56 protein-coding genes (1 of these 56 running past the window's edge) are annotated in these 55,563 nt (G+C 59.4%); 17 read left to right on the top strand and 39 right to left on the bottom strand.

The window, feature by feature from the left end; genetic code table 11:
- The 3 genes from pfkB to pgi all read left to right on the top strand — a co-directional run.
- Positions 1-399 carry the 3' portion of a 1-phosphofructokinase gene (gene pfkB / locus ACWHXT_RS06450; RefSeq protein ID WP_447957656.1) on the top strand. Its footprint begins 570 nt before the window's first position, so only the last 399 of its 969 coding nucleotides appear in the window; its start codon lies beyond the left edge, outside the window; its stop codon occupies positions 397-399.
- Positions 396-2,132, top strand: coding sequence for a PTS fructose-like transporter subunit IIB (locus ACWHXT_RS06445; RefSeq protein ID WP_447957655.1), 1,737 nt, complete (start codon positions 396-398; stop codon positions 2,130-2,132). Before pfkB ends, ACWHXT_RS06445 begins: the two co-directional genes overlap by 4 nt.
- A gap of 171 nt (positions 2,133-2,303) precedes the next feature.
- Complete coding sequence (gene pgi / locus ACWHXT_RS06440; RefSeq protein ID WP_447957654.1) at positions 2,304-3,962, top strand: glucose-6-phosphate isomerase; 1,659 nt, start codon at positions 2,304-2,306, stop codon at positions 3,960-3,962.
- 84 nt (positions 3,963-4,046) lie between these two features.
- On the opposite strand, the gene ACWHXT_RS06435 is transcribed toward pgi, so the two are convergent.
- Positions 4,047-4,520: a hypothetical protein gene (locus ACWHXT_RS06435; protein WP_447895670.1), complete on the bottom strand. Its 474-nt coding sequence runs from the start codon at positions 4,518-4,520 to the stop codon at positions 4,047-4,049.
- Between the two features lie 5 nt (positions 4,521-4,525).
- Complete coding sequence (locus ACWHXT_RS06430) at positions 4,526-4,801, bottom strand: hypothetical protein (RefSeq protein ID WP_447957653.1); 276 nt, start codon at positions 4,799-4,801, stop codon at positions 4,526-4,528.
- Positions 4,802-4,943: 142 nt separating this feature from the next.
- Between ACWHXT_RS06430 and ACWHXT_RS06425 the strand changes: the two genes are divergently transcribed.
- Positions 4,944-5,882, top strand: coding sequence for a hypothetical protein (locus ACWHXT_RS06425; protein WP_447957652.1), 939 nt, complete (start codon positions 4,944-4,946; stop codon positions 5,880-5,882).
- 74 nt (positions 5,883-5,956) lie between these two features.
- On the opposite strand, the gene ACWHXT_RS06420 is transcribed toward ACWHXT_RS06425, so the two are convergent.
- The 7 genes from ACWHXT_RS06420 to ACWHXT_RS06390 all read right to left on the bottom strand — a co-directional run bounded on the left by ACWHXT_RS06420 (position 5,957) and on the right by ACWHXT_RS06390 (position 11,711).
- Positions 5,957-6,412 carry a DUF6998 domain-containing protein gene (locus tag ACWHXT_RS06420; protein ID WP_447957651.1) on the bottom strand — a complete coding sequence of 152 codons (456 nt, stop codon included), beginning with the start codon at positions 6,410-6,412 and terminating at the stop codon, positions 5,957-5,959.
- A gap of 194 nt (positions 6,413-6,606) precedes the next feature.
- The gene (locus tag ACWHXT_RS06415) at positions 6,607-7,110 is read right to left on the bottom strand and encodes a shikimate kinase (RefSeq protein WP_447957650.1); all 504 of its coding nucleotides are present in this window, start codon (positions 7,108-7,110) and stop codon (positions 6,607-6,609) included.
- A gap of 106 nt (positions 7,111-7,216) precedes the next feature.
- Positions 7,217-8,095 (bottom strand): HNH endonuclease, encoded by an 879-nt coding sequence (locus ACWHXT_RS06410; RefSeq protein ID WP_447957649.1) that lies wholly within the window; start codon positions 8,093-8,095, stop codon positions 7,217-7,219.
- Positions 8,092-9,669, bottom strand: coding sequence for an AAA family ATPase (locus ACWHXT_RS06405; RefSeq protein ID WP_447957648.1), 1,578 nt, complete (start codon positions 9,667-9,669; stop codon positions 8,092-8,094). Before ACWHXT_RS06405 ends, ACWHXT_RS06410 begins: the two co-directional genes overlap by 4 nt.
- A 338-nt stretch (positions 9,670-10,007) precedes the next feature.
- Positions 10,008-10,601, bottom strand: a complete 594-nt coding sequence (locus tag ACWHXT_RS06400; RefSeq protein WP_447957647.1) for a cysteine hydrolase family protein — start codon at positions 10,599-10,601, stop codon at positions 10,008-10,010.
- Between the two features lie 112 nt (positions 10,602-10,713).
- A complete protein-coding gene (locus ACWHXT_RS06395) occupies positions 10,714-11,097 on the bottom strand; it encodes a nuclear transport factor 2 family protein (protein WP_447528386.1) in 384 nt (127 codons plus the stop codon).
- A 173-nt stretch (positions 11,098-11,270) separates the two neighbouring features.
- A complete protein-coding gene (locus ACWHXT_RS06390; RefSeq protein WP_447957646.1) occupies positions 11,271-11,711 on the bottom strand; it encodes a hypothetical protein in 441 nt (146 codons plus the stop codon).
- A 288-nt stretch (positions 11,712-11,999) separates the two neighbouring features.
- Here ACWHXT_RS06390 and ACWHXT_RS06385 point away from each other — a divergent pair, with 288 nt between their 5' ends.
- The gene (locus ACWHXT_RS06385) at positions 12,000-13,097 is read left to right on the top strand and encodes a PA0069 family radical SAM protein (protein WP_447957645.1); all 1,098 of its coding nucleotides are present in this window, start codon (positions 12,000-12,002) and stop codon (positions 13,095-13,097) included.
- 38 nt (positions 13,098-13,135) lie between these two features.
- On the opposite strand, the gene ACWHXT_RS06380 is transcribed toward ACWHXT_RS06385, so the two are convergent.
- The 4 genes from ACWHXT_RS06380 to ACWHXT_RS06365 form a co-directional block, all read right to left on the bottom strand.
- Positions 13,136-14,314 (bottom strand): Na/Pi symporter, encoded by a 1,179-nt coding sequence (locus tag ACWHXT_RS06380; RefSeq protein ID WP_447957644.1) that lies wholly within the window; start codon positions 14,312-14,314, stop codon positions 13,136-13,138.
- A gap of 383 nt (positions 14,315-14,697) precedes the next feature.
- The gene (locus ACWHXT_RS06375) at positions 14,698-14,934 is read right to left on the bottom strand and encodes a hypothetical protein (protein WP_447957643.1); all 237 of its coding nucleotides are present in this window, start codon (positions 14,932-14,934) and stop codon (positions 14,698-14,700) included.
- Between the two features lie 4 nt (positions 14,935-14,938).
- Positions 14,939-16,120, bottom strand: coding sequence for a Na/Pi symporter (locus ACWHXT_RS06370; RefSeq protein ID WP_447957642.1), 1,182 nt, complete (start codon positions 16,118-16,120; stop codon positions 14,939-14,941).
- Between the two features lie 135 nt (positions 16,121-16,255).
- Complete coding sequence (locus tag ACWHXT_RS06365) at positions 16,256-17,176, bottom strand: bile acid:sodium symporter family protein (RefSeq protein WP_447957641.1); 921 nt, start codon at positions 17,174-17,176, stop codon at positions 16,256-16,258.
- 120 nt (positions 17,177-17,296) lie between these two features.
- Here ACWHXT_RS06365 and ACWHXT_RS06360 point away from each other — a divergent pair, with 120 nt between their 5' ends.
- Positions 17,297-17,596: a helix-turn-helix domain-containing protein gene (locus ACWHXT_RS06360; RefSeq protein WP_447895654.1), complete on the top strand. Its 300-nt coding sequence runs from the start codon at positions 17,297-17,299 to the stop codon at positions 17,594-17,596.
- On the opposite strand, the gene ACWHXT_RS06355 is transcribed toward ACWHXT_RS06360, so the two are convergent.
- Genes ACWHXT_RS06355 through coxB form a run of 4 tightly spaced genes read right to left on the bottom strand, consistent with a single transcriptional unit; the run spans position 17,550 to position 23,814 of the window.
- The gene (locus ACWHXT_RS06355; protein WP_447957640.1) at positions 17,550-19,832 is read right to left on the bottom strand and encodes a heavy metal translocating P-type ATPase; all 2,283 of its coding nucleotides are present in this window, start codon (positions 19,830-19,832) and stop codon (positions 17,550-17,552) included. The two genes, ACWHXT_RS06360 and ACWHXT_RS06355, sit on opposite strands and share 47 nt — an antisense overlap.
- Positions 19,833-19,854: 22 nt before the next feature.
- A complete protein-coding gene (locus ACWHXT_RS06350; RefSeq protein ID WP_447895652.1) occupies positions 19,855-20,211 on the bottom strand; it encodes a hypothetical protein in 357 nt (118 codons plus the stop codon).
- A 4-nt stretch (positions 20,212-20,215) separates the two neighbouring features.
- Positions 20,216-22,750, bottom strand: a complete 2,535-nt coding sequence (gene ctaD / locus ACWHXT_RS06345) for a cytochrome c oxidase subunit I (RefSeq protein ID WP_447928632.1) — start codon at positions 22,748-22,750, stop codon at positions 20,216-20,218.
- A complete protein-coding gene (gene coxB / locus ACWHXT_RS06340) occupies positions 22,747-23,814 on the bottom strand; it encodes a cytochrome c oxidase subunit II (RefSeq protein WP_447528374.1) in 1,068 nt (355 codons plus the stop codon). The genes ctaD and coxB overlap by 4 nt, the downstream gene beginning before the upstream one ends.
- A 36-nt stretch (positions 23,815-23,850) precedes the next feature.
- Here coxB and ACWHXT_RS06335 point away from each other — a divergent pair, with 36 nt between their 5' ends.
- Positions 23,851-24,312, top strand: a complete 462-nt coding sequence (locus ACWHXT_RS06335) for a DUF2231 domain-containing protein (RefSeq protein WP_447528373.1) — start codon at positions 23,851-23,853, stop codon at positions 24,310-24,312.
- 41 nt (positions 24,313-24,353) lie between these two features.
- On the opposite strand, the gene ACWHXT_RS06330 is transcribed toward ACWHXT_RS06335, so the two are convergent.
- From ACWHXT_RS06330 to ACWHXT_RS06295, 8 genes are all read right to left on the bottom strand, one after another.
- Complete coding sequence (locus tag ACWHXT_RS06330; protein WP_447895649.1) at positions 24,354-24,779, bottom strand: CopD family protein; 426 nt, start codon at positions 24,777-24,779, stop codon at positions 24,354-24,356.
- A gap of 207 nt (positions 24,780-24,986) precedes the next feature.
- On the bottom strand, positions 24,987-25,790 hold the full coding sequence (locus tag ACWHXT_RS06325; RefSeq protein WP_447958013.1) for a DUF2797 domain-containing protein: 804 nt from the start codon (positions 25,788-25,790) through the stop codon (positions 24,987-24,989).
- A gap of 46 nt (positions 25,791-25,836) precedes the next feature.
- Positions 25,837-26,121 carry a YeaC family protein gene (locus tag ACWHXT_RS06320; protein ID WP_447957639.1) on the bottom strand — a complete coding sequence of 95 codons (285 nt, stop codon included), beginning with the start codon at positions 26,119-26,121 and terminating at the stop codon, positions 25,837-25,839.
- A 24-nt stretch (positions 26,122-26,145) separates the two neighbouring features.
- Positions 26,146-26,997, bottom strand: a complete 852-nt coding sequence (locus tag ACWHXT_RS06315; protein ID WP_447928630.1) for a rhomboid family intramembrane serine protease — start codon at positions 26,995-26,997, stop codon at positions 26,146-26,148.
- Positions 26,998-27,220: 223 nt separating this feature from the next.
- Positions 27,221-28,195, bottom strand: coding sequence for a metallophosphoesterase (locus tag ACWHXT_RS06310; protein WP_447957638.1), 975 nt, complete (start codon positions 28,193-28,195; stop codon positions 27,221-27,223).
- Positions 28,195-29,124 (bottom strand): NAD(+) kinase, encoded by a 930-nt coding sequence (locus ACWHXT_RS06305; RefSeq protein ID WP_447928628.1) that lies wholly within the window; start codon positions 29,122-29,124, stop codon positions 28,195-28,197. Before ACWHXT_RS06305 ends, ACWHXT_RS06310 begins: the two co-directional genes overlap by 1 nt.
- A gap of 70 nt (positions 29,125-29,194) precedes the next feature.
- Positions 29,195-30,082 carry a carboxylate/amino acid/amine transporter gene (locus tag ACWHXT_RS06300; RefSeq protein ID WP_447957637.1) on the bottom strand — a complete coding sequence of 296 codons (888 nt, stop codon included), beginning with the start codon at positions 30,080-30,082 and terminating at the stop codon, positions 29,195-29,197.
- 78 nt (positions 30,083-30,160) lie between these two features.
- Entirely contained in the window at positions 30,161-30,745 is a 585-nt protein-coding gene (locus ACWHXT_RS06295) for a YqaE/Pmp3 family membrane protein (RefSeq protein ID WP_447957636.1), read from the bottom strand.
- A 362-nt stretch (positions 30,746-31,107) separates the two neighbouring features.
- Between ACWHXT_RS06295 and ACWHXT_RS06290 the strand changes: the two genes are divergently transcribed.
- The 5 genes from ACWHXT_RS06290 to ACWHXT_RS06270 all read left to right on the top strand — a co-directional run bounded on the left by ACWHXT_RS06290 (position 31,108) and on the right by ACWHXT_RS06270 (position 38,126).
- Positions 31,108-31,467, top strand: a complete 360-nt coding sequence (locus tag ACWHXT_RS06290) for a hypothetical protein (protein ID WP_447528365.1) — start codon at positions 31,108-31,110, stop codon at positions 31,465-31,467.
- A gap of 33 nt (positions 31,468-31,500) precedes the next feature.
- A complete protein-coding gene (locus tag ACWHXT_RS06285) occupies positions 31,501-32,328 on the top strand; it encodes a helix-turn-helix domain-containing protein (protein ID WP_447957635.1) in 828 nt (275 codons plus the stop codon).
- Positions 32,329-32,484: 156 nt separating this feature from the next.
- A complete protein-coding gene (gene putA, locus ACWHXT_RS06280; RefSeq protein WP_447957634.1) occupies positions 32,485-35,676 on the top strand; it encodes a bifunctional proline dehydrogenase/L-glutamate gamma-semialdehyde dehydrogenase PutA in 3,192 nt (1,063 codons plus the stop codon).
- 150 nt (positions 35,677-35,826) lie between these two features.
- Positions 35,827-37,317, top strand: a complete 1,491-nt coding sequence (gene putP / locus ACWHXT_RS06275) for a sodium/proline symporter PutP (RefSeq protein WP_447928624.1) — start codon at positions 35,827-35,829, stop codon at positions 37,315-37,317.
- A 170-nt stretch (positions 37,318-37,487) separates the two neighbouring features.
- Entirely contained in the window at positions 37,488-38,126 is a 639-nt protein-coding gene (locus tag ACWHXT_RS06270) for an OmpW/AlkL family protein (protein WP_447957633.1), read from the top strand.
- Positions 38,127-38,213: 87 nt separating this feature from the next.
- Here the strand turns inward: ACWHXT_RS06270 and ACWHXT_RS06265 are convergent, their stop codons facing one another.
- Positions 38,214-38,546, bottom strand: a complete 333-nt coding sequence (locus ACWHXT_RS06265; protein WP_447928622.1) for a YqcC family protein — start codon at positions 38,544-38,546, stop codon at positions 38,214-38,216.
- A gap of 268 nt (positions 38,547-38,814) precedes the next feature.
- Here ACWHXT_RS06265 and ACWHXT_RS06260 point away from each other — a divergent pair, with 268 nt between their 5' ends.
- The 4 genes from ACWHXT_RS06260 to ACWHXT_RS06245 all read left to right on the top strand — a co-directional run bounded on the left by ACWHXT_RS06260 (position 38,815) and on the right by ACWHXT_RS06245 (position 41,884).
- Entirely contained in the window at positions 38,815-39,849 is a 1,035-nt protein-coding gene (locus ACWHXT_RS06260) for a DUF3549 family protein (RefSeq protein ID WP_447957632.1), read from the top strand.
- 100 nt (positions 39,850-39,949) lie between these two features.
- The gene (locus ACWHXT_RS06255) at positions 39,950-40,390 is read left to right on the top strand and encodes an ATP-dependent zinc protease family protein (protein WP_447928620.1); all 441 of its coding nucleotides are present in this window, start codon (positions 39,950-39,952) and stop codon (positions 40,388-40,390) included.
- A 36-nt stretch (positions 40,391-40,426) separates the two neighbouring features.
- Entirely contained in the window at positions 40,427-41,335 is a 909-nt protein-coding gene (gene rimK, locus ACWHXT_RS06250) for a 30S ribosomal protein S6--L-glutamate ligase (protein ID WP_447928619.1), read from the top strand.
- Positions 41,336-41,437: 102 nt separating this feature from the next.
- Positions 41,438-41,884 (top strand): hypothetical protein, encoded by a 447-nt coding sequence (locus ACWHXT_RS06245; protein WP_447528356.1) that lies wholly within the window; start codon positions 41,438-41,440, stop codon positions 41,882-41,884.
- A gap of 8 nt (positions 41,885-41,892) precedes the next feature.
- Here the strand turns inward: ACWHXT_RS06245 and ACWHXT_RS06240 are convergent, their stop codons facing one another.
- From ACWHXT_RS06240 to ACWHXT_RS06190, 11 genes are all read right to left on the bottom strand, one after another.
- Positions 41,893-42,657: a SanA/YdcF family protein gene (locus ACWHXT_RS06240; protein ID WP_447957631.1), complete on the bottom strand. Its 765-nt coding sequence runs from the start codon at positions 42,655-42,657 to the stop codon at positions 41,893-41,895.
- Between the two features lie 17 nt (positions 42,658-42,674).
- Positions 42,675-43,244, bottom strand: a complete 570-nt coding sequence (sufT, locus tag ACWHXT_RS06235) for a putative Fe-S cluster assembly protein SufT (protein ID WP_447928617.1) — start codon at positions 43,242-43,244, stop codon at positions 42,675-42,677.
- Between the two features lie 5 nt (positions 43,245-43,249).
- Positions 43,250-44,512: a SufS family cysteine desulfurase gene (locus ACWHXT_RS06230; RefSeq protein WP_447957630.1), complete on the bottom strand. Its 1,263-nt coding sequence runs from the start codon at positions 44,510-44,512 to the stop codon at positions 43,250-43,252.
- A gap of 27 nt (positions 44,513-44,539) precedes the next feature.
- Positions 44,540-45,880, bottom strand: coding sequence for a Fe-S cluster assembly protein SufD (gene sufD, locus ACWHXT_RS06225; protein WP_447957629.1), 1,341 nt, complete (start codon positions 45,878-45,880; stop codon positions 44,540-44,542).
- Positions 45,877-46,626 (bottom strand): Fe-S cluster assembly ATPase SufC, encoded by a 750-nt coding sequence (gene sufC, locus ACWHXT_RS06220; protein ID WP_447928614.1) that lies wholly within the window; start codon positions 46,624-46,626, stop codon positions 45,877-45,879. Before sufC ends, sufD begins: the two co-directional genes overlap by 4 nt.
- A gap of 68 nt (positions 46,627-46,694) precedes the next feature.
- Positions 46,695-48,137, bottom strand: coding sequence for a Fe-S cluster assembly protein SufB (gene sufB, locus ACWHXT_RS06215; RefSeq protein ID WP_447957628.1), 1,443 nt, complete (start codon positions 48,135-48,137; stop codon positions 46,695-46,697).
- A gap of 71 nt (positions 48,138-48,208) precedes the next feature.
- Positions 48,209-48,673, bottom strand: coding sequence for an SUF system Fe-S cluster assembly regulator (locus ACWHXT_RS06210; RefSeq protein WP_447928612.1), 465 nt, complete (start codon positions 48,671-48,673; stop codon positions 48,209-48,211).
- 214 nt (positions 48,674-48,887) lie between these two features.
- A complete protein-coding gene (locus tag ACWHXT_RS06205; RefSeq protein ID WP_447957627.1) occupies positions 48,888-49,226 on the bottom strand; it encodes a zinc ribbon domain-containing protein YjdM in 339 nt (112 codons plus the stop codon).
- 75 nt (positions 49,227-49,301) lie between these two features.
- Positions 49,302-49,775, bottom strand: coding sequence for a YbhB/YbcL family Raf kinase inhibitor-like protein (locus tag ACWHXT_RS06200; RefSeq protein ID WP_447957626.1), 474 nt, complete (start codon positions 49,773-49,775; stop codon positions 49,302-49,304).
- A gap of 71 nt (positions 49,776-49,846) precedes the next feature.
- Positions 49,847-50,386, bottom strand: coding sequence for a hypothetical protein (locus ACWHXT_RS06195; RefSeq protein WP_447957625.1), 540 nt, complete (start codon positions 50,384-50,386; stop codon positions 49,847-49,849).
- 73 nt (positions 50,387-50,459) lie between these two features.
- Positions 50,460-50,831 (bottom strand): thiol-disulfide oxidoreductase DCC family protein, encoded by a 372-nt coding sequence (locus tag ACWHXT_RS06190; RefSeq protein ID WP_447895634.1) that lies wholly within the window; start codon positions 50,829-50,831, stop codon positions 50,460-50,462.
- Positions 50,832-50,904: 73 nt separating this feature from the next.
- Here ACWHXT_RS06190 and ACWHXT_RS06185 point away from each other — a divergent pair, with 73 nt between their 5' ends.
- Complete coding sequence (locus ACWHXT_RS06185) at positions 50,905-51,366, top strand: flavodoxin family protein (RefSeq protein ID WP_447957624.1); 462 nt, start codon at positions 50,905-50,907, stop codon at positions 51,364-51,366.
- A gap of 596 nt (positions 51,367-51,962) precedes the next feature.
- Here ACWHXT_RS06185 and fadA read toward each other — a convergent pair.
- Positions 51,963-53,141 (bottom strand): acetyl-CoA C-acyltransferase FadA, encoded by a 1,179-nt coding sequence (fadA, locus tag ACWHXT_RS06180; protein WP_447928607.1) that lies wholly within the window; start codon positions 53,139-53,141, stop codon positions 51,963-51,965.
- A gap of 24 nt (positions 53,142-53,165) precedes the next feature.
- Positions 53,166-55,337 carry a fatty acid oxidation complex subunit alpha FadB gene (gene fadB, locus ACWHXT_RS06175; RefSeq protein WP_447928606.1) on the bottom strand — a complete coding sequence of 724 codons (2,172 nt, stop codon included), beginning with the start codon at positions 55,335-55,337 and terminating at the stop codon, positions 53,166-53,168.
- Positions 55,338-55,563: the final 226 nt, after the last annotated feature.

Below are 55,563 nucleotides of genomic sequence, written 5' to 3'. Positions count from 1 at the left end.
GAGCTTGCCGAGTGGGCACAAGGCCCGCTGGATAGCCTGGCGAGCCGCCAGCAGGCAACCCAGCGCCTGCACCGGGCCGGGATCGACCAGGCCCTGCTTTCCGCCGGCGCCGACGGCGTACTCTGGGTCAACGCCGAAGGCGCCTGGCAGGCCACGCCGCCGCGGGTTCGAGCGGTCAACACCGTAGGGGCTGGCGACACCTTCCTGGCGGGCATGCTGCACGGCCTGCTGAGCGGACAAGACGCCCAGGCCACGTTGCGCTTTGCAACCGCCCTCTCCTGTGAATCGGTGCGCCACCCAGGCGTTGGCGATGCCAGGGCCAGCGACTTTTCAAACCTGGAACTAGAGACTCACGTACAGCGCCTGGAAACCGGCCACGTCGAGGGAGCTTTTCAATGAACATCATTCTAATTACCGCCTGCCCCAGCGGCATGGCGACGACCTTTTTGGCCGCCCGGCGGCTCGAGCAGGCCGCCAAACGTTTGGGCTGGCAAGTGCACGTCGAGATGCACAGCGAGCTGGCCCCGCTCATACCCGCCAGCGCCGAGCAGATACAGCACGCCGATCTGATCGTGGTCACCGCGCCCCACGTGCCCGACCCCGGCCGCTTCGCCGGCAAGCGCCTCTATCACGGCAGCATTGCGCAGGCGCTGCCGGCGCCGGAAGACTTTTTGACCACCGCCAAGCGTGAAGCGCCGCTCTATACCCCGGCCGAAGAGAGCCTTGAGGCGCCAGCGGCGGCTAGTGCCGAAGGCGTGCACCGAATCGTCGCCGTCACCGCCTGCCCCACCGGCGTGGCGCATACCTTCATGGCCGCCGAGGCATTGAGCGAGGCCGGCCGCGCGCTGGGCCACGCCATTCGCGTGGAAACCCAGGGGTCCGTGGGCGCCCAGGACAAGCTGACCGAGGCGGAAATTCATGACGCCGACGTGGTGATTCTCGCCTGCGATATCGAGGTCGACCCGACCCGCTTCGCGGGCAAGCGGGTCTATCGCACCTCGACCGGTACGGCGCTGAAAAAACCGCAGCTCACCGTCGAAAACGCGCTCTCCCAGGCCGTGGTAGAAGACAGCGCCAGTGCAAAGCCCACCGGTGACAGCAAAAGCCTCAAGGAAAAAGGCGTTTACAAGCACCTGCTGACCGGGGTGTCGTTCATGCTGCCCATGGTGGTGGCGGGCGGGCTGATCATCGCGCTGTCGTTCGTTTTCGGCATCGAGGCGTTCGAGGAGCCGGGCACGCTTGCCGCCGCGCTGATGCAAATCGGCGGCAGCGCCATGGGGCTGATCGTACCGGTACTGGCGGGCTACATCGCCTACTCCATCGCCGACCGGCCGGGCATCGCGCCAGGGTTGATCGGCGGCATGCTCGCCGCGGATATCGGCTCCGGGTTCATCGGCGGCATTCTCGCGGGCTTTCTGGCGGGTTACGTGGCGCTGGCCGTCACCCGCGGCGTGAAGCTGCCCTCGAGCGTCGAGTCGCTCAAGCCCATTTTGATCATTCCTTTCGTGGCGAGTTTGGTGACCGGGCTAGTGATGGTGTACGTCATCGGCGAGCCGGTCGCCACTCTTCTGGGCGCGCTCGAGAACTACCTCGAGTCGCTGGATTCCACCAACGCGGTCATTCTGGGGCTTCTGCTCGGCACGATGATGTGCGTCGACCTGGGCGGGCCGATCAACAAGGCCGCCTACACGTTTGGGGTGGGTCTAATCGCCTCGAACACCTATGGGCCGATGGCGGCGGTGATGGCCGCGGGCATGGTGCCGCCTATCGGTATGGGTATCGCAAGCTTTCTGGCGCGCTACAAGTACGCCGCCGCCGAGCGCGAGGCGGGTAAGGCGTCTTTCGTGCTGGGGCTTTGCTTTATCAGCGAAGGCGCGATTCCGTTTGCGGCCAAGGATCCGCTGCGCGTCATTCCCTGCTGTATCGCCGGCGGCGCGGTTACCGGCGCGCTCTCCATGCTGGTCGGCGCCAAGCTCATGGCGCCCCACGGCGGTATCTTCGTGCTGCTGATCCCGGGTGCGATCACCCCGGCGCTTTTGTATCTGGGCGCCATCGTGGCGGGCTCGCTGATTACCGGGGTGAGCTACGCTTTCCTCAAGCGCGGCGCCGCACAAGTGGCCGTGGCAAGCTAACGCCCCCGCCCACCTGAAACGAAAAGCGCCCAAAACGTGTTTTATTACGTTAAAGGCGCTTTTTTTTGGCGCCAAACTGCCAATAACCGCCATTGATGTAGTATTTTTTACACAACAATAAAGGCCAGCATTTGCCTGCTACCCGCCTCACCCCAAAGGAATCCCCGCTTTATGTTTCAGCTCACCCGCAGCGTCACCTGGCAGGCCCTGGAGCGCCTGCGCGATAAAACCCATAACGACCGCATTCGCGACTACTTCGCTAAAGATACGCAGCGCTTCGAGAAAATGAGCTTGAGAGTCGGCGGGCTGTTTCTGGACTACTCCAAGCACCACGTCTCCGACGAAGTGCTGGCCAAGCTGATCGAGCTGGCCGATCACTCCGCCCTGGTGCAGCGCCGCGCGCAGATGTTCTCCGGCGATATCATCAACGTGACCGAAAACCGCCCGGTGCTGCACACCGCCCTGCGAAACCCAGGCGACGAGCCGGTGTATGTCGACGGCGAAGACGTGATGCCGGAAATCACCCGCACCCGGGAGCAGATCAAACGCTTTTCCGAGGCGGTACGCAGCGGCGAGTGGAAAGGCTACAACGGCAAGGCCATCAAGGACGTGGTGAACATCGGCATCGGCGGCTCGGACCTGGGCCCGAATATGGCGGTACGCGCGCTTCTGAAATACCGCCACCCGGAGATGCACTTCCACTTCGTCTCCAACGTCGATGGCACCCACATCCAAAAAGTGCTCTCGCGGCTCGACCCGGCCACCACGCTGTTCATCGTCTCGACCAAGACCTTCTCGACCCAGGAAACACTCCTGAACGCCAAGACCGCGCGGCGCTGGTTTCTGGAAAACGCCGGCGAAGATGCGGACGTGGGCGCGCACTTCATCGCTGCCTCCACAAACCGCAAAGCAGCCATGGAGTTCGGCATTCGCGAAGAGAACGTGTTCGAGTTTTGGGCCTGGGTGGGCGGGCGCTACTCCATGTGGTCGTCGATCGGCCTGCCGATTGCGCTCTCCATCGGCTTCGAGGGCTTCATCGAGCTTTTGGAAGGCGCCCACGAGATGGACCGCCACTTCATCGAGGCGCCGCTTGCGCAAAATATGCCGGTACTCATGGCGCTGATCGGCATCTGGTACATCAACTTCATCGGCGCCGAAACCCAGGCCATCGTGCCCTACGATCAGGCGCTCAATCAGTTACCTTCGTTTCTGCAGCAGCTGGATATGGAGTCCAACGGCAAGTCGGTGGATATCTTCGGCCATCCGGTGAATTACAAAACCGGGCCGATCGTCTGGGGCCAAACGGGCTCCAACGGCCAACATGCTTTTTTCCAACTACTCCATCAGGGTACGCGCTACGTGCCCATCGACTTCATCGCTTCACTCAAGCCCGAATCCGGCATGGAGGAGCACCACTTCGCCCTGATCACCAACATGCTGGCCCAGGCCAACGCCTTCATGGAAGGCAGCCAGGGGGACGCCCGAGAGCTCAGCCAGGACCCCTACAGCTGCCCGGGCAACCGCCCCTCCAGCACCCTGCTGCTCGACGAGCTCACGCCGAAAAACCTCGGCGCGCTCATCGCGCTTTACGAGCACAAGGTGTTCGTTCAGGGCGTGATCTGGAACATCAACTCGTTCGACCAGTGGGGCGTACAGCTTGGCAAGCGTATTGCCGGTGAAATCAGTGAGCGCATTGATACCAACGCGGCAGATTTTGATGCCTCGACCCAGGGGCTTTTGGAGCTGGTGCGGGAGCATTTTCCGGGGGGCAGTGCAGAGGAAAGTGGCCGAACTGAAAGCAACAAAGTGGCGGGCAGCAAGAAACGCTAGCTCTCGTTAACGCCATTTGCAGAACCTATATAAAAACGCCCAGCCAATAGTCTGGGCGTTTTTATCAATCATTTAACCAAATGTTTACTGTTCAGGTGCATTGGCCTGCCGGGTTTTTCCGGGCATTTTAATGAAGAACCAAACGCTCATCGCGATCGCCACCAGGTTAACGCCAAGCGTGAGGGGTTGATGCGACTCAAACAGAGAGTATCTAAAAACGCTGCCTACGAAGAATTCGGTGCCCATATCGAGCGTTCCCGGCGTGAACCACACGGTGAAATAAAGGCCGGAGGCAAAGAAATACCCGGCGACGGGAGAGAACACCAGCGGAACCTGGCACAGCCAAAACAGGAAGTTTGCTTTTTCGGCATTGGCATGGCCCTCGATTAGCTTAATGCCACACACTATGCCCCCGCTATATAGCGCTAAAAAGAGAAAGAAAAACAGCCAGTTGAATATATTAAGGCCGTTAAACAATAGTGTAAAAACCGAGACGGCACCAATGCCCCCACCCGCTACCGCCAGAGTGCCCCCTACTCTTCGCTGCCACTTATTCATGCGAGTCACCAGCTAAACAATGCGCATATCGCATTAAAAATGCCCTCTAACGCAGCCATTATCCCCTCAAATAACGCTTCGAGAAGGCCCAGTAAAATTTCGAGGAGGCTATCACCAGTGGCGGCAACGGGAATCGCAACACTCATGAGGGCTACCCCTACAATCGCCAGGCCCACTACATTAAAACCAACGAACAACATATAAGTCGTCGCGCCTGCGATAGCGAGGCTTCCAGCAATGTTCAACGCCGCTATTTTTCGAGATTTAACGCGCTTAGCCATACGCTTTACTCATTTTTGGAAAAAGCTACTTTAGCGTTTCTCGATAGTGGCCTGCAAAGGCTGGTTCGACAAAGCACCCGCCCAAATTTAAGCTTTTTATGAAACGGCCGATAGTTAGGCTAATAACAATCAGGAACCGCTCATGAAAATCGGATTCTCCAACCTTTTCACCACGGCTAACCGCCGTGAACCGGCGACCGGCCCAAAGCCGCAAGTGGCCCATAAAGCGCCTTTAATGGCCCCCGCCGCCACGAGCGACGACGCGCAGAGCAAACGCCTTAAAAAGCAGAAAGAGGCGTTTGAAGCGCTGGCATCGCTGCCCAGCCCTAAAGAGTCGGCGATGCAGAACGCCTCGCAAAAGGTGGGCTTTTTAAAGCAGCGGCTGGAAACGCTCAAGGCGATGATGCGCTTCGCCTCGCCCGAGCAGCTTAAATCCATGGCCAGCGAGCTTAAAAGCATCGCGCGGGAACTTGGCGCTGCAGCGCGCCAGCTAGGCAGTGGCGGCGGTGGCGGAAGCGCCGCGGGCCCGTCAATTGCACCCACGGTCAACGCAGCCCAGGGGGCTAACGGCGCTGCCCCGGTACCATCCGCCGAAAACGTGGAAAGTGAGGCGGCCAGCGCCGAAAGCGATATGAAATCCGCCAACGCCACGCTTGAAAGCGCCGAGGCAGATCTCGCTCAGGAGACCCCAAACGACGAGGAAAACACTGAAGAGCAAGAGCGCAGTGAGCAATCTCAGGCGCCTGGCGATGTTTTAGCGCAAAATACCCTGGCACCTTCGACCACCCAGCCCACTGAACGCACCCCGAGCATTAGCGCCAGCGAACACGCGCTGCGCTCTATCCTGACCGATGCAAAAAAAGAGTTTCAGGAAGCGATGAGCGAGCTGAAGATCTACCTGCGCCTGGAAGATAAAGAAGCGCGCCGCGAGTTAAAGCAAGCCGAAAAAGATATGGACAAGGTGGATGGCTCGCTCGCCAAGGCAGAGACCAACGCACTCTACTCAACCTTGGGCCAGCTACTGCCAACACCAACGGTCGACGCTAGCGCTGCTACTGGCAGTATCGATATTAAGGTTTAGTACTTCAAGACGAAGCCTCTCCCCCAGCGGTAAGCTATCTGCCTGCCGCTTTCGCTCGCGTACTACCCGAGGTATTAAATGGCTTGAAGCACGCGATCGGCTGGAGCCACAAACTGATCGAGTTGGCGGAGTTTGTTGAGAGAAACTTGAAACTGGCCGTTACTCGGTAACCGTTTACCTTGAAACTGCACCCAAACAAGCGCGCCTGGCCCGTTGTAGATTTCCTCGAATGTACCATCCCGCAAAATCTTGATGATAATCGCATGCTTCGGCTGGCTCCGAAATCCAACCGAGTTGGATTGCGTGGCCTTGATCTCCACTTCCAAACCGGTTTCGGTGACCGCGTCATGGCCTTTGTTGGAGGCCGCCCGCAACTGAAGATTGTAGGCATCGGCCACAAGGCACTCACCTAAACTGCCCACCATATGACCGTCCGGCGTAAAATGCCTACCCGGAAACATGGCCTGCAATTCTTCGACCGTGGCATAAAGCTGTTTAACCAACGCTTGGAATTTATCGTGATCGATCATGGATATTTAACACTCGGCTAGGGTCTGTCTGAAAAGTCGACGAGCGAAGACAAGACAAGGCAAAAATTGGTGAAAAAACGGAGTTTACATGTGTAAATGAGTATTTTGATCGGACTCGCGCGCGAGCCAATTTTTAACGCCGTATTGTCGAGCGCAGGCACTTTTCAGACAGAGCCTAAACATGGGCTTTCAGCTTAGCTCACGGACGGTGGGTTATATCTTTTCGCGTTGCAGGTGAGCTCACTCTTTTTGCCTTGAAAGCTTTCGAAAAGCGCCTTGTGGGCACGGTATGAAAGAGCGCCATCCCTTTCCCTGTATCCGGCAATCCAATCGAGCAGCATCGGTAAATTATCATCCTGTGCTTGTTTGGATGTGTACTTGTGCGGCTCCCAGGGTCTGTTTCTGGCATTTGCCTGACACAGGTGAACCGGCAGATTCATAAAAACCGCCTCGCTTGCGAACGGCGCTACCCGTTCGAGCAAATCCGCGTAACAGCCTTCTACCACCCACTCATCATGTTCGCGAATGAAAGACTGAATGTGCTCATCCGCCTGATTTACTGCTCGCCTTTCGGGCGGGTTCGAGGGAAGCCACGCTAAAACATCTAAATCGAGATGGGCGAGCCCTTGATCCCGCAGATGTTGAGCTAACGTAGACTTCCCGGAACCTGAGTTGCCAAAAATGATTATTTTTCTCACGGGCTATTTCTGAATTTTAAGAATAACGTTTTAAACACGGGTGAAATCATACTGCATACGCATCATTTGAGTTGTTAAGTACAATAAATAAATTATTTGCTATTTCCTAGGGTACCAAAAACTCTTGTGACGTTGACAACGCTCCATACATCACTTTCTTCCAATGATTAGCAAATGTCCCCCCTTCAATTAGAGGAGCAAATAGAACATCAACTAGATCTTCTGTTAACTCCTCCAATGGAACTTTTCTGCCCATTACATTGTAGAATGAATTTCTTTGATCAATCAGTTCGCTTAGGTGTTTACCCGCTTCGATACCATATCTGCGGCCTAAGTCAAAATCATGAAAGTGTTTACTAACTCTGGATTTATCAACTTCCTGCCACTCAGCAGGCGGTTGAACATAATATTCTACTACTCCACCACCATCATTGATATATCGTGCGAACACCCATTGCTGATTATAAAATATTTCTTTGTCTAAAAAAGGATGTATTATCTGATCTTCGGCTTGATCGGCAAAGTCGTCCCCTTTCTCTCCCATATTGCAATCACGACAAGCCGGTATCAAATTCACTGGCAGTACAGAGAACTGAGGATAATGGGCCAAAGGCAAAAAGTGATCTAGATTTTTAGGGTGCCCAATATCTCCACAGAAAGGACATTTTTCGTTTGCAGATGCTAATAGCGATTCATATATTCTTCTTGCTGGCTTTTCTTTATTCCGAAGATTATTTTCGTACAAATTAACCAACTTTCCTTTGGTTAATGGAGGTATAACGACCGTTTTTCTTTTAAGATTTTCAATTTTAGGAAAATTATGTAACTCTCCATTTTCCAGCAACTGCTCGTATTGCAAGCCTAGATCAATAAAAAGCGGAATAGTAGATCGAAAATCATTCCTCACATTTACCTGCCCCATACCTGAAGCACAAGCGTTCAGCACATCTTCAAAATCATATAAAGGGTAGTCTAATTTTCTCAATGCTCTAACCCTTTATCGCGATGAATTATCATTGCTTTTAGAATGGATCGAGCTTCTAGACCTATTTTATTTTCGTAATCATTGATAATATTTTCGTATGACCTCCCTGAATCTACAGCTTTTGACATCAAATTATGGTAGCCCGACATTACCACTTCTAAACCGAAAACCTCCCTTGTTAACACTCCTACATTTTCACCAAAAGTTTCTACTTCTGGTCTATAAGGCTTTAAAGTATCACCTACTCGATTAATCTTCCAAACACATGATTTTGGTACTTCCTGTAAAAGAACAGGGGAATGTGTAGCAATTATAGCGACACCATTTAGATCAAAAAGCAGCTCACTAAGCGTCCTTACAAACGCTGATAATAATGGTGGGTGAAGATGACTTTCTGGCTCATCGATCAAAACAAGCGTTTTTTCTTCTATAACTGAAACTATCTTAGTAATTGTAAACAAAACAACAGAATGACCTGAGCTTAAACTTTTCAAATAACCATTAATTTCAAAAAGTAATAAACTCCGAAACTCTTCACTATCCACCTGTTCCGGCTTTTTTTTCAACCTCAATTGCTTGTAAACATCCTCCAACTCACTCAATCCTACAGATTCAAAGTTTTCATCCGATCCTAATTTCTTAATAGCTTCACGCCACAGAAACAACTTATCTTTTTTTCTGAAGCAATCAACTAAATTATGAACAAAGTCGGCCCTAAGCTCAGGTATTGTTCTTAGGTTACCTTGTTTGTCTCCATTTTTTAAACCCACATAAAAATAACATGTACCTTTACTTGGATCAGGTTGCTCTTCAGGAGGATCAAAAGGATCAAAAGCGCTAAAAGACACAGATATCAAGCTACTAAAATAGTCGCTTTCTATCGGTCTTTCTATTCTATATTTAGTATCGATAAACTGGCCAATCGTATCATCAGGATTCGTGATTGCTTGGATCATTCCGTTTAAAATTGTCGTTTTGCCAGATCCATTCCTTCCAATTAAAGCATGAATATTTGTACTTGGTGTCGAGCTCTCTATTACATCGAAATCTAATCTAATAGATGCCATAGCTCCACATCTTGATCGTTCAAATGCGAAATTAAAGTTTGTCAACTCAGCCTTTCCGTAAAGAACCCTGTAAAACTGACCTTTAATAGATGTTAAGCTGGCATCTCTCAAAAGAGAGACTTTAAAAACCTCCTCCTCTTGAACACCATCAATTATTTTTGGATCGAAAACAATATCATTTAAAGAAGAAAGTAGTTTTTCTTTCAAATTTTTAGGTAAATTAGATAATTCTTTGTAGAAATCTAAACTTTCGCCAACTGAAAAAAAATCACCATCGAGCTCGATAAACTCATCCTCTAATTTCTGGCGTGTTGAAACTGAGATATCTTGCCCCTTGAATCCTATCTTGATGTTCCCGATGTTATGGAAACTTCCTTCTTGGTCATGCACTGATAGATAAAACATTGTGACGAATGAAAAGTCATTCCAGCGATCTACCTGTAAATATGCCTGATTAACGCCTTTAGTCGGCACGCGTTTACCATGTGGAATAACTTTAAACTTCATTAATATTTTCATCCATTAGATTAAATTTTAAAATAAAAAAAACCGAACGGTTTTTAGGTTCACGTAACAGTGATTATATAACCAGCTTCATAACCTCAATGAACCTGCCAGCGCGTTCATTGAAGTTATGTAACCACCTTGATCAAAACTACCCTATAGATTCTATCGAAAGCAAATTTTGCCTGAATACCCAAAATTCACGTATGTGCCACCAAGTATAATTTGCCATATCCAAACATGCTGGCACAGGGCCATCAGCGCTTTCATCCATCTAGAACGTGCCAAGCGAAGCGAGCAGCGCCATAACCCTCAGTATCGATATAAAAGTGTAGCGCGGGCTACTCGTAAACTGGCGGTGCGCTCTTATCAGCGCCTGCGTCTTCAGCCTCTTTCAAAATATCCTCGACGCTTTTAATAACCGCATACTCGCCTTCCAGATTCGCAAGCGACATGGCGTGAACTTCTTCTGCGGTGCGCGGGGTGCCGGCGTAGTCGCGTTTGGAGAAGCTAAACGTGGCATCCGCGACTACCTGTACGGCGAAACCCAGATTACCCGCCGTGCGGGCGGTGGCTTCGACCGAGTTACTGGTACTCACGCCCACCACGACCAGCCGGCCAATATCGCGAACGCGTAGCCAGCGCTCGAGCCCCGAGTGGATGAAGGCGTCCGGCACATTCTTTTCGACCACGTGCTCGCTGGCTAGTGGCTCGAGCGCTGGCTGAAACTCGACGCCGGGCTGGCCGGGCCAGAACGGTGAATCCGGTGAGCGGGAAATATGACGGACATGCACGATGGGCGCTCCGGCTTTGCGCCAACCCCCCAGCAGGCGCTGGATATTGGCTTCCGCTTGGGGGTTGTTGCGCTCCCCCACTGCGGGGTCTTGCATGCCGCGCTGCATGTCGATGATGAGTAAAGCGGGTAAGGCGTGCATGGCGTGGCGCTCCTTGTTAAGCCTGGCGGCCGGGCCAAAAGCGGCTAAACGGAGGGCCCGGCCTGGCTTGATCCTACGAAGCGCCGGGCGCCCCGTAGGATGTGAACCCGTCTTACAGCATGCGGGGGATTTGCGAGGAGTGGTGATGAAGAATGGGCGCTTCCTTGGAAAGGTCGACCACGTAGCTAAAGCGTGCCTCGAAGTTCAAGAGCTCGCCTTCGACCTCGAAGCGCCAGTTGTAAAGGCCGGTCAGCGAGCAGAGCGTCTCGGACATTTCCTGAATGATCAGGGTTTTTTCGTGCAGGGTGATGCTCAAACCCGGGCGGGCGCCGAGGCGCTCGAAATAGTCGCGGTGTTTTTCGCTGTTATTGGCGATTCGGTTCGAGAAGGTCGGGATCAGTACGGCGTTGTCATCGTAGAGGGCGAGCAGCGCTTCTACATCGGCGTCGTTGATCGCTTGCATCCACTCATTCAGCACGTCGTGGGGTGTTCTCATCTTAAACCTCTTCAACAGATAGCGGTGACTTGACGCCGCGGGCTCAAACGGCGGTGACCTGACTTGATACGGCAGTTACATCCAATACAGCGAGCCCCTCGCCTTCACGGAAAAGACGTTACACGGTATGTTACCGAAATAGCGTCGCCCTCGCATGTCAAGTTCGCTTAGCGCTAGAAGTGTTTGAAGCGGTAAAAGAGCTTTTGCAAGAAGCTCGAGCCCAACATCAGGGCCAGGCTAAGTATTAAAACGGCCAAAGAGGCGTAGGTGACGCCTCCGCCCCACTCCCAGCGCGATATTACATTGCCGACTTGCTGAACGAACAGATAGACGCCGATCAAGAAGCTGCCCGCGCGAACAAGCCCTGCTTCGTCAACGGATGCATCTGCCTGGGTATCGCTTTGGTGTATTTTTTGCGCAATGGTCGGCGCCTTCAGCCAGAGTACCGCACCGATCAAAAGAGGTACCACCAGGCTTGTCACCATCACGGGGAGCCACGGGGACTCCAACTCTGCCGTAAAGATGTTTTGAAGCGAGAAAGCTAAAGTGTAGAGCGGAGAAACCACCAGATAGATGGCAAGAACACGTATCAGGAGAACGGAGAAAGCGTGCATCGAATGCTCCTTAAAAAATTCCCATGATACGGTTCTTCGATGTGTTCTAAAACATACTAAAACGCCCCGGCGATATACCACTAATGACGACGGTCAACGCACTGCGTTTGAACGTTTGCCTATAACTTTCCCGACTGGCTGTGATCCCGCTAATTAACCTAAAAGCCACTAATGACAGTTTGGTAAATATTGGCCACTACTTTTATAAAATTACGCAGTTAAGGATGGCACTTGCGCTGTAGAGGCATCGTTATATACTGTATTTATATACACTATAAGGATGTGGCAATGGCGCAACCTCTTACGCCCCAAGGCAAGGCGCCTTTTAAAGGCCGAGGCGCCACCTTCGACCCCCATAACCGCTTCGCGCTCTCGCAAAGCGAATACGAGTCCGATGGCTGGTGGCAGGAAGAGGCGCCCACCTCGCTTGCCACCGAAATACGCGAAGAGCCGAGTAAAAGCGCGCTTGCCTGGAACAGCTCGCCGGATCTCTCCTTTGATCGCTCCTTGAACCCGTACCGCGGCTGCGAGCATGGCTGCATCTACTGCTTTGCCCGCCCTTCTCACGCCTATTGGGATATGTCACCAGGGCTCGATTTCGAGACGAAACTGATTGCCCGCACGGGCATGGTCGAGCGTTTGAAAGAGGAGCTCAGCCACCCGGGCTATACCTGCCGCCCTATCAACCTGTCGGGCAATACCGATTGCTACCAGCCCATCGAGGCGAAACACCAAACCACCCGGCGCCTTTTAGAGCTTTTATACCAATGCCGCCATCCGGTCATGCTGGTGACCAAAGGCACACTCGTTCTGCGCGATATCGAGCTTTTAGCGCAAATGGCCGAGCACCGCCTGGTGCGCGTGCTGGTCAGCCTGACCAGCCTGGATGCGAATTTAAAGCGCACGCTGGAGCCTCGCGCGGCCTCGCCCCAGGCGCGGCTGAAGGTGATCCGCGAGCTCAACACGGCGGGTATCCCGGTGGGTGTGCTGGTCTCGCCGGTGATTCCCGGGCTTACCGATCACGAGATCGAGCGGCTAATCGAGGCCGCGAGCCGCTCTGGCGCGCGCACGGCAAACTGGATGCTGTTGCGCTTGCCCCGTGAGGTCGCGCCGCTGTTCGAACAGTGGCTGACCACCCACTACCCCGAGCGCGCCGACAAGGTAATGAGCCTGATTCGCCAGTGCCGTGGCGGCAAAACCAACGAGGCGGCGTTTGGCAAGCGTTTTCGCGGCGAAGGGGTGTTCGTCGATATGATCGACCAGCGTTTCAAGCGCGCCAGCCGCCAGTGGGGTATGCAGCCCCGGGCCGAGCAGGGTCTCAATACCCGGGATTTCAGAGCGCCCCGCGCTCAGGGCGATCTATTCGACCCGGCCGGTCCGGAGTAACGTTTGCGCGTTCGCCGCTCGTCGCGCTCTTCAGGGCGTTATCCGGCTATGACGGTAATGGCAATCAACAAGGCGGGCAGCGCGATAAAAACGCCCAGTACCCACACACCGGCGACCTCTTTGCGTTCGACGCTGGCCCGGCCCAGCCACTGGGCACCTTTGACCGGCAGCAGGCGTAAAAACGGTATTCCACCGATAATCAGCACGGCAAACACGTTGAACAGCAGGTGCACCAGCGCGATTTCCAACGCTAGCAGCGCCGTGGGGCCACTGATGGCCGTCGCTGTGAGCAGCGCGGTCATGGTGGTCCCCAGGTTACTGCCAATCGTGAAGGGATAAATTTGGCGTAGGGTAAACGCACCGGAGCCGGCCATGGGCACCGTCAGGCTGGTGGTCGTCGACGAAGACTGCACCAGTATCGTCACCAGCGCGCCGGACATAACGCCGGTGATCGAGCCGCGCCCAATGGCGCTGAGCATGATCTGCCGGGCGCGCCCGACCATCAGCCTTGATAACAGCTTGCCGATGTAGCGAATGGTAAGAAAGATCATCGCGACCCCCACAAGGATCAGGGCGGCGCCCAACGCCACCTCCGGAAGACGCGAAAGCGCACTCGCCACAAAATCCGCGACCGGATCGGTCGCCTGACCGACGAAATTGACGCGCTCGAGGGAAAGGTCTGCATCGCCGTAAAAGAGCACCGCCACGCGTTCGGCCAGGCGCTCCAGCGGGCTGAATAGAATCTCGATGGGCAGCAGGATGGCAACCGCTAACAGGTTGAAAAAGTCGTGCATCGTCGCGGCGGCAAAGGCGCGGCGAAACGCGTTATCGTCTTTCACATGGCCAAGGCTTACCAGGGTGCTGGTCAAGGTGGTGCCCACATTGGCGCCCATGATCATGGGCACCGCCAGGGCCACGGGCAGCCCGCCGGCGACCATACCGACAATCACAGAGGTGACCGTGGAGGAGGATTGAATCAGCGCCGTCGTGATAATGCCGATCATCAACCCCACGAAGGGGTTGGTGGCAAAGGCGAAGAGCTGTTCGGCTTGATCGCCCAGGGTCAGTTGGAAACCCTCGCCGACGATGGATACCGCACAAATCAGAAAATAAACGAGTAGCGCAAGCGCCAGCCATTGCCCCAGCTGGCCGCGTCGTATTTTTTGTTGATGGTACATGACGTTACTCTCTGCCCGGCGCTTGGCCGTCTCTACCATGGCGAGACGCTCCAGCGGCTTATACGCATCAAAGCGCTAGGCTCTGTCTGAAAAGTGCCTGCGCTCGACAATACGGCGTTAAAAATTGGCTCGCGCGCGAGTCCGATCAAAATACTCATTTACACATGTAAACTCCGTTTTTCGCCAATTTTTGCCTTGTCTTGTCTTCGCTCGTCGACTTTTCAGACAGACCCTAAACGCTTTAGTCTGCACCATCAACGTGACATCCTGGTGACAAGGACGCCGTGTCGTCTTTGCCAGTTTGTCTGCCGCTACATCATCGAAAACCGGGGGCGATCACCCGCGCCCTGAGTCGCCACCACCGACAAGAAGATCATCTCGGTGATGGCGAAACTTCAGAAGGGCCTTACATGCGCTGAATATCAGCGCTCGCCGCGGCGTTCGCGTAGCTCGCTGAGCACCAGTGCAAAAAAGCCGCGAATTTCCTGGAGCCTGGGCCGGGCCTCGTGAATGAGCGTATCCATCGACTCGATCTCGCGGTGCTGGTCCTCGCGGGCGGCGAGTTCGTTTCTGATCTCTTCTATCAGTTCGGCGGAGTCGTTCAACATGGCCTTGAGCTCGGCGGTTGACGTGCCTTCCAAGTGTTGTTCGAAACTCATGGCGTTATCCTAACATCGTCGTGATGGCAATGAGCGCTGCGGGCAGCGCAACGAAAGCACCCAGCACCCAGGCGGCCGCCAATGTTTTACGCTCGGCGGCCAGGTCGCCGAGCCGCCGGGCCCCCTTGACGGGCAGCAGGCGTAAAAACGGCAGGCCGCCAATGATGAGGATGGCAAAGAGGTTGAAGAAGAGGTGAACCAGGGCGATTTCCAACGCCAGCATAGCGTGCTCGCCACTCACGGCGGTTGCAGCCAGCAAAGCGGTAAAGGTGGTACCGACGTTCCCGCCCAGGGTGAAGGGGTAGATCTGCCTTAACGTAAAGGTGCCGGAGCCCGCCAGCGGGACCATCAAGCTGGTCGTAGTCGACGAGGACTGTACCAGAATGGTCACCAGCGTGCCGGAGATGACCCCGGTTACCGGGCCACGCCCGATGGCATTATTCATGATGCGCTTGGCACGACCCACCATCAGTTTCTTGAGCAGTTTGCCAATGTAGCGAATGGATAAAAAGATGGCCGTAATGCCGATCGCGATCATGACGATGCCACCCAGTATGGTAGGCAACCCCGAGACCAGGCTCTCTACCGAGCCGGTGACGGGGTCGGTGGCAAAACCCAACAGGTCCGCGTTGTCCATGGAGAGATTGGCATCGCCGTAGAAAAGCTCGGCTACTTGCAGCGCTATACGCTCCAGCGGGCTAAAGAGTATTTCCAGCGGCAGTAGAATCGCCACCGCCAGAAAGTTGAAAAAGTCGTGCACCGTGGCGGCGGCGAAAGCGCGGCGAAACTCGTCTTTATTGCGCACGTGCCCCAAGCTCACCAACGTATTGGTCATGGTAGTGCCGATATTGGCGCCCATGACCATGGGCACGGCGATCGCCACCGGCAAGCCGCCGGCCACCATGGCCACGATAATGGAGGTTACCGTCGAGGAGGACTGAATCAACGAGGTGGCCACGATACCGACCATGAGCCCGACCAAGGGATTGGTGGCGAACTCGAAAAGCTGCTCGGCCTGGCCACCCGTGGCGGTGCTGAAACCGTCGCCGATCACCGAAACCGCGCAAATAAGGCAATAAATCAGCAACAGCAGCGTTAGCCAATGCGTGGCTCGCCCGCCCCGCGCAGTGCTTTCTTCATCGTCGCGCGTAGTATGATCGGCTACGCTTGTCGTCGCTTCGGTCATCGTCTTACCCTCAGTAGGAAGTAAAGCGCCATCGCTCTCTGACTAAGCTTTACCCAGCATGACCGACAACCAATGACAATAAAGTGACCAGCGTCCTTCTGAGTTGATTATTTCCCCGTCTTTTTGAAGAGGTTTTCAGTCCCGCGCCAGTATTTTGGCCGCGATGGGTGAGGTGATCATCTGAATCACCGCAAAGAAGGCAGCGGGAATCGCGACTTCCGAGGGCAAACCGGAGGCCGCCACGAACGCCGCGGCAATGCTGAATTCCTTTTTGCTGACGGTGAACAGGTAGGTGATGATCTCCTTGCGGTCACGCGTGACCAGCCGCGAGGCCATGCCGACCAGGTAGCCCGAAAGGTTCAGACAAAGCGCCGCGCCCGCGATCACGAAAGCGTACGCGCCGTAACCGATGATGGTCTCGGCGTTGGGCCCGACCACGGCCAGCAGTATCAACAGGTAGACGCTGGAGCCAAGGCCTGCATAGGTGGCATCGAAACGCGCTAAAAAGCCCGTGAACATCGTGCGCAAGGTGACCCCTAATACCGTGGGTAGTAAAACGATCAACACCAGCTCGACGATGATCGCCCCTAGAGGAACCTCTAACTGAATGCCCGTTAGCCACAAAAACAAAACGGGCACGATGAACGGCGAAAGCGCGGTATTAATGGCGTTGAACACGGCCGCCAGCGCCACGTTACCCCGCGCCATGAGCACCAATAACGGCGATGACACATCCGTTGGCAAGGTGCCCAGCAGCATCTGCCCCGCCGCCAGGGGGCCGCTTCCGAAAAAGAGCCGCCCGGTCAGCCATCCGACAAGCGACATCGGCCCATAGACGAGCCCTAGCGCCAATAACGGCCGCGAGGGTTTGCGCATCACCTTTCGCACGTCGTGGGCATCGAAGGTCAGGCTGATGATAAACATCAAAAGCGCCAGCAAGACCCCGATAGCAGGTTCGAGTAAAAGCCCGGTTTCGGGCACCAACAGGCCCAGGGCGGCGGCGACCACGACCAACCAAAGAAGCTGATCCTCAACGAAAGATATAATACGGGTCATGCTGTTACGTTCGCTCCCTCGGTAGGCTAGCCATGCTCATGGGCTGTATATTCCTGCGCTTTATAGGCATGCTCTGTATATTCACCTTATCTTTTCAGCGACTTCCACTGGCAGACCTTCATGACCGACACGCCCAGCAAGACCCAGCTCAGTTTTTACCGCCGCCTGTATACCGCCCACCTGATCAGCGAAGGCGCGGGCAGCGTGCCCGAACTGATCAGCGCCACCGGCATGCCGCGGCGTACCGCCCAGGACACCATCGCATCCCTGGGCGAGCTGGATATTCGCTGCGTGTTTCACAACCTCGAGGGCGAGCGCCACAATATCGGCCGTTACGTGATCGAGACCTGGGGCCCTATCGATGCGCGCTGGGTCAAGGCGAATGCCGAGCGGCTGGGCCAGGTGCTGGGTTACCTGTAGCGTCTGGCGACGGTGGCGGCGCCTCTTCGGGCTCGGCCCAGGCCAGGCGGGCGGCATTGAGCGTGACGCTTAAAGAGCTTGCCGCCATGGCAAGCACCGCCGCCAACGGTGGTATCGCCATGATAACCACCAGCCCTAGCGCCAGGGTGTTATAAAGCGCCGAGAACGCCAGGTTTTGAAGCATCACCCGGCGAGTGCGTTTGGCAATGGCGAGCAGGCGCACCACCCCGCCGATGCCCGGCGTCAAAAGTTGGGCCGCGGCGCCCTCGCGGGCGGCCTCGCTTGCCTGCATGGGCGCGACCCCTACCCCGGCGGCGGCCAGGCTGAGCGTATCGTTGACGCCGTCGCCTACGTAAACAACCGGTGAGGCGAGCCCGGCCAATAGCTGGGCTTTCGCCTCCGGCGAGCGCTGGGCGTAGCAAGCGTTCGGGGCGAAGCCCACCTCCTTGCCCAGCCAGCCCACCGCCCCCTGGCGGTCGCCGCTGATCAGCGCGGTCAGATACCCCAGACGATGCAACTCCTCCAGGCTTTCTTTTGCGTCTTCGACCGCCGGGTCGGCCAGGTAAAAAGTAGCCAACCAGCCCGCCCGGTCGGCCAGTACGACCTGGGAGGCGAAGGCGTAATCGGGATGGGTGGCGCTGTCCGCCAGCGCCACGCCTTGTTCGCCAAGCCAGGCGGCGCTGCCCAGCCGCCAGTGCTCGCCGCTTTCGAACTCGACGGTGCGCCCGGCGCCGGCGGACTCTTCTACACGGGCAATCGCGCTGGTGCCATGGTCGGTATCCTGACGTTCGAACCCACTTGCCCAGCGTAAAAGCCCAAGGCTTAACGGGTGCTCGCTTTGGCGCGCGCTCGCGGTCAGCTTTGAGTAAAAATCCTGGGGAAAAGAGGCTTCACGAAGGGCGACGTGTACCACGCGATGCTTATTGGCCGTGAGCGTGCCGGTTTTATCGAAAGCGACAGCGCGCACTTGAGCCAGCACCTCGAAGGCGGCGGGGTCTCTTATCGCAACCCCGCTTTGCATGGCCTGGCCACTGCCGGCAAGCGTTGCCAGGGGTACGGCAAGCCCCACCGCACAGGGGCAAGCGACGACCAGTACCGAAAGCGCGCGGACCACCGCGTCTTCCCAACCGGCGCCCAGAATAGCCGCCGCTGGCAGGGTCATCAGCGCAAGCAGCAGCGCCGCCGGGCTCAGCCAAGCGGCGAAACGGTCGGCGAGCTTATGAAGCTCGCCCTTTTGGGTTTGTAAAAGCCGCATTTGCTCGCACAAACGATCCACGCGCCGCTCACCGGCGGCGGCGGTGACGCAAAGCGCTATAGTGTGATCTTTAGCGCCACCAGCCAGGTAGCGATAACCCGCGTACACGTGCTGGCCGCTGTAAAAGTAGCGCGGCACGCTTTCCCCGGAGAGCGTGGCGGTATCGAACCAGCCAGGCGCTTTTAAAGTGGCGTCCAACAGCAAGGTGTCGCCGCGCGCTAAAAGCAGGGTGTCGCCGGGGCTCGCCTCGTTGAGCGCAAAGGTTTGGGGGCCGCCGTCCCGGTCAAGGGTCACGCCGCCTTCGGGAAGCGCCAGAGCGTCGAAGGCCTTTAGCCCGCGCTGGCGGCAAAGGGTTTCGGCAAGGCGCCCCACCAGCAAAAGCGCGATCAGCATGACGGCGGTATCGAAGTACACGTCGATCGCGCCGCGCCAAAGAAGCCAGCCCGACACGGCCACCGCGCCCAGCACGCCCAGGCTTACCAGTACGTCCATGCCCGGGCGCCTTGCAAGCAGCGTACGAAAGCCCGCGCGGTAGAAAGGGATCCCCGAATAAAACACCACGGGCAGCGCAAAGGCGCCGGAGACCCAGGCCATGACGGTTTCGACCCGCCCCACCGGCACCGCGCCTGCGTAGATCAGGATAGAGGCGAGCATCGTCCACATGCCGAATACCGCCGCCACCATCAGGCGAAGGCTTAGGTAGCGGCTCTCTTTTTCGAGGCGCTCGGCGGCGTCCTGCACCGCCTCGAGTTCGCTTAACCGATAGCCGATGCGCGCGACTTTCGGGGCCAGTGTCGAGAGCGCCGCGGCGCCCGCCTCGCCTTTTACCCACACCGTGGCTGTTGGGTAGTGAACGCTGGCCGCCGAGATACCGGTAGCGCGCTTTAGCACCCCCTCGACGGCCAGCGCACAGCTGGTGCACCACATGCCGTGAAGGCTATAAAGCGCGGTGGTTTCAGCGCCGGGTAGGTCGCGGCTCATGGTGTCGATGGCCCAGCAAGGCTTACAAGCAGGGCGGCACGCCGATGATCGGCATGCCGGCAAAGACCACCCCGAACGCGGAGAACAGATAAAGCCCGGCGGAGACCAGGGCGTGAAACCGCGGCCGCCCGGTGTGCTCTTTGCCCACCTGCCAGCCCGCCCAGGTCAGCCATAGCAGGGCAAGTGTGGTCAGCACGCTGAAAAGCCCCAGCCCCAGGTTGAGCCCGGTCATCGCCCCCTGGTCCGGCGCCGGCGGCGCCACGGCGCAGGCAACCGAAAGGCCGCCATACACCGCGACGAACCAGATACTCCAGAGCGTCAAGCCAACCACCAGGTGGGCGGGATGGGTCAGGTGAAGTCGTCGAAAAGCGGTTTGCATTCAATTAGCCTCCAATGACCCGGGGCAGCACGCCAAGTGCGCCGACCAGTACCCAGAACGTCACCACGTTGTAGCGCCAGAGCTGCACCACCACCGCGGGCTCGAAGGGCGCATGACGGCCCACGTAACCATAGTGGACGCGAAGCCCTTGCATGGCGGACAAGATCATCGCCAGGCCACCGTGGAACAGCGCGTAAACGAGCCCGACCAGCATTATCGCATCGTGGCTCGTTTCGGTCGGGGCAAGCCCGGCGGTGAACAGTGACCATATGATCAGCCCTACCTGAACCGCGCCCAGCAGCGCGCTTAAATAGAAACCGCTCATCAAGCCCTTATCGCGCTGGCGGCGAAGCCCGCGAACCAGCTTCTCCATCACCCCGGCCCCCAAAGTGAGCGCCAGCCCAGCGCCCACCAGTACTACCAGCGAAAGCGGCGAAACCTCCGGCATGCGCCACTCCGGCGAGACGGTCCATAGATAGAACCAGCCAAACAGATAAGAGAGGAAAAACGAGCCATTGGCGATCGAAAACGTTGCCATGGCCCAAACGCCCGGGCCGCTCATGGTGCGCGAGTGCAGCGGCGGATCGCCTTCGTTGACCTCCGCGTCCGGGGCGGCCTTGGGATGGGCACCGTTCTCCCAGGCCCAGCGCAGCAAAAACACGCTGGCAACGATCACGAACACCGCGGCGAGCGCGTATACCCGCGTTAGCAGACTGATACACACGACGGCCAGCGCCAACGCGGCGAGAAACGGCCACCAGGAGTTACCGGGCAGGTGAACGATTTCGCGCACCTTGCCGGTAATCGAGTCGCTGCCCCACATTTCGCGGCGCCCATGGGAGGCAATCGCCAGGCCGTGTTTGCCCTCCGCCATGGTCTGCGGCAGGTTCGGGTTGTCCCAAAGCGGGTGGCGCGTTTCGATGTTGGGCAGGCTGACGAAGTTATAGGCGCTGGGCGGCAGCGTATTGGCCCACTCCAGCGTATCGGCGCCCCAGGGGTTGTGCTTGGCGGGCTTGCCGAAACGAAAGTGCAGCGCGATATCAATCAGCACCATGGCGATACCCGCCGACATCACGAAGCTTGCCACGGAAGAAAGCAGGTTGAAGATCTCCCAGCCATTACCCCCTTCGTAGGTATAGATACGCCGCGGCATACCCAAAAGCCCGGTCCAGTGCATGATCAGGAAGGTGCCGTTGAAGCCCAAGAACGTCAGCCAGAAGCCCCAGCGGCCGATGGTTTCCGACGGCATGCGCCCGGAGAAAAGCGGCAACCAGTAGTAGAACCCGGCCATCAGCGGGAAAAGCATGCCGCCGACCAGTACGTAGTGCATGTGCGCGACCACGAAGTGGGTATCGTGCACCTGCCAGTTGAACGGCACCAGCGCGAGCATTACCCCGGTCAAACCACCGCAGACGAAAATGATCAAAAAGCCCAACACCCAGAGCATGGGCAGCTTGAATTTGGGTTTGCCCAGCCACAGCGTGGCCAACCAGACGAATACCTGAATCGCGGTGGGCACCGCCACCAGCATACTCGCCGCCGAGAAAAACGCCTGGGCGAGCTGGGGTATTCCCACCGTGAACATGTGGTGAACCCACAAGCCAAAACTAATGAAGCCGGTGACGATGATCGCGAACACCACCCAGCCGTAGCCCACGATCGGCCGGCCGGCGAAGACCGGAATCAGGGTCGAAATAATCCCGGCCGCGGGCAGGAAAATGATGTACACCTCCGGATGGCCGAAAAGCCAGAAAAGGTGTTGCCACAAAAGCGGGTCGCCGCCGCCGGCCACCTCGAAAAACGGCATGCCCACGGCGCGTTCGAGCTCGAGCAGGATACTGCCTAGAATCAGCGGCGGGAAACCGACCACGATCATTAGCGCCATGGCCAGAATGTACCAGGCAAACAGAGGCATCTTGTGAAGCGCCATGCCTTGGGTCCGGGTGCGCAGAATCGAAACGACGATTTCGACACCGGCCGAAAGCGCCGAGATCTCGACGAACGTAATGCCCAGAAGCCAGAAATCCGACCCCAGCCCCGGCGAGTACTCACTGCTCGAAAGCGGCGTGTACATGAACCAGCCGGCGTCGGGGGCCATTTCGATCACCAGGCTCGAGGCCAGGATGATGCCGCCGAACAGATAGCAAAAATAACCCAGCGAGGTCAGCCGCGGGCATACCAGGTCCCGGGCGCCGATCATCTTGGGGATCATGTAGATCGCCAGGCCCTCGAGCACGGGAATCGCAAACAGGAACATCATCACCGTGCCGTGCATGGTGGTGACCTGGCTGTAGATATCCGGCGTCATGAAGTTCTGGTCGGGCGTGGCGAGCTGCGTGCGTATCAGCATCGACAAAATGCCGCCGAGCAGGAAAAACGCCATACCCGTGATCATGAAACGCAGACCCAGGGTGGTGTGGTTGACGATGGTCAACGCCTTGATGCCCCGAGGATTACCCCAAATCTCGTGCAGGTCCTCGTGCAGCGAGCGAGGGTCTTGCGGGTCCTGAGGCGTCGCTTGACGATTAATCGTTGTCATGGGGTTAAAGTCTCCAGCCAGGCACCCAGGTCTTCGAGCGTGTCGTTATCCAGATCGTCGTGTCGCGGCATCTTGTTTCCAGGCTTTAACGTTTGGTGATTTCTCAGCCACTGATAGACCGCGCCCTCTTCCATCGCCATGGCGCCGGCGCCGAGCATTGCTCGACCGCCCAGGTCAGAAAGGTTGGGCCCGATATTACTCACGCTCATGCCCGCCACCTGGTGGCAGCTCGAGCAGAAAGTAGTGAAGTTTTCCCGGGCCTCGGCGAAAGCGGCGTCACTGACAGCAAGCTCGGCCAGTGCTTCTTCCTGGCGCGCCGCAAGCCAAGCCTCGTACTCGTCCCGGGGCAGCGCTTCGACGTGAAGATGCATATGAGCATGGCCCACACCGCAAAGCTCGGCGCACTGCGCGCCGAACACGCCCGGCTCGTCGGCCTCCAGGCGGATACGGTTGACCCGGCCCGGGAGCATATCGATCTTGCCGCCAAGTCTGGGAATCCAGAAGCCGTGGATGACATCCGCGGCGGTCACGTGAAAATCCACCGGCTCGCCGGCGGGCATGACCAATTGATTGGAGGTCACGACTTCGCCGCCCTCGGCGCCTGGGTAGCGCACTTCCCACCACCACTGGTGCCCCACTACTTCGATGACTTCCGGCGGCTCGTCCAGCGGCAGCGGCAAAAGCCGCTTGCCGGTCGGTACGCCAAACATCAAAAGCGCGATGACCGTCACTACCGGCAGGATGATGCCACCGCCGATGATCCAGCGCCGGCCGATACGCCGCTCCTGGGCCGGGGTGCGGGTCACGTCCCGCGCGGTAAAGGTGTAGAGCCAAAGTGCGGTCACGGCCACCAGTACGACGGTAGCGAACCCGAGCATGACCCACCAGATCAAAAGAATATCCCGCGCCGCCGGGCCCGCAGGATTCAAAATGGAGTGATCCCCGGCGCAGCCCGTCAACAATGATAGCGCTACCAACGCTAGCGTTAACGGGGCCAGGTTGACCCACCGCCGGGATACGCGTTGAATACGTCCTTGGGGCGTCGCGCCGTTACGTTCCCTCATATACTCATTCCCTTTGTCTGCCCACAGGAAGTGTCCATGGCATCCACCCCTCAACGTTCGATAAGAAGCCGCGCCTCGTTAGCCGGGCATCCGCTCCATCCTGTCATGATCCATTTTCCGGTGGCGGCCTTGATGGCGCTGGTCGCCAATGATCTGGCTTACTGGTATACCGGCGATCCTTTCTGGGCGCGTACCGGCCTTTGGCTTGCCGGTGTGGGGGCCTTCGGCGGCTGGATCGCCTCGATTGCCGGTATCATCGACCTGGTGTCGGTGGCGCGTATCCGCCGCCTGATTACCGGCTGGAGCCACGCCATCGTCGCGGTCGTGATGCTGTCGCTTGCCTCGCTAAACTGGCTTTTGCGCCTCAACTCCCCGGAAGCCATTCTGCCTTGGGGGCTGGCGGTGTCGCTGGTTACCGGCGGTTTGATTGCGCTTGCCGGCTGGCTCGGCGGGCAACTCGTTTACGAACACGCCGTGGGCGTCGATGTCGAAGAGTAAACCACCGTGTGGCCCTTAATGCAGGCCGCCGCGCAGAAAGGCTAGCCCCACGCCAGGGGCTTGGCCAGCACGAACCCCAGTACGCCCACGATTCCCAGCACGCTGAGCAAAAGCCCTGCCAGCGTTGCCATTTTAACGCCGCTGTAAACGCCCATCTCCAGGCGCAGAATCAGCCAGCCAAAGGCGCCGTGGGCGGCAACCATCATGACCACCGCGCCCAGCTTCAAGATCAGCCAGCCGCCCATCAAACCGTGCACTAAAAACAGCAGCGTCCCCGAGCCGATCGCTAAAAGCGCCGCGGGGGTGGCAACGGTGTTATAGAAAAAGCGCGGCATTGGCGGCGTGCCCTGGGCGAACCCGGCATCTTTACGCAGCACCAGTGCCTGGTTGAGAAGCGCCGGAAGATACAAAAGCGAGCCGCACCAAATGACCAAGGCAGCAATGTGTAAGAGTTTTAACCAGGGCATCACGGCGTCCTTGCAATGCAAAAAAGCGCTTTTGAATACAAAAGCACGCAAACGTTGGAAATGAACCGGGTCCCTAAAAAGGGCCAAGCCAGCAAAGCGCTTCACCCTGACGGTGACGTCGCTACCAGCGTTCACGCCCCCCGCCTCTCAAGGGCCGGTCGGGCACGTGAAGACTCCCCTTACCTTAGCCAACTCCTGGCGAGCTGGCTAGCCTGGCCAGTCAACGCTGACGCGGTAACCCGTGAATTTGCGTAAATTAATTACGCCGGTGTCGAGTATCAGGTACTGACCTTTGACGCCGTGAAGCACGCCTTCGACCACCGGGGTCTTGTCGAGGTTGTGCGAGGCGATTTTTTGCGGAAAAACGTCGACCGGGTAGTGAATATCCAGCGGGGTTTCGTCGAGGGCCTTGATCGCCTCATCGCCATATTCCGCGCGTAGCGCGGCCAAGCCCTCTTCGACGGCCTCGAAAAGCCGGTCGCGCTCATGCAAAAGATTGAGCTCGGCAACCTCGCCCTTGAGCATGGCGCGCCAGTTGGTGCGATCCGAGACGTGCTCCTTGAAAAGCACTTCCACCAGCCCGGACTGCTGGCGGGTGGCGACTTCCAAAATGGGCAACGCCTGAATCGCCCCCTGGTCGATCCAGCGAGTCGGCATATTAGTCTTGCGGGTGATCCCCACCTTGAGCCCGGAGGAGTTGGCCAAATACACGATATGTGGGGTGAAGCAGTGCGCCTCGCCCCACTCGGGCTCCCGGCAGGTGCCCTGGAAGTAGTGGCAGGTCTCCGGCTTCATGATGCAGGTATCGCACTGCGCCAGGCGTTTGAAGCACGGATAGCAGTAGCCCTGGGCGAAGCTCTTGTTGGTTTTGCGCCCGCAGTGGGTGCAGTCGATTTGGCCCTGCCAGGTGAGGCGCAAGTGCTTACCAATATACGCGTTGAGCGCTAGATGCTGGCCGCCGGCGCGTAGCTGGTATTCCACGCGGTGTTCCGGCGACAGCGTGGCGGCCATTTTGACGAGGTTGCCGCCCATACCGGGTACTTCGGTGGCCAGCAGATCAGTCACTCGAAGCGTCCCGGCCAAGGCCCGCCATTTCCGGTGAAACGCCGGCGCCGGTTGCCCCGGCCCCGCAGGTGCGCCGCTCCAGATAGCCCACCCGATTCTCTTCCGGTACGTTGTTCTCGATCTCGAAGCGAATCACCGCCTCCAGACAGAGCTCGGTCTGCTCGGCGGTTAGAAAGCGCCCGTCCGGCCATTTACGCAGCGCCACCGCCTGCTTCAGGCTTTCATAAATGCTCGGGGTCATCTGACCGATCATGCGCTCAAAGCTCATATCACTCATAAAGGGCTCCAGTCTTGGTAAACGTTAACGCATCGATTTGGGGCGTTTGGCGCAATAGTACCAGCCTGTCGCCAGCCCCACGAGTAGCCCGCCCAGGTGCGCTTCATTGGCCACGTTGCCAAAGCCCAAATAGCCGGCAAACGAGGTCATGGTGAACACCATCCAGCCGAGCATGAACACGACCAGCATGTGGGGCACGAAAAAACCGCTTTGCGGGCGTTTGCGCGAGAGTAGCCAGACGTGGCCCAGCAGCGCGTACACCACGCCGGACATGCCGCCAAAAAGCGCCGTGCCGGTGGCGTACTGGGCCAGGTTCGAGCCGACACCCGCCACTAAAAGCAGCACCAGCATGGTTTTGCTGCCCTGTAAAAGCTCGACCTGGCGGCCGAAGTACCATACCCACATCAAGTTGAAAATTAGATGCATCAGGCTGAAGTGCAAAAACACCGGGGTCAAAAGCCGCCATAACTGGCCGGCGGCCAACGTCTCGCCAAGCCCCGAGGCCACCAGGGCGTTATTGACCACGCCCACGGGCACGATGGTGAGCCCGGTCAGTACCCCATCACCCAGGGTGTTCATCAGTAGAAACACCAGCAGGCTTAGCCCGATGATGAGGGCGGTAACGGGCAGCCGGCGCAAAAGGTTCAAGCCCTGGGTGGCCTGGCCACTTTGGGGGCGCGGCCCGACCACCAGGGGTTCGCCCTGCTGCCAGCGGCGCACAAGCGCGGTCAGCTCGTCTTTTTGGCGGGGGTCGGCCACCCAAAGCGCCAGGCCGTCGGCCTCTTCGGTGATCCGGTGGCCAATGCGGTAGTGCCAAAGCGCTTTGCGCAGCTCGCGGGTATCGGTGCCAGCGGGTAACAGCATAACAGGGTGCATAACACCTCCCTCGGGGTGAAACGGTCGATTGGGGCTGTCTGCTCTGCGCGGTGACTTTTATACAGGCATAAAAAAACCGGCGGAGGGGGCCGCCGGCTTAAAGCAAGGGATCATTCAAGGGAACACTTACTCTGATAGCCGGCAGCGGGGTTAGTTCAGCAATTTTTTCAAAAAAAGATGTTTCTCTATGTATCCGTGAATAACGTGAATTAAAAAGCGGCGCCTAACGCATTAAAACGGGGCGGTTCTCTTCCCGGTCGACGTCCACCCATACGAAGCGGTCGGCGCTTAATTCCCGCTCGCCATCGAACCGGTAGGCCACTAACCGCCCGTACTTTACGGCGCTGTAGTCCAGGCAGGCGATATTGCGCGCCGGCAGCGCCGGAATGCCCTCGCACCAGTAGTGGCCGATAAACAGCACCGGCTCGTCCGGGCCGTAATAGCTCAACCCCGCGTGCTCTTGCTCGCTGAGCGGGCGGGTCTCCAGGTGGTCCGGCAGGTTGTCCGGCTGGAACACGACGTCGCCCCACTGTTGGGGGTCGGCCGCCCAGAAGTGGGCGCGAAAATTCTTGCGCGTGAAGCCGTCGCCGGAGTGAATGGCGACCCCTTCGGGCAGGGAAATATTCGGTCCGCGGGTCAGCCGGTCGACGATCTGAAACGCCTCGGTGGAGGGGTCCGCGGACTCCTCGAGCATTCGATCATCCAGGCAGGCGTTGGGCGAGCGCGCCTTGAGTGCCTCGATCAACGGCGCATCCCAGCAGGCGTGAACCACGCGAAAGCCGTCCATTTCCAAAAACAGCGGCAGGGTCTTGAACCAGGCGAGCGTATCTTCCCATTCATTGGTATGGTCGCGGTACTGATCCAGGGTGTCGGCGATGATGCGGTTGTGGCGCGGCGAGTGCTCTCTGAGCCAGCGCCGGCCGCTGCCTTCCGGCGCCGGTTGCGTGTAGGCCAGGGCGTGATGTTCGTGATTGCCCATTACGATGTACGCCTGGCCCTCGTCGACCATGCGCCGCGCGATCTGCACGGCCAAGCGGATGCGCGGGCCCCGGTCGATCAGGTCGCCCAGAAAGATCACCTTGCGCGTGGGGTGGCAATAAACACCCTCGCGCTTTTTATAGCCAAGCTTTTCGAGCAGCGCGGCCAGCGTAGCGCCGCAGCCGTGTACGTCGCCGATCAAATCAAAACCGTTACTCATCAATCCCCCAGCCGGTGGCTCCAGCCCAGCTTGCTGCGCAGAATGTCGTAGTAGTTGTGCCCTAGCGGATGAACCAGCTGGACGCGAGCAGGCTTGCGGGTAATCACTAATACGTCGCCGGCCTTGGCCACCGCGCGGGTCTGGCCGTCGCAGCTGACGTGCGGGTAGGAGTGGTTGGTTTCGCCGATATGAATACGGATTTCACTGGCCGCGTCGATCACGATCGGCCGGCTGGAAAGCGTATGGGGAAACATGGGCACCAGGGTGATGACATCGAGCTTGGGATGCATGATCGGCCCACCCCCGGAGAGCGCGTAGGCGGTCGAGCCGGTGGGTGTGGCGACGATCAGTCCATCGCTTCGTTGGCTATAGACGAACTGGCCGTCGACGAAAAGCTCGAACTCGATCATGCGCACCGCTTTACCCGGGTGCACCACTACCTCGTTGAGCGCATCGCCATGCCCTACCGCTACGCCGTCGCGATAAAGCACGGCGTCGAGTAAAAAGCGCTGTTCGACCTCGAACTCCCCCGCCAGTACTTCCCCCACTCGGGTCTCGAGTTCATCCGGTGAGATATCGGTCAAAAACCCCAGCCGCCCGCGGTTGACGCCCAGGATAAGCGTGCCGCTTTGGCAAAGCGTACGCGCCGCGCCAAGAAGACTGCCGTCGCCGCCCACCACGATCACCAGATCGCAAAGCTCGCCGAGCATTCGGCGGCTGGTTTCGGGCTGGCCATGATAGGGGATCATGGTCGCAGTGCGGTCTTCGACCAGCACATGATAGTCGTGGCCGGTCAGGTACTCGACCAGCCGGGTGAGCGAGTCGATGACCTTGTCGCTACCCAGCCGACCGATCAAGCCGATCGTTTTGAACGGCCGGTCACTCGCGGTGCTGGGCGTGGCGGACGTAGAGGGTGGCGTAGCGGGCATGGGCGGCTCTCACTGTTGTCAGTCGCCCATTATGAAGCTCCCCTGGCACGCGGGCAAATCCGCCCGCCGCTTAACGGTGCAGTAAAGGCCTGGAAACGCTGCGCGGGCGGCGCTTGAGCCACCACTGGTTGAGCCAAAGCGAGGCCAGGATGATCGATCCGCCGAGCGCCAGGCGACCAAGGTCCGCGTCCCGGTTCCAAATCACCACGTTGACCAAAAGCCCCGCGGGCACCAGCACGTTGTTCATTACCGCCAGAGTTCCCGCATCGACCTGGGTGGCGCCCTGGTTCCAGGCGAAGTAGCCCACCCCCGAGGAGAGCAGCCCAAGCAGGGCCAGCACGCCCCACTGGGTGGACGTAGTGGGCAGCGCCTGGGCATCGCCCATCAGCAAGAACGCGGGCAGCGCGATGATCAGCGCGCCGACGAAGAACCAGCCGAACACGTTGTGCCAGGCCAAATCATCGGCGTAACCCGCGGCCAGCCGACGATACCCCACCTGACCGATGGCGAAGCAGAGATTCGCCCCCTGCACGACCAGAAAGCCGAGCCAGAAGCCGCTGTTCACGCCGTCGAAACGGATCACCGCCGCGCCGATGACCGCGAGTACCGCGGTGACCAGATAGATCGGGGTAAAGCGCTTGAACATCAGATCGTCGAGCAGCGCGATGTAAACCGGCGTGAAGATGGTGAACAGCACCACCTCCGGCACCGACAGCACCAGGTAGGCGTGGTATACGAAAAGGTACATGATACCGAGTTGAACCGCCCCCAGTGCCATAAGCGCGGCGATATCGCGCTTTTTCAACAACCCCGGGCGTAAAAACGGCAAGAACACTAAAAGCGCGAGCGTAATGCGCACCAGCACCGCGAAGTAGTTATCCACCTGCCCCGCGATATAAACGCCGATCAGCGAAAACGAAAACGCCCAGAGCGCGGTAACCCCCACCAGATAACCCATAGTCAACCTCTTTGGATTTAAAAGTTGACTGGATTATACGAAGATCCCCGCGAAGGTAAACCTTTAACTAAAACAAGGTTAACGGCGAAGCACCCACACGAGCGCGTAAAGGGCGCCAGGCACCCAACCCAACAGCGTCAGCACCAGCGCAATGAATACTCGCTTGCCCCCTGCCCCGGTCAACCCGACGCCCAGCGGCGGTAACAACACCGCCAGCGCCGCGTAAGCGGCCTTGAGCGCGGCGGGCTCGCCCGCCTGGGGGGTGACCGCCAGGTTGTTGGGCTTTGGCGGCTGCTCCGGCGCGGGTTGTGCAGCGGGCTGGGGCGTATCGGGAGTAAAGTGCTCGACCGGGGCCGGCTGAGAGGCGGCGTCGGGGCTAAACTGCTCGACGGGGTCGTTTTGCTCCTGCGCCTGGCGGCGCTCGCGCTCGAGTGCTTTGCGATGCGCCTCTTTATCGATTTTCTGCTCGAGGGTACCGGCGTCGTCAGCCAGCTCATCGTGGTAGCGCTCCCAGTCTTCCCAGTCGTGGGGCGTGCCGGATTTTGGCCGCGCGTCGCCGGAACCCCGGGCGCGGGCCCAGGCTTTTTCTTCGAGCGTATTGGGCCGGTCGGGCTCGCGCTCCGCGCCAACGCCTTTACGGTTCAAATATTCGCGGGCATCCATAAACGGCTCCTCGAGTTTAAACGCCCAGGTTTACCCTGAACGCTTAAACGCTATAGTGGTACGTGAGGCCCTTTATCATGCGGGCACTGACCCAAGAGTCAAACCGGGCCGCGCGTTCAGTGCAGCCCGGTAGAAATATCAGTAGTATAGGCAAGCCAAAAAAAACCGCTGCCAGAAGGCAGCGGAAGCAAGGGATCGAAAAAGAAGCCAGTGCAACACTTCTAGCGACTGCTATCGCGTGTTGCCTGTACATTCTCTGACACTAAATTGGCAAAAAGTTCTCAATCGAACGACGTTTTCGCTATTTTTTCTGCTTTTAGGCAGGTAATAGCCAAACGCATAGAGCGGGCAAGGAGCACAACATGGCGCTGTATTTACTGGTGCTTGGTGTTTGTCTACTGGTGATCGGCTCGGTGCTGGTCATTTTGATGACGACGAGCACACCGCGCTATCGCACCGAGCCCAAGCACCTGCTGGCCCTTTTTGACAAGGCGCTCGAAAGCAAGGTCAGCGAGACCGAGTGGAACGCCATGATCGGCTACCCGATTCGCCACGACGAGTACCTGGACGGCGTACGCCGCCGGGCGTCACAGCTGATGGATCAATACGGGCGTCGCTGGCAAATCGCCCAGGGCAAGCCGCTACTCAACCAGGCCGGCCAGCAAGAGCTAAAAGCGCTGCGCGACCATTTGGCTGCGCACACGGCGCTTCGCCAGCAGTAAGGCGTTCAAAGCGCCTTTTAAGAGGAGCCGCCCATGCTGAGCACCATCCGCCAGATTCCTCTGGAGAGCGCGGTCAAGCATCACGCCCACGACTTCCACCAGATCGTGATTACGCTGTGCGGCGCATCGGACTTCGAAATCGAAGGGCTGGGGGGCCGGGTCAACGCGTTCTCCGGCTGTATCGTCCCGGCTAACCACGAGCACTACTATTCCGGCCACGGCTACAACCGCCAGCTCATTTTCGATCTACCGGAGAACGCCCCGGCGTTGACCGGCGAGCATCGCGAGCTGATCGCGCTTTTCGATGCGCCGCGCTTTTTCGCCCTCGATGGCTCGCTGCGCCACTACCTGAGCTTCGTCGAGAGCGAGCTGCGCCTGGGCTTCGAGCACGGCGGCGCCGACCACCAGCCCGACCGGCTAGCCGCGACCCTGCTGGGCGCCTTGAAAGCACGCCTCTCCTCGCCGCTGCCCTCGCCCAAGCGCCAGCTCGACCTGGAACCCATCGACCGCTATATCGCCATCCGCCTGGCCGACGAGCTGCGCGTTGCGGATCTTGCCCGCCTGGCCTGCCTTAGCGAGGCGCACTTCTCCTCGCGCTTTCGCGCCCAGACCGGGCTTTCCCCCTGGCAGTACGTGCGGCGTAAGCGGCTGAGCGCGGCGCGCGAGCTGATTGCTCAAAGCCGCCTGCCGCTGACCGATATCGCGGTGCAAACCGGCTTTGCCAACCAAAGCGCGCTCTCTCACGCCTTCCGGCGCCGCTACGGGCAATCACCCCGCGCGTTCAGGCAGGTGCGTGAAAACGCGCTAGGGTTCGACACCGCCGCGGGGGATCGAGGCGGCACCGGGCGAGTTCACCTTTAAGTAACGTGTGGAAAGTGACAAAAAGCCGCGCTTACCGCGAAATTGACACGTTTTACCGCGATACCGACATACACCCATTCGTTAGGCGCTCTACATTCGAGCGCTATCAGGCACGCGCCGTGCCATCTTTCGTTCTCTTGGAACACGGGGGCCACAATGCTCAACGCCAAAAAAATGCGCGACTCCAACGTCTGGCAAACCGATCTCGATGCGCTTTTGAAAACCGTCAGCGACCACTATATCGTCGATGAAGACGCCTACGTGGCTGAACTGATCAAGGTGCTCGACGCCGGGCGCGAGGACTTCGACCGCATTGGCGAAAAGACCGCCGAGCTTGTGCGCGACGTGCGCAAGATGGATACCGCCGTCGATACCATCGACGAGCTTTTGCAGCAGTACAGCCTGGACACCCACGAAGGCCTGATGCTGATGTGCCTGGCCGAGGCGATGCTGCGCATCCCCGATAAAGCGACGGCGGACGCGCTGATCGAAGACAAACTGGGCCCGGCGGACTGGCAGTCCCACGTCGGCAAAAGCGAATCCTGGATGGTCAACGCCTCCACCTGGGGCCTTTTGATGACCGGCCGGGTGCTCAAGCTCGACGAGCCGCGCGAAGGCCAACCCGCAAACTTCATCAACCGCATGGTCAATCGGATGGGCGAGCCGGTGATTCGCCGCGCCATGTTCGAGGCGATGAAGATCATGGGCAAGCAGTTCGTGTTGGGGCGTGATATCGACGAGGCGCTCAAGCGCTCGAAGCCGCTTTTCAACAAGGGCTACACCTACTCCTACGACATGCTGGGCGAGGCGGCGCGCACCCGTGACGACGCCAAGCGCTACTTCGACGACTACGCCAAAGCCATCGAGCAGGTCGGCAAGACGTCACAGCGTTTGAACGAGCGCACGCCCAAGCCATCGGTCTCGATCAAGCTTTCCGCCCTTCACCCCCGCTACGAATTCGGCCGCCGCGAGCAGGTGCTCGCCGAGCTCGTCGATAGCGTCATCGCGCTCGTCACACGGGCCCGGGAGCTGGACGTCGCGGTGACCATCGATGCCGAAGAGGTCGACCGTCTCGAGCTTTCACTCGAGGTTTTCCGCGCCGTATTCGAGAGCAGCGCCGCCAAGGGCTGGGGCCACTTCGGCCTGGTGGTGCAGGCTTACTCCAAGCGCGCGCTGCCGGTGCTTTACTACATCAACCGGCTGGCCGACCAGCAAGGCGACGAGATTCCGCTTCGCCTGGTCAAGGGCGCCTATTGGGACAGCGAAATCAAGGAGTCCCAGCAGCTCGGCGTAGACGGCTACCCGGTGTATACCCGCAAGGCATGTACCGACGTGGCGTATCTGGCCTGCGCGCAGTTCCTGCTTTCCGAGGACACTCGCGGGCGCATTTTCCCGCAGTTCGCCACCCATAACGCGCATACCGTGACCACCATCGTCGAGCTTGCCAACAGCGCCAGCCGACCCTTCGAATTCCAGCGCCTGCACGGCATGGGCGAGGCCCTTTACGAGGCCGCCTTGAAGCGCGCCCCCGAGGGCACTTACTGTCGCATCTACGCGCCGGTCGGCGCACACAAGGACTTGCTCCCCTACCTTGTGCGCCGCCTGCTCGAAAACGGCGCCAACTCGTCCTTCGTTCACCAATTGGTCGACCCGGACGTGCCGGTGGAGTGGCTTTGCCAGCACCCGGTCGAAACGCTGAAGCAGTACAACACCCTGACCAATACGCGTATTCCCGCGCCGCGGGACATTTACGGGCCCAAGCGCAAGAACTCTCGGGGCGTGAACCTGAATATCCGCAGCCATTTCGAACCGCTGATGGAGAACATGGCCGCCTTTATGGAGACCCAGTACCCGGTCAAGCCGCTGCTGGCCTTCGACATCGAAGACGACGCGGCCAATACGCACAAGGTCGCCGCGCCGTTTGATCACAACCTGAGCGTGGGCACGGTTCAGTGGACCACTAGCGAACAGGCCACGAAAGCGCTCGACGCCGCCTGGGCGGCCTTCCCCCGCTGGGATGACACGCCGGTGGCCGAGCGCGCCGCGATTCTGCGCCGCCTGGCGGATCTCATGGAAGCGCACATGCCGGAGCTCATGACGCTTTGTTGCCGTGAGGGCGGCAAGCTTCTAACCGACGGCGTCGACGAGATCAAGGAGGCGGTGGACTTCTGCCGCTACTACGCGATGCGTGCCGAAGAGTCGTTTGGCGATGTGATCGAACTGCCCGGGCCGACCGGCGAATCCAACCGTTTGATCATGGGCGGTAAGGGCGTATTCGCCGCTATCAGCCCCTGGAACTTCCCGGTGGCGATCTTCTGCGGCCAGATCGTCGCCACAGCCGTGGCGGGCAACACGGTATTGGCCAAGCCCGCCGAGCAGACCTCGATTATCGCCCACCGCGTGATCGAGCTGCTTTATGAAGCCGGCATGCCTCGCGATGTGGTCCAACTGCTGCCCGGCGACGGCCCTACCGTGGGCAGCGTGCTGACCTCGGACCCGCGCGTGACCGGCGTGGTGTTTACCGGCGGCACGGACACCGCGCAGTCGATCAACCGCTCTCTGGCCGCGCGGGAAAACGCCCCGCTGCCGACCCTGATTGCCGAAACCGGCGGGCTGAACGCGATGATCGTGGATTCCACCGCCCTGCCCGAGCAGGTCGTGGTCGATGTGATCCAGTCGGCCTTTCAAAGCGCCGGCCAGCGCTGTTCGGCGCTGAGAGTGCTCTACCTGCAAGACGATGTCGCCGACCGGGTGATCGAGATTCTCAAGGGCGCGATGAGCGAGCTAAGGATAGGCGACCCGCGGGAGCTGGGTACTGATGTTGGCCCGGTGATCGATGAGGACGCCCGTAGCGGCTTGATGGAACACATCCAGAAGCTCAAAGACGAAAATCGCCTGGTCGCCGAGACGCCCATGGCCGCCGAGCACACGCAACACGGCACCTTCGTGGCGCCGGTCGCCTTCGTCATCGACAGCATCGATGCGCTCACCCGCGAGCAGTTCGGCCCGGTGCTGCACATCGTGCGCTACAAGGCCCGGGACATCGACAAGGTGATCGAGACGATCAACGCGCGGGGCTACGGGCTCACTTTTGGCGTGCATAGCCGTAACGAATCCTTCGCCACGGAGATCGCGAAGAAAATTCGGGTGGGCAATGTGTACATCAATCGTAATATCATTGGCGCCGTGGTCGGCGTACAGCCCTTTGGCGGGCAGGGTTTTTCCGGCACCGGGCCCAAGGCAGGTGGCCCACACTACCTGCAGCGCTTCGTGACGGAAAAAACCGTGACCAACAACACGGCGGCACTGGGCGGCAACGCCTCGCTGCTCGCCCTGGGCGACGAATAAGCACCCGGCTTCTTCGAACGACGGGCTCGAAACCCTGGCGCTCATCCCCCCTCTTTTTTTTGGGGGGGGTGACGTCAACTTACATCAACGTGTTGCTAACAATAACGAGCAGTGTCGGAGCCTTCCGATTGGATCAACAGGGGAAATTCTATGGATACTGGCGTTTGGATCAGTCTTTTCGCGTACTTTGCGCTGATGGTCGGCATAGGGGTCTATGCCATGCGCACCTCGACCTCCACCTCGGAGGATTACGTACTGGGCGGGCGAACCTTGAGTCCCAAGGTGGCCGCCCTTTCCGCCGGCGCCTCGGACATGAGCGGCTGGCTACTGTTGGGCCTGCCCGGGGCCATGTTCGTGTCCGGGTTGGCGTCGGCCTGGATCGGTATCGGCCTGCTAGTCGGGGCCTTTTTCAACTGGCTGCTGGTCGCCCCGCGCCTGCGTGAACAGACGGTGCATTACGGCAACGCCATTACCATTCCGGCCTTTCTGGCCAACCGCTTTCCCACCCGGGCATTGTCGCTAAGAACCGTGTCGGCCATCGTCATCGTGATCTTCTTTGCGGTGTACACGGCGTCCGGTTTGGTCGCGGGCGGGCGGCTTTTCGAAAGCGCTTTCGCTGGAGTCATCGAGTTTGGCGGGTTCAGCGACTACGGCACCGGCATCATTATTACCCTCGGCGTGGTGCTGGTCTATACCGTGGTCGGCGGCTTTTTGGCGGTCAGCCTGACCGACTTCGTTCAGGGCTGCATCATGATGCTGGCACTGATCATCATGCCGGCGGTGGTACTTTTCGGCGAAGGCGGCGGCGGCTTCACCCAGGCCTCGCAAACCCTGAACGAGGTGGACCCCACTTTGCTCTCCTGGACCGACGGTCTGACCTTCATTGGTTGGCTTTCGGCGGTGACCTGGGGGCTTGGCTACTTCGGTCAGCCGCACATCATCGTACGCTTCATGGCGATTCGCAGCCTCAAGGACGTGCCCATCGCGCGCAATATCGGCATGAGCTGGATGCTGGTCTCCATGATCGGGGCCGTTTCACTGGGTATTTTCGGCCGCGCCTTCGCGATCCGTAATGGCCTGGAGGTCGAAAACCCCGAGACGATCTTCATCATCCTCTCGGAGCTTTTGTTCCACCCGCTGATTACCGGCTTTTTGTATGCCGCGCTATTGGCGGCGGTGATGAGTACCATCTCCAGCCAGCTGCTGGTCGCCTCGTCGTCGCTGACCGAGGACTTCTACCGGCTGTTTTTGAACCGCAACGCCTCGGAGAAGCAGACCGTCACCGTGGGCCGTATAAGCGTGGCCCTGGTGGGGATCGTAGCCGCCATCATCGCCTCCAATCCGGAATCCCAGGTGTTGGGGCTCGTCAGTAACGCCTGGGCCGGTTTCGGCGCGGCGTTCGGCCCGTTGATTTTGCTTTCGCTGATGTGGTCGCGCACCAACGGCGCCGGTGCCATTGCCGGCATGGTGGTCGGTGCGCTCACCGTCATGCTCTGGATCAGCCTGGGCTTTAACGGCGAATTTTTGGGTGGTCCCGGCATTTACGAGATCATTCCCGGCTTCATTGCCTCGTTCATCGCCATCATGGTGGTGAGCAGCATGACCGCGGATGCCGGTGAATACCGTCATATCGACCGGTAAACGTTGCCTGATCGTTCCAAGGCCACCTTCGGGTGGCCTTTTTTATGCGCGTTTTCAATACTCTTGCGCTGAGTCAAAAACCCGCCCGCGCCAACGCGATACGCTCTGCTAACGGTTTCAAGGTTACTTTCTCAAAGCCGAGCGTCACGTTATCCACAAGGAGCAGCGCCATGGGTCGTCTCACTTTTACTACTCTCGTCACCGCTGGCCTCGCGGCGGCCACTTTCGCCGCCAGCGGTCAGGCTTTCGCTTATGGCCAGGGTGACTTCTTCACCCGCGCCGGTATCGCCAAAGTATCGCCCAAAAGCGGCAACGGTACGCTGGACACCGCCCTTGGCGATCTCAAGGTCGATGTCGAAGACAAGTCAGATTTCGCTTTCACCCTGGGGTATCGCTTTCACGACAAGTTTGGCGTGGAGCTACTCGCCGCGCTGCCCTTCAAGCATGATATCCGCTTGAACGGCGACAACATCGCCTCTACCAAGCACCTGCCCCCGACGCTGACGCTTCAGTACTACCCGCTGGGCGGCACGGAGTCACCGGTTCAGCCCTACGTAGGCGCCGGGGTCAACTACACCCGTTTCTCCAGTGAGCAGGTCGATATCGACGGCGTTAGCCTGGACCTGGACAACACCTGGGGCGCGGCGGGTCAGGCAGGCATCGACCTGCTGGTCGACGACCACTGGTCGCTGAACGCCGCGGTCTGGTATCTGGATATCGACAGCGACGCAACCGTTGCAGGAAGCGCCGCGGGCAGCGTCGAGATCGACCCGGTGGTGGTCATGGCCGGTATTGGCTACCGTTTCTAAACCGCCGCTTGGTGCATATAACATGTATGCATAAAAAGGCCCGGTGCTCTTGCGAGCCCGGGCCTTTTACATGCCGCATCTTCAAGATCAGCCTTCGGTGACCAGTTTATCCACACGTTCGACGGCTCGAACCACCAGCAACTGGTCGCTGGCGCGGGTTTTTTCCTGCTGCAAATAAGCGGCGACCGCCGGGGCAACCTCGCACTTGGCAGGCATCGCCGCCTTGGCCTCGATCATCGTATCGAGCTTGGGAATAAACACGAAGCGCAGCCACTGGGCCAGCGACATGGTATCGACGCAAAAAGGCTGTTGGCTTTCAAAGGCCTTCGCATCGGGGGTGGGCATACGCCAAAGCTCGGCCGCTTTCATCGCGGCTTCGAGCTCACGCAGCGCCTGGTGTAGCGACTGATGAACGCTCATAAGCTCCTGGGGAGTCGGTGCATGGATAGCGCATTATCCCTTTTATGGGGACAACTTGCCATGACCCGAGCGCCCTGCGCCGCACCAATCGAGTTACTCACAGATTCACAGAAAACCTGCAAGAGACTGTGGATAAACTATGGAAAGGTGACGCAGAGCCACCCCCCATGGGCCTCTGGCAATGTTGCTTAATTTTTAACCGGTAAACTCGGGCTGACACTGCGCGCCGGTCGAGGTAGAGTGCAGGCCTGCGCAAGGGAAGGAATAAATGCAAGCACTCTATACACTCGACGAGTTCTTTGAGCGAAGCGGTGCCGACGTATCGTTTTACCATATGGGCCGGCGCGTAGCGCCCTGCGCCAGGCAAACATTGGCGAGCTTCGAACGCGGCGAAACGCCCTGGCCGGAGCCCTGGCAAGGCCAGGCGCGCATTGGCGTCGTGTTTCGCATCGGCGATATGGTCGAACCCGCGATCTGGTTTTTGGCACTACCGCTCGACGAGCAAGGCTTGCTCTCTCCCGCCTCTCGCGATGGCTTTTTGAACCGGCTCGTGGAAACGCTGGGGCGCAACGTAAGCACCCTCGGCCAAGAGGACCCGAGCGGCGAGCATTTCATGAAGGATAACCCGCTCGCGTTCACCCCGAGCCTGCCCTTTCAGGCGGTGCTCAACGCCCAAGCACGCTGTGCACTGGGATTTGCCGCGAGCCAACACCTGGAGCCCGTAGAAGCCTACTTGAGCGGTCAGCAAACAATTGATTGGCAAGCGTTAGGTCTACAGGGCATTGCCGACTACACTGTGCGAAGCGACAGCGAATCCCGCCACCTTCTGGCACGGGCCATCAGCGAGCAGCGCCTGGAAGACGAAGTCATTCGTGCGCTGTGCCTTTGCCTTGAGCACTGCGCGCCCGACGACGCACTGGTCAAGGCGCTGGCCGCTAAAGGCGAGCAGGCGGCCAACGCAGGCGACATCGAAACCCTGTGCGCCTGCGTGCGAGCAGTGGGCGGTAGCGAAAGCCAAGGCGTGGGCGAATGGTACAAGGCGCTGCTCGAAGATAGCGCCGCCTGCGGGCCGGATCTACTGGCCGCCATCGCCGGGCGCGGTTGGGCATGGCTTGAAGACGCCGAGCGCTTGCCGCTCTTTCTAGAGCGCCTGGCTGAACACCCCAATACTAATTTTACCGCTGCGGTGCGCGATATCGCGCTGATCCCCAGGCTAAGACTTTTGGTCGTGATGACGCTGCGCGACGCCCCGGCAGACAGCGCCATTCAATCGCGGCTGGCGAATATCACCTCTCGCCACTAACGTTAAGAACAGACAGAGATTTTCGTATAGATACCGAGGCGTTGGGTCGCTCAACGCCCGGCTTGGATCGCGGCCCTCGGGCACGTGTTAAGGAGCAGCCGTGAAGGAACTACCCTATCAGGCCAAAGCCGTCATCGGGCGTCGGGAAATGGTGACGCTTCCTGAGCTTGGGCTTCATCTTTGCTGTAAAGCCGATACCGGCGCGCGCACCTCGGCGCTTCATGCCGAAGAGATCGCCACCGAAGAGGACGCCGAAGGCCAACTCTGGATCAGCTTCATTACCCATAGTAGCGGCCCCAACACCCCGGGGCACCGCTATAAGCTTCACCTGCACGACCGGCGGCGCGTGACCAGCTCCAACGGGCACAGCGAATGGCGCTACGTGATTCGCACCCCCGTTTTGCTTGGCGATCTCGACTTTACCGTCGAGCTCACGCTGACCGACCGAAGCAATATGCGCCACCCCATGCTGCTGGGCCGTCGGGCCATGCGGCGCCTGCTGGTCGCCCCAGGCGCTGCCTTTTTGCACGGCGAACCCTGAACCTGCAAACGTACCTATCCTGATCCGGAGTACCCTATGCATATTGCTCTGCTTTCGCGTAATCGCAATCTCTACTCGACCCGCCGCCTGGTCGAAGCCGCCGAAGCGCGCGGCCACTCCGCCCGCGTCGTCGACACGCTGCGCTGCTACATGAGCATCGCCGCCCACCACCCGTCGATTCACTACAAGGGTGCCGAGATCGAACGCTTCGACGCGGTCATTCCGCGTATCGGTGCGTCGGTCACCTTCTACGGCTGTGCGGTACTGCGCCAGTTCGAGATGATGGGCACCTACGTGATCAACGACTCGGTGGCGATCACCCGCTCCCGGGACAAGCTGCGCTCGCTGCAGCTGCTCTCACGCAAGGGGCTGGGCCTGCCGATCACCGGCTTCGCCCACTCGCCGGACGACATCCCCGATTTGATCACCATGGTCAAAGGTGCGCCGCTGGTGATCAAACTGCTCGAGGGCACCCAGGGCATCGGCGTGGTACTGGCCGAGACCAACCAGGCTGCGGAGTCGGTGATTCAGGCCTTCATGGGCATGAAAGCCAATATCATGGTTCAGGAGTACATCAAAGAGGCCAGGGGCGCGGATATCCGCTGCTTTGTCATCGGCGATAAGGTCGTGGCCACCATGAAGCGCCAAGCCGCGGAAGGCGAGTTTCGCTCCAATCTGCACCGGGGCGGTACGGCCAGCGTCATTCGTATCACCCCGGAAGAGCGCTCGACGGCGATTCGCGCCGCCAAGGCGATGGGCCTTCACGTGGCCGGCGTAGACCTTCTGCGCGCCAACCACGGCCCGGTGATCATGGAAGTCAACTCGTCCCCCGGCCTGCAGGGGATCGAAACCGCCACGGGCAAGGACATTGCCGGCATGATCATCGAGCACATCGAGAAAAACGCGACGCCGCCGCGCAAAGCGCCCCCCAAGCCTAAAGGCTAGGGGTCGAGGCCCTGGGCCCCGCGCTAAAAATAATCCGTTTGAGGGGTGGCAAAACCCGGCCGCCCCCGCCACAATTTGCGTCACCGAAGGAGGTAGACGCTCATGTTTCTTGATAATCGCCAGGTGGCGATGGACAGCGTGCTCGAAGCGCTGGCCGACAGTATTGACTATTTCCAGGATAACCTTGAGCGCCTGCGCCCCTCGCTGCGCGACGCTTTGAAGCCCTACTACGCCGCCCGACTCAAGCAGATGCGTTCCTTGCAGTCTTTGGCGCGTAGCCAGCTTAAAATGCTCCCCCGGGACGCCGACGTCGAGCGTGACGATTTCCTGTGGCTCTGGAGTCGCTTGAAAAGCTTTGTGGGTAACGACAGCCAGGTGCTGATCAACGAGCTTCTGGAGCAGGAGCGCGTGCTGATGCAGGCGCTCTCGACGCTGTTTACTCATCCGCTGCCCGAAGCAATCGAACCAGTGATCGATGAGGCCATGAAGGCATGCCGTCAGCTGATCCGCGAACTCTATAACCTGCAAAAACAGCGCGCCAAGCGCTAGCGCCGCCGCTATTCGCTGCCCTCGCCAAGTGGCGACGGCGAGACCGGCATCAGCTCGGCGGGAAGATGGTAAATGAGCGGTAAGACGGCATTTGAAGCAGGCGCATCCCGTTGGGTCTCGATCGGCTCGGTCGGCCCGAGAAAATAGGGCTCGCGCCCCCAGAGATAGAGATCCCCAAGCGTTGCCACCCGCGCCGCCACTTCACGCAGGTGCAAGCGCCACTCGCCCGCCGCCGGCTGCTGCTCGGCCACGCAACCGGTCACGTCCATCCCCAGGGAGCGGCCGATATAAATGGCGCGCGGAAGGTGCCAGCTCTGGGTCACCAGCAGCGCCTGGTCGAGCTCGAACACATCGCGGGCGCGCACCAGGGTGTCGTAGGTGCTGAAACCGGCAAAGTCCAGCGTCATGCGGGTAGAGGCTACGCCGCGGCGGTGCAGCTCGCGCCACATGGCGCGGGGCTCGTTATACGCCTGGGTGCGGTTATCGCCGGAGAGCAGCAGATGGTTCACCATCGCCCGCTCGATTAGCTCGGCGGAGGTCCGCATACGCGCGTGGAAGTGCGGGTTTCGCAGCCCGCTGCGGGTCCAGTGGGAGGTGCCGAATACGATGGCGACCTCATCGGGCCGGCACTGCTCCAAAGGCCGGTCGATAAAGCGGGCGGTGCTTGCCAGCACCCAAACATTACCGGCTAAAAACACCAATGCCGCCAGCAGCGCAAAGGCCACCAGCGACACCAATACCCATCGAATCGCCCGAATCAAAATACTAAACATCCAGCGCCTCGGCCGGGTTAGAACATGCCGAGCTCAAGCTTGGCCTCGTCACTCATCATGTCCCGACTCCAGGGCGGGCTAAACACGATTTCCGTATGTACCTTGCCGATCTGCGGCGCGCCTAGAATCTTGTTGCGCGCGTCGGCGGCGATCACATCGCCCATACCGCAGCCAGGTGCGGTCAATGTCATGCGAATCGTCACCATGCGCTCGCCGCTGATCAGCTGGTCGATTCGACAGCCGTACACCAGGCCCAAATCGACGATGTTGACCGGGATTTCCGGATCAAAACAGGTCCTGAGCTGCTCCCACACGAAGGCCTCGATATCCGCTTCGCTGGCGGACTCGGGAAGCGTCGGGGTAGGTAGCGACTCGAGCCCCAGCGCGTCCAGGTGACGGCCTTCGATCAGATAAAGGCGCCCCTCGAAGCCCACGCTGACGGTACTGCCCTTGGCCTGCATGATGCTGACCACGCTGTCCTCGGCCAGCGTTTCTGTGCTACCAAACGGAATCGCGATCGCCTCGACGTCGCGCTGAAGCGGCAGTTGCTGGCCGCGGGTGAGACTTGCCACCTGCTCGATATCCATAAACGCTATCTCACCATTCCAATGACCCGTTTAAGCGCGGCGACGAAAATGTCGATCTCTTCCAGCGTATTATACGCGGCAAACGACGCACGACACGTGGCTTCGACACCAAAATGGTGTAAAAGCGGCTGGGCGCAGTGGTGGCCGGTACGAATGGCCACACCCAACTGGTCGATCAAAAGCCCGATATCCTGGGAGTGGGCGCCGTCGACCACGAAGGACAATACCCCGGCCTTGTGCGGCGCGGTACCGATGATCCTGAGCCCGTCGATCTCGCTAACGCCTTGGGTGGCGTGATCCAAAAGCGTGGCTTCCCACTGGCCGATCTTGCTCACACCGACGCCCTCGACCCACTCGAGCGCCTGCCCCATGGCGATGACCTCGGCAATCGCCGGAGTGCCCGCCTCGAACTTGTGCGGGGTCTCGGCAAACACAGTACCCGCGTCGAAGGAGACGGTCTTGATCATCTCGCCGCCCCCCTGCCAGGGCGGCATGGCATCCAATAGCGCCTTCTTGCCGTAAAGCGCGCCGGCCCCGGTGGGCCCGTACACTTTATGGCCGGAGAACGCGTAGAAATCCGCGTCCAGATCCTGAACATCGATCGGCTGATGGGGGGCGGCCTGGGCGCCATCGACCAGGATCAAGGCGCCGTGCTGGTGCGCCAGGTGCGCCAGCTCCTTCACCGGGTTGATGGTCCCCAGGGCGTTGGAGACGTGGTTCACCGCGACCAGTTTCGTGCGCTCGCTCAAAAGCGCCTGGTAGGCGTCCATATCGAGCGCCCCATCCGCGTCTACCGGAATCACCTTCAGGGTAAACCCTCGCTCGGCGGCCAGCATCTGCCAGGGCACGATGTTGGAGTGGTGCTCCAGCATCGAGATCAACACTTCGTCACCCTTGGCGAGGTTTTGGCGGCCCCAGCTCTGCGCCACCAGGTTGATCGCCTCGGTGGTGCCTCGGGTGAAGATGATCTGGCGCGTGTCTTCGGCGTTCAAAAACGCCTTGACCCTGGCGCGGGTGCCCTCGAAGGCCGCGGTCGCTTCATCGGCCAGCGTATGCAGGCCACGGTGAATGTTGGCATTGAACCGCGAATAGTAATCGTCGAACACGTCGATCACTCGTTGAGGCGTCTGGCTCGTCGCGGCGTTATCCAGATACACCAGGGGCTTGCCGTGAACTTCCCGGTGCAGTACCGGGAACTGTTCGCGCAGCGCCTTCACATCAAAAAGCGCATCAAACGCCGAGCGCGTCTCAATCGCGGTGTCGAACATGGCTCGCTCCTCTCACTGGTTAAACGCTTACTCGTTAAGCGCGGCGGCAATTTCAACCAGACCCGCCAGGTTGAAGCGCTCGGGTAGCTTGCCGGCCACGGCCAGTTCGACCCGCTCGGCAATCGCATCGAGGGTGACCTGCTCGAGCACTTCGCCGGCGAAGGCCAGGGTCAAAAGTCCACGCGCGGTGGCTTCGTCGATACCCCGGGTACGCAGCGCGTAGACCGCCTCTTCATCGAGCTGGCCGGTGGTCGTGCCGTGGGAGCACTTGACGTCATCGGCATAGATTTCGAGTTCGGGCTTGGCGTCGATGTGCGCGCGGTCCGAGAGCAGCAGGTTCTGGTTGCTCTGAAAGCCTTCGATCTTCTGGCTGTCACGTTTGACGTAAACCCGGCCGTTGAACACGCCGTGGGCGCGATCGCCGAGGATGCCCTTGTAGTTCTCGTTGGAGAACGTCAGCGGCGCGTTGTGGTTCACCTTGGTGTGGTTGTCCACGTGCTGGCGACCCTGGCCGAAGAACAGTCCGTACAGGTTGGTATAGGCGTTTTCGCCGTTGAGATCAGCGATGATGTCGTTACGCGCCAGCGCCCCACCCAGGTTCAGATTATACGAGGTGTAGACGCTGTCGCGGCTCTGCTCGACGTGAATGCTGGCGACGTGGAAATCCCCCAGCGGTGCTTCCTGAAGCTTGTAGTGGTTCAGGATGGCGCCACGGTCGAGCATCAGCTCGGCGACCACGTTGGTGAAGTTGGTGGCATTCGCCTCACCAGCGTAATGCTCGATGACGGTCGCCTCACTACGCCCACCGGCCTCGACCAGAATGCGCGGGTGGCTCATTACCGCCTCGCCCTCGCGGGAGAGAAACTGCAGTATGATCGGCTTTTCCACCACGGTATTAGGGGCGATGCGCACCACCGCGCCCTCTTCCATAAAGGCGGTGTTGAGTGCTGCAAAGGCGGAAAAGTCGACGCTGGTCAGCCGACCCAGGGGGCCGCCGACCGCTTCGTGATTCTCTTCGAGCGCTTTGGAGAGCGTGATTACCTGCACGCCTTCCGGCAGCGAGTCGACGTCAGAAAGCGCTTTGGAAAAAACACCGTCGACGAAGCTCAACCGATACGCTTCGATTGGTAACGTCAGCGCCGCCGCCTGGGCCTGGGAGAACTCGGCGGTGTCGGCCAAAGCGAAGTTCGACTGGGCGATGGCGCGCACGTCGGTGTATTTCCACTCTTCGTCACGGCGGGTAGGAAAGCCCACCGCCTCGAAGCGCGCGGCACCCGCCTGGCGGCGCGCGGCGATCCAGCTCGGCTCGCCGCTGTAGTGCGTGCTGCGCGTTTTCAGGGTGTCCAAAAACGTTTGGGTGTCGCTCATGCCACGGACTCCTCGATACCTTCGTACCCGTTCGCCTCAAGCTCTTTGGCAAGTTCGGCATCGCCGGTTTTAACGATGCGGCCATCGACCAGTACGTGCACTTTATCCGGCACGATGTAGTCGAGCAGGCGCTGGTAGTGCGTCACCAGCAAAATGGCGCGCTCCTGAGCGCGCAGGCTGTTCACGCCGTCGGCCACGACCTTCATGGCGTCGATATCGAGCCCTGAGTCGATTTCGTCGAGCATGGCAAGCTTGGGCTGCAGCACGAGCATCTGCAGGATCTCGTTGCGCTTTTTCTCGCCGCCGGAAAAGCCTTCGTTGACCGCGCGCTGCAAAAAGCTTGCGTCCATTTTCATGAAACCAAGCTTCTCTTTGATCAGCTTCATGAATTCCGGGGCCGGCATTTCGCCTTCACCGCGGGCCGCACGTTGGGCGTTGAGCGCCGATTTCAGAAGGTAGATGTTCTTCACCCCCGGAATCTCGACCGGGTATTGGAAGCCGAGCAGCAGACCCGCCTGGGCGCGCTCTTCGATCTCCATCTCGAGCACGTCCTTGCCTTCGAACGTGATACTGCCCTGGGTGACTTCGTAGCCATCCTTACCCGCAATGACAGCGGAAAGGGTCGATTTGCCCGCGCCGTTAGGGCCCATGATGGCGTGGACTTCGCCGGCGTTGATGGTCAGCGTCAGGCCCTTGAGGATTTCGTTGCCTTCGACGGTGACGTGTAAATCGTTAACTTCCAACATAGTATTAGCCCTTCAAAATCTTGCGGGTCGCCGCGGCGACGCTTGACAGTAAATGGTGGCGCAGGCGCTTAGCCGACCGCGCCTTCCAGGGTCACGTTCAAAAGCGCTTCGGCTTCGACGGCGAACTCCATGGGGAGCTCCTGGAAAACGTCCTTGCAGAAACCGTTGACGATCATGCTGACCGCATCTTCTTCGCTGATACCCCGGCTCTGGCAGTAGAACAGCTGGTCTTCGCCGATCTTGGAGGTCGTCGCCTCGTGCTCGATCTTGGCGGTGCTGTTGCCGATTTCCTGGTAGGGGAAGGTGTGCGCGCCGCAGGTGTCGCCGATAAGAAGCGAGTCACACTGGGTGAAGTTACGCGCGCCCTTCGCTCTAGGTCCGATCTTCACAAGGCCACGGTAGGACTGATCGCTGCGCCCGGCGGAAATACCCTTGGCGACGATATAGGAGCGCGTGCCTTCGCCGATATGGATCATCTTGGTGCCGGTGTCCGCCTGCTGGCGCCCGTTGGTCACGGCCACGGAGTAGAACTCACCGATGCTATCCTTGCCGCGCAGCACGCAGGACGGGTACTTCCAGGTGATCGCCGAGCCGGTTTCGACCTGGGTCCAGCTGATGCGCGCACGGTCGCCGCGACACTCGCCGCGCTTGGTGACGAAGTTGTAGATGCCGCCAACGCCGTTTTCATCGCCCGGGTACCAGTTCTGCACCGTGGAGTACTTGATGTAGGCGTCATCGAGTGCCACCAGCTCGACCACCGCGGCGTGGAGCTGGTTCTCGTCGCGCATCGGCGCGGTGCAGCCTTCGAGATAAGAAACCTCGGCGCGGCTTTCGCAGACGATCAGCGTACGCTCGAACTGGCCGGTATTGGCCGCGTTGATACGAAAGTACGTCGAAAGCTCCATCGGGCAGGTCACGCCTTCCGGTACGAATACGAAGGAGCCGTCGGTGAACACCGCCGAGTTGAGCGCGGCGAAGTAGTTGTCCGCCTTCGGCACCACGGTGCCCAGATACTGTTTGATCAGTTCCGGATAGTCGCGAATCGCCTCGGAAATCGAGCAAAAAATCACGCCCGCCTCGGCCAGCTCCTTTTTGAAGGTCGTGGCCACCGACACCGAGTCGAACACCGCATCGACGGCGACACCGGCAAGGGCGGCGCGCTCGTGGAGCGGAATGCCGAGCTTTTCGTAGGTTTCCAGAAGCTTGGGGTCGACTTCGTCAAGGCTCTGCGGCATGTCTTCCGGGCGCTTGGGCGCGCTGAAGTAGGAGATTTCCTGGTAGTCGATCGGCGGGTAGTCCAGATGCGCCCAAGAGGGCTCTTCCATTTTTAGCCACTGGCGATAGGCGTCCAAACGCCACTCGAGCATCCACTCCGGCTCGCCCTTCTTCTTGGAGATAAAGGCGATGGTGTTTTCGTCTAGGCCAGGTGGCAGCGTATCGCTTTCAATGTCGGTGACAAAGCCGTCCTTGTATTCACGACGAACCAACTGTTCCATTTCTTCGGTAGCCATGGTCGTACCCTCCAGGCAATTGGGTGGCGAGCCTGCTCGCCGTCCATAAAGTTAGCGCCTTTGCGAGCCTGCTAAGCAGACGCCGCCGACAGGCTGATCGTTTGAATCGGTAGCTGTATAGGCAGCTTGATCGGCGTGGTGTCCGCCAGGTGCGAAAGCGTGACGCTTTCCAATAGGGTGCGCAGCGCCATGGAAACGCGCTGCCAGTTGTCCGCGACGCCGCAGGTGGCGGCCAGCTCACACTCGCCTTCGGCGTGGCTGCACTCGGTCATCGCCACCGGCCCTTCGATCGCGGTAATAATATCCGCCACGGTAATTTTCGATGCGGGCCGCGCCAGCTGGTAGCCGCCCTGGGCACCACGCTGCGAGGTCAAAAGACCCGCCTTGACCAGCATTTTGAGCGTCTTGCTGACCGTTGGGTGGGGCAAATTGACGACCTGAGCCAGATCCGCGCCCGCGTGGGACACTTCGGGATAGCGGGCAATTTGCGCCATGACCACCGCCGCGTAGTCGGTTAGCCGAGAAAGCTTGAGCATGGGGACTCCCGGTGGGTGTCGCTTTCAATTGAGGACCATTTTAGTCCTGTATGAAAATGATGTGAAGCCCCGGACACCATGATTGAGCAAAAAGCGCTATTTCTTTGCATGATCGACGCTTTTTGAATCATAAAAGCCAATCATTCTCATTTATAGATACTATTGGACGGCCACGAAAAAGCCCGCCGGGTTAGCGGCGGGCTTCAAGGTGCAATCAGGCTTTTTTGACGAATTGCGACTTCAGCTTCATAGGGCCGATACCGTCGACCTTACAATCGATATCGTGGTCGCCGTCGACCAAACGGATATTTTTCACTCGGGTACCGACCTTGACCACCGTCGAGCTGCCCTTGACCTTCAGGTCCTTGATGACCGTGACGTTGTCGCCATCGACCAGCGGGTTGCCGTTGGCGTCGCGAATGACGTTTTCGGCCTCCGCGGCTACCTCGCCCTCTTTTGACCACTCGTTGCCGCACTCGGGGCAGACGAACTGTAGGCCATCATCGTAGGTAAAAGCGGAATTACAGGCGGGACAGCTGGGCAGATCGCTCATCGAAGGCTCCATCGCGGACAAATAAAGCGATGGAGCCTACACCGATTAGGCGATTTTCACCAGCCTTAAGCAGGCTTAGCGCTGATAGGTGCCCACCAGGCGGTTCATGCCCAGAAGGTGCGGCTCGACTTCCTTGAGCAGCTCGCCCAGTGTCAGACCTTCCGGCAGCGACGTTTGACGATCCAGCGCCAGCACCCAGAAATAATAAAGGTGCTTGCCGTGATTTTCCGGGGGCATGGGGCCCGCGTAGCCAGGCTTGTCGAAGTCGTTATTACCGAACGTTCCCACCGTGGCATCTTCCGAGAGCTCGGTGATATCGTCGGGCAGGTTGTAGACCAGCCAGTGTACGAAGCCGTAGGCACCGTTTTTGACCAGCGGCGCGTCCGGGTCGTGACAGACCACCGCGTACCCGCGGGTGCCTTCCGGTGCATCCTGCCAGGCGAGCGGCGGTGAGAGGTCGTCGCCTTCACCGGTATACTGCGCGGGAACCGGCTGATGGTCGGCAAATGCGGAACTGGTTACTTTCATCGAAGAGAGTGCAAACGCCATGATCGGCTCCTTCGTTGCAACTATGACTGAGAATGACGGCCCGGCGGCAAACATCTTCGCCGGCTACCGGGTTAATAGGGTTCAAGCGCGCCGGGATGGCGCTGCTGCCACTGGCGGGCCTTGACTACGTTCTCGGCGTTGGTTTGCGGATTCAACGCGCCGGTAAGCTCGATATAATCGCCCTGGGTCCGGCTCGTTATCAGCGGGTCCTGGGTGGCCAACTCGAGAGCGTAAAGCGCCAGCATCAGCTCGAACGCATCGTTTGTATCCAGCCGAGCAAACAGCAGCGGTACGGCGGGCAGGCCGATCTCGCCAAGCTGCTCGGCGGCGACGTAGCGTACACCGCTGGCGCCGGGTGCGACAAACCGCTGATCGGCAAGGCGGCTAACGTAATAGGCGGCTTTCTCTTCGGGGCTTGTGATCAGTGGGGGCGTCCAGTAGACATCCGTCGTGCCATAGCGGGGCGTGGCAACGTAGGCCGGTGTTGCCGGCGTGGGCGCGGGCTCGCTTTGCGGTGGCGCGACGGGCGGCGGGGTTCGCCCCGCGCAGCCAGCGATGAGTAACGTTAGTGCCACCACGCCCGGTAAAGCCCAACAGTTTCCCTTGTTCATCACGATTCCCTATGCCGTTATCCGTTGGGCGACCGCTCGAAATCGGCCGCCTTCACTTGCCGTACGCCGGCGGCTAAGACCAGCGCCCCTGACGCTTCAACCGCTTCTCGACCCAATGGTCGTAGTAGCGGCGCAGGCCCTGCTTGATGCCGGGCAGGCCGATAATATACGCCCCGGGCGAGAGCCAGGGAATACGTTTCATGAGCAGCCGGTAAGCGTCGATGCCTTCGATGATGCGCCCATCCTCGAGTTCGATATGCAGCGAGCGAAGCGCGGTCTCCCGGGCGATGCCGTGCTTTGCGAGCGTCTGCTCGTATTCGGCAACGTCACACCAGACGACATCACGCCCGCGCTTCCCGGCGAGGCGCTCGAACCGGCGCCGCTCCCGGCGGCAAAGGGGGCATTGGCCGTCGTAATAGACGTTGATCTTGCGGGCAGAGGACATATAGGCTCTCTTGAGTGACTGCCCCTCAGTGTGGCACGTCCCCCGGCACACGCAATATGAAAGGTTCATGCCGATGAAGCGTTTACTGATCGTCGCCCACGCGCCCTCCCCCAATACCCAGGCCCTTCTTGATGCGGCGGCTAAAGGCGCCCGCGATAGCGCCATCGACGCGGTGGAGTGCGTAGTGAAATCGCCCTTCGAGGCCGGCGCCGACGACGTCAACGTCTGCGACGCCATCCTTCTGGGCACCCCGGAAAACCTGGGCTATATGAGCGGCGCGTTAAAGGATTTTTTCGACCGCAGCTACTATGGCATAAGCGATTACAAACGCGGCCTGCCCTGCGCACTCTACGTACGCGCGGGCCTCGACGGAACAGGCACCCGCCGAGCAGTCGAAAGTATCTGCAAGGGGCTGGGATGGCGCTTCGTTCAGGACCCGCTGATCCTGAAGGGCGAATGGCAAGAGGCGTTTATCGAGCAAACCCGGGAGCTCGGTCTTTATATGGCCGCGGGGCTGGATAACGGGCTTTTTTAGCTCGCGCTGGGGTATCGCCCCCCCCCTAAGCGTAATGCCGATCAGTTAAGGCTTTTGCCTACCCACAACGAGCGGTAAATCTATTGTAGCAGCGCGTTGCGCTGCGCCGCTGGCTAAAGCCTGCTCTTACGAGGGATGGGGCACGACTCCATTGTAGGAGCCCAATTCCATTGGGCGATGGCGGCGATAGCCGCCCTTCGGTGGCGACGGCACTTTTGGTTGCCATCATCACCAACCCCGGCAGCGCGTTGCGCTGCATCGCTGGCTGAAGCCTGCTCCTACAAGGGATGGATGCAAGATTTCGTTGTTGTGGAGCCCGCTTCAGCGGTGGTCCGACAATTCGGCGAATGGCGCCGTCAGGCGCCCTGGCCAAGCCACCCGTCGCGAGCTAAAGCTCCGTCCCACAGGTGATAGCCAAGCTTAACTGATCGGCATTACCCCCTAAGCGGGGTTTTTTCGCCAGGGATGGCGAAAGTAGCGTACAGGGAGGTATTTATAGCGCCCCGCGCAGGGGTCCCCGATACTGCTCACCGCCGGACTCAAACCCAACAAAAAAACGGCACCCTACTGGGTGCCGTTTTCGATTGATTGAGCGCTTACTTGAGTCGTTCGAACACCGTCGCCACGCCCTGGCCCATGCCGATACACATGGTGGCCAGGCCCAGCGTCGTGTCTTGCTGGCGCATCACGTTCAAAAGCGTGGTGCAGATGCGCGAGCCGGAGCAGCCCAGCGGGTGGCCCAGGGCGATGGCGCCGCCGTTCAGGTTGACCTTCTTGTCCAGGTCGTCCAAAAAGCCCAGATCCTTCAACACTGGAATGCCCTGGGCGGCGAACGCCTCGTTGAGCTCCACGGTTTCGATGTCGCTTGCGGAAAGCCCTGCCGCTTTCAGCGCCTTTTTGGACGCCGGTACCGGGCCGTAGCCCATGATGGACGCATCGCAGCCCGCCACACCGGTGGAAAGCACCCGGGCGATCGGCTCGAGGCCCAGCGCCTGAGCGCGCTCGTAGCTCATTACCGCCATGGCGGAAGCCCCCACCGACAGCGCCGAGGACGTACCGGCGGTGACGGTGCCGTTGCGCGGATCGAACACCGGCTTGAGCCCGGCCATCGACTCCATGCTCGCGTCGCCGCGCACGACTTCGTCATGTTTGAAGTTAACCAGGCGCCCTTCGCTGTCGTGGCCTTCGACGCCGATGATTTCGTTGTCGAAATAGCCGTTCTCGTTGGCGGCCTTGGCGCGTTGGTGCGAGCGCACGCCGAAGGCGTCCTGCTCTTCGCGGGTGACGCCGTGCATCTTGCCCAAAAGCTCGGCGGTCAGGCCCATCATCATGGCGGCTTTGGCGGCGTACTTGCTGGCCGCCGGGTTGACGTCGACGCCGTGGGCCATGGGTACGTGTTCCATGTGCTCCACGCCACCGATGATGTACATGTCGCCCATGTTGGCCTTGATGTTGGCCGCGGCGATATGCAGCGCGGTCATCGACGAGCCGCACAGACGGTTGACGGTCTGCGCCGGCACGGTGCGCGGGATACCGGTCATGATCGCCGCGTTACGCGCAATGTTCATCGACTGCTCGAGGGTCTGGTTGACGCAGCCCCAGATCACGTCGTCGACCTCAGAAGGGTCCATGTTGGGGTGTCGCTCGAACAGCGCCTGCATCACCGCCGCAGAAAGGTTCTCGGCGCGGACGTTGCGAAAAGCGCCGTTCTTGGCCTTGGCCATGGCAGTACGAACACCGTCGACCACCACGATATCTCTCGGATTCAAACTCATTACAATGCTCCTGTACGCGGTGACTTAGGCCTTGCCCTGATAGAAAAACTCGCCGTTTTGCGCCATCTGCTTGAGCTTTTCGGTCGGCGCGTAAAGCGGGCCGAGCTCGGCTGCGAGCTCTTCGGCCTGGGCGACGAATTTGTCCACGCCCATGGCGTCGATGTAGCGCAGCGCCCCACCGCGGAAGGGAGGGAAGCCGATGCCGTAGATCAGCGCCATGTCCGCCTCGGCGGGCGAGTCGACGATGCCGTCTTCCAGGCAGCGCACGGTTTCAAGGCAAAGCGGCGTCATCATGCGTGCGATGATGTCGTCATCGGAGAACTCTTTTTGCTCGCCAGCTACTTCCTTGATCAGGGCGTAGGCTTGGTCGTCGCTGACCTTCTTGGGCTTGCCCTTTTTGTCTTCCTCGTAGGCGTAGAAGCCCTTGTCGTTTTTCTGGCCCAGGCGGTCGTTTTCATACATCACCTGAATCGCGGTCTTGCTTTCGCGGGCCATACGGTCCGGGAAGCCTTCCGCCATGACGTCGTTGGCGTGCACTGCGGTGTCCATGCCGACCACGTCCAGCAGGTACGCAGGCCCCATCGGCCAGCCGAACTTCTCCATGACCTTGTCGACGTGCTGGAAGTCCGCGCCCTGCTCGACCAAAAAGCTGAAACCGCCGAAGTAGGGAAAGAGCACGCGGTTGACCAAAAAGCCGGGGCAATCGTTGACCACGATCGGCGTTTTGCCCATGGCGCGGGCATAGGCCACGGTAGCGGCGACGGCTTCATCCGAGGTTTTCTCACCGCGAATGACTTCGACCAGGGGCATGCGATGCACCGGGTTGAAAAAGTGCATGCCGCAGAAGTTTTGTGGGCGTTGCAGGTTCTGCGCCAAGCGGTTGATGGAGATCGTCGAGGTATTCGAGGTCAAAATGGTGTTCTCACCGACGTTCTTTTCGACCTCGGTGAGCACGCCTTCTTTCACCTTCGGGTTCTCGACCACCGCCTCGACGACGAGATCGACGTTCTCGAAATCCCCATAGGAGAGCGTGGGGCGAATGTTGGTGAGCTTCTCGGCCATCTCTTCAGTGGTGAACTTTTTACGCTCGACCTGCTTGCCGAAAAGCTTGCGCGCCTCTTTCAAACCAAGCTCGATCGCTTCCGGCTTGATGTCTTTCATGATGATCGGCGTGCCCTTGGAGGCGCTCTGGTAGGCGATGCCGCCGCCCATAATGCCTGCCCCCAGTACCGCGGTCTGCTTGACCGGCTGGGCCTTCTTCTCGTACTGACCGGCCTTTTTCTTGACGACCTGGTCGTTCAGGAACAGCCCCACCAGGTTGAACGCCACCGGACTCATGGCGAGCTTGCCAAACGCCTTGGCTTCAATGGCCTGGGCACGGTCGCGCTCTTCGCCGGCGCCTTTCTGGATCACCTTGATGGCCTCGATCGGCGCGGGATAGTGCGGGCCCGCCTTGCCGGCCACATACCCCTTGGCAGTCTCGAACGCCATCATCTGCTCGATGGCGTTGAGCTTAAGCGGGCCTTTTTTCTCGTCGCGGCGGCTTTGGTAATCGAGCTCGCCGGTGCTGGCGCGATCGAGCATATCGAGAGCGGCGGCGTCGAGCTGATCATGAGCGACCACGGCGTCGACGGCGCCCATTTTGAGGGCGGCCTCGGGGCGGTTTTCGGTGCCGCCGGCGATCCACTCGATGGCGTTATCCGCGCCGATGATGCGCGGTAGGCGCACACAGCCACCCCAACCCGGCAAAATGCCCAGTTTGGTTTCGGGAAGCCCCATCTTGCCCTTCTCACTCATGACGCGAAAATCGCAGGTCAGGAGCACTTCGCACCCGCCGCCCAGCGCCAGGCCGTTGATCGCGGCCACGGTGGGAAACGGCAGGTCTTCGATGGCGTTAAAAATCGTGTGAACCTTCTGGTTCATCTCGACCAGATACTCTTCGCCCTTGTCGAACAGCGAATGGAACTCGGTGATATCCGCCCCGACGATGAAGACGTCCTTGGCGCTTTTGATCATCAACCCTTTCAAGCCGGTTTCGGACTCGATCGCGCTGACCGCCTCACCCAGTTGTGCAATGACGGCGCTCGAAAGCTTGTTGATGGACTCATCTTTCAAATCGAAAGTGAGCACTGCGATGCTATTGCCACCTTGGGTGTCACGACGCTCCACCGTGATGGCGTTGCCTTGATAGATCATCCGCGCTATCTCCACAGGTACGGGCTCTACAGATTCGGGCAGGCTACCCCGCAGGCGGCCTGCCGCGTATTTCATACGGTCGTTTGATCGCTTAAGCTTGGTTGAGTTGCCATGTAACGTCAAGCCTTCCAAAGGCGGGTATGACGCTGTGACTGCGCATATAAAGCGATGTTCAAGAGTCCGGGCCTTGCAGCGCAAGGGTCAGCGAAGCACTATCGACTTTCGT

This window comes from Vreelandella halophytica (assembly GCF_968193635.1).
Note: the sequence above shows the minus strand (reverse complement) of the source record. Positions and strands in the feature narration are given on the sequence as shown.

Bases quoted from the DNA above. Each gene is read 5' to 3' on its own strand.
- ACWHXT_RS06445 (WP_447957655.1), top strand. From the start codon at position 396: ATGAACATCATTCTAATTACCGCCTGCCCCAGCGGCATGGCGACGACC.
- pgi (WP_447957654.1), top strand. From the start codon at position 2,304: ATGTTTCAGCTCACCCGCAGCGTCACCTGGCAGGCCCTGGAGCGCCTG.
- ACWHXT_RS06435 (WP_447895670.1), bottom strand. From the start codon at position 4,520: ATGAATAAGTGGCAGCGAAGAGTAGGGGGCACTCTGGCGGTAGCGGGT.
- ACWHXT_RS06430 (WP_447957653.1), bottom strand. From the start codon at position 4,801: ATGGCTAAGCGCGTTAAATCTCGAAAAATAGCGGCGTTGAACATTGCT.
- ACWHXT_RS06425 (WP_447957652.1), top strand. From the start codon at position 4,944: ATGAAAATCGGATTCTCCAACCTTTTCACCACGGCTAACCGCCGTGAA.
- ACWHXT_RS06420 (WP_447957651.1), bottom strand. From the start codon at position 6,412: ATGATCGATCACGATAAATTCCAAGCGTTGGTTAAACAGCTTTATGCC.
- ACWHXT_RS06405 (WP_447957648.1), bottom strand. From the start codon at position 9,669: ATGAAGTTTAAAGTTATTCCACATGGTAAACGCGTGCCGACTAAAGGC.
- ACWHXT_RS06400 (WP_447957647.1), bottom strand. From the start codon at position 10,601: ATGCACGCCTTACCCGCTTTACTCATCATCGACATGCAGCGCGGCATG.
- ACWHXT_RS06395 (WP_447528386.1), bottom strand. From the start codon at position 11,097: ATGAGAACACCCCACGACGTGCTGAATGAGTGGATGCAAGCGATCAAC.
- ACWHXT_RS06390 (WP_447957646.1), bottom strand. From the start codon at position 11,711: ATGCACGCTTTCTCCGTTCTCCTGATACGTGTTCTTGCCATCTATCTG.
- ACWHXT_RS06385 (WP_447957645.1), top strand. From the start codon at position 12,000: ATGGCGCAACCTCTTACGCCCCAAGGCAAGGCGCCTTTTAAAGGCCGA.
- ACWHXT_RS06380 (WP_447957644.1), bottom strand. From the start codon at position 14,314: ATGGTAGAGACGGCCAAGCGCCGGGCAGAGAGTAACGTCATGTACCAT.
- ACWHXT_RS06375 (WP_447957643.1), bottom strand. From the start codon at position 14,934: ATGAGTTTCGAACAACACTTGGAAGGCACGTCAACCGCCGAGCTCAAG.
- ACWHXT_RS06370 (WP_447957642.1), bottom strand. From the start codon at position 16,120: ATGACCGAAGCGACGACAAGCGTAGCCGATCATACTACGCGCGACGAT.
- ACWHXT_RS06365 (WP_447957641.1), bottom strand. From the start codon at position 17,176: ATGACCCGTATTATATCTTTCGTTGAGGATCAGCTTCTTTGGTTGGTC.
- ACWHXT_RS06360 (WP_447895654.1), top strand. From the start codon at position 17,297: ATGACCGACACGCCCAGCAAGACCCAGCTCAGTTTTTACCGCCGCCTG.
- ACWHXT_RS06355 (WP_447957640.1), bottom strand. From the start codon at position 19,832: ATGAGCCGCGACCTACCCGGCGCTGAAACCACCGCGCTTTATAGCCTT.
- ACWHXT_RS06350 (WP_447895652.1), bottom strand. From the start codon at position 20,211: ATGCAAACCGCTTTTCGACGACTTCACCTGACCCATCCCGCCCACCTG.
- ctaD (WP_447928632.1), bottom strand. From the start codon at position 22,750: ATGACAACGATTAATCGTCAAGCGACGCCTCAGGACCCGCAAGACCCT.
- coxB (WP_447528374.1), bottom strand. From the start codon at position 23,814: ATGAGGGAACGTAACGGCGCGACGCCCCAAGGACGTATTCAACGCGTA.
- ACWHXT_RS06335 (WP_447528373.1), top strand. From the start codon at position 23,851: ATGGCATCCACCCCTCAACGTTCGATAAGAAGCCGCGCCTCGTTAGCC.
- ACWHXT_RS06330 (WP_447895649.1), bottom strand. From the start codon at position 24,779: ATGCCCTGGTTAAAACTCTTACACATTGCTGCCTTGGTCATTTGGTGC.
- ACWHXT_RS06325 (WP_447958013.1), bottom strand. From the start codon at position 25,790: ATGGCCGCCACGCTGTCGCCGGAACACCGCGTGGAATACCAGCTACGC.
- ACWHXT_RS06320 (WP_447957639.1), bottom strand. From the start codon at position 26,121: ATGAGTGATATGAGCTTTGAGCGCATGATCGGTCAGATGACCCCGAGC.
- ACWHXT_RS06315 (WP_447928630.1), bottom strand. From the start codon at position 26,997: ATGCACCCTGTTATGCTGTTACCCGCTGGCACCGATACCCGCGAGCTG.
- ACWHXT_RS06310 (WP_447957638.1), bottom strand. From the start codon at position 28,195: ATGAGTAACGGTTTTGATTTGATCGGCGACGTACACGGCTGCGGCGCT.
- ACWHXT_RS06305 (WP_447928628.1), bottom strand. From the start codon at position 29,124: ATGCCCGCTACGCCACCCTCTACGTCCGCCACGCCCAGCACCGCGAGT.
- ACWHXT_RS06300 (WP_447957637.1), bottom strand. From the start codon at position 30,082: ATGGGTTATCTGGTGGGGGTTACCGCGCTCTGGGCGTTTTCGTTTTCG.
- ACWHXT_RS06295 (WP_447957636.1), bottom strand. From the start codon at position 30,745: ATGGATGCCCGCGAATATTTGAACCGTAAAGGCGTTGGCGCGGAGCGC.
- ACWHXT_RS06290 (WP_447528365.1), top strand. From the start codon at position 31,108: ATGGCGCTGTATTTACTGGTGCTTGGTGTTTGTCTACTGGTGATCGGC.
- ACWHXT_RS06285 (WP_447957635.1), top strand. From the start codon at position 31,501: ATGCTGAGCACCATCCGCCAGATTCCTCTGGAGAGCGCGGTCAAGCAT.
- putA (WP_447957634.1), top strand. From the start codon at position 32,485: ATGCTCAACGCCAAAAAAATGCGCGACTCCAACGTCTGGCAAACCGAT.
- putP (WP_447928624.1), top strand. From the start codon at position 35,827: ATGGATACTGGCGTTTGGATCAGTCTTTTCGCGTACTTTGCGCTGATG.
- ACWHXT_RS06270 (WP_447957633.1), top strand. From the start codon at position 37,488: ATGGGTCGTCTCACTTTTACTACTCTCGTCACCGCTGGCCTCGCGGCG.
- ACWHXT_RS06265 (WP_447928622.1), bottom strand. From the start codon at position 38,546: ATGAGCGTTCATCAGTCGCTACACCAGGCGCTGCGTGAGCTCGAAGCC.
- ACWHXT_RS06260 (WP_447957632.1), top strand. From the start codon at position 38,815: ATGCAAGCACTCTATACACTCGACGAGTTCTTTGAGCGAAGCGGTGCC.
- rimK (WP_447928619.1), top strand. From the start codon at position 40,427: ATGCATATTGCTCTGCTTTCGCGTAATCGCAATCTCTACTCGACCCGC.
- ACWHXT_RS06245 (WP_447528356.1), top strand. From the start codon at position 41,438: ATGTTTCTTGATAATCGCCAGGTGGCGATGGACAGCGTGCTCGAAGCG.
- ACWHXT_RS06240 (WP_447957631.1), bottom strand. From the start codon at position 42,657: ATGTTTAGTATTTTGATTCGGGCGATTCGATGGGTATTGGTGTCGCTG.
- sufT (WP_447928617.1), bottom strand. From the start codon at position 43,244: ATGGATATCGAGCAGGTGGCAAGTCTCACCCGCGGCCAGCAACTGCCG.
- ACWHXT_RS06230 (WP_447957630.1), bottom strand. From the start codon at position 44,512: ATGTTCGACACCGCGATTGAGACGCGCTCGGCGTTTGATGCGCTTTTT.
- sufD (WP_447957629.1), bottom strand. From the start codon at position 45,880: ATGAGCGACACCCAAACGTTTTTGGACACCCTGAAAACGCGCAGCACG.
- sufC (WP_447928614.1), bottom strand. From the start codon at position 46,626: ATGTTGGAAGTTAACGATTTACACGTCACCGTCGAAGGCAACGAAATC.
- sufB (WP_447957628.1), bottom strand. From the start codon at position 48,137: ATGGCTACCGAAGAAATGGAACAGTTGGTTCGTCGTGAATACAAGGAC.
- ACWHXT_RS06210 (WP_447928612.1), bottom strand. From the start codon at position 48,673: ATGCTCAAGCTTTCTCGGCTAACCGACTACGCGGCGGTGGTCATGGCG.
- ACWHXT_RS06205 (WP_447957627.1), bottom strand. From the start codon at position 49,226: ATGAGCGATCTGCCCAGCTGTCCCGCCTGTAATTCCGCTTTTACCTAC.
- ACWHXT_RS06200 (WP_447957626.1), bottom strand. From the start codon at position 49,775: ATGGCGTTTGCACTCTCTTCGATGAAAGTAACCAGTTCCGCATTTGCC.
- ACWHXT_RS06195 (WP_447957625.1), bottom strand. From the start codon at position 50,386: ATGAACAAGGGAAACTGTTGGGCTTTACCGGGCGTGGTGGCACTAACG.
- ACWHXT_RS06190 (WP_447895634.1), bottom strand. From the start codon at position 50,831: ATGTCCTCTGCCCGCAAGATCAACGTCTATTACGACGGCCAATGCCCC.
- ACWHXT_RS06185 (WP_447957624.1), top strand. From the start codon at position 50,905: ATGAAGCGTTTACTGATCGTCGCCCACGCGCCCTCCCCCAATACCCAG.
- fadA (WP_447928607.1), bottom strand. From the start codon at position 53,141: ATGAGTTTGAATCCGAGAGATATCGTGGTGGTCGACGGTGTTCGTACT.
- fadB (WP_447928606.1), bottom strand. From the start codon at position 55,337: ATGATCTATCAAGGCAACGCCATCACGGTGGAGCGTCGTGACACCCAA.